This window comes from Prevotella sp. HMSC077E09 (assembly GCF_001814685.1).
Taxonomy (GTDB): domain Bacteria; phylum Bacteroidota; class Bacteroidia; order Bacteroidales; family Bacteroidaceae; genus Prevotella; species Prevotella oris.
The window spans coordinates 3592-48413 of the sequence record NZ_KV817582.1; the positions used below are offsets into that span (position 1 = coordinate 3592).

The following is a 44822-nucleotide window of genomic DNA, read 5'->3' on the forward strand; positions in this document are numbered from 1 at the left end:
ACGGGAAATGCAAAAACACCCTCAAAATGGCTTTCCCGCCCTACGGGAAAGCAGAAAAATTGATGCTTAAACAGACTTCACGTGTCTATAGTTTTCTCAATGCAGCCAGCAATGCTTGGTTTTCTGTTTTCGTACCGATAGTGATGCGGAGACAGTTTTCACAATGTTCAATGTGTGCGCAGTTATGCACTGCAATACCTTGATGAAGCAAGTAATCATATATGGCTTGTGCATCAATCATCTGTGCCAAGAAGAAGTTTGCTTCCGTAGGATAGACTTTTTTACAGCAAGGAAGAGCCTGGAAAGCTGACAGCATTCTCGCGCGTTCTTGTTGGATGAGACTTACCCGTTTGGCAGTTTCAAAAGGATCTTTCAGTGCTTCAATAGCTTGCTGTTGGGTCAATGCGTTTATGTTGTTGGGCATAGCAACTTTATTGAACAAATCTATAATGGGCTTATCGGCAAAGACCATGCCTAACCGGATAGCGGCTAATCCCCAGGCGTGGCTCATCGTGTTGAGTACTATGAGGTTTGGATATTGCGCCAGTTCCTTGACGAATGAAGGGCTGTTTGCAAAGTCAATATAGGCTTCATCGATGATGACAATGCCTTGGAAAGAATAGAGAACTTGTTTAATTACGGTATGGTCTATCGTGTTTCCCGTAGGATTATTGGGTGAACAAATGCATATTAATTTAGTGTGTTCATTGCAGGCATCGAGTAGGTTGTCGGCCGTTGTTTGATAATGCTCGTCAAGCAGGACAGAACGATAATCAATATTATTGAGTTCAGCACATCGTCTGTACATATCGTAAGTAGGAGAAATGGCAACGACATTGTCGACCCCAGGCTCGCAAAAGATGCGGAAAGTCATGTCGATAGCCTCATTGCTTCCATTGCTCAAAAAGATATTGGCAGCAGGAACGCCTTTTACGGATGAAATCAACAGTTTAAGTTCCTGTTGTTGTGGAGTGGGATAGCGGTTGAATGGCTTGTTATATGGGTTTTCATTTGCGTTCAGGAGCAGCATGTCCTGCTTTTCTGAATGCTCGCTTTCAATAGCAGTATAGGAAGGTAAATTCCATATATTCTGGCGGCAGAGTGCTTTAATTTCTTTCATGATTCGCTGTTTTTAATGTGTTGATGTCACGAAATAGAGGCCGCATCATATAGATGCTGAAAGCCTGACGTGAGTATTGATAATTCCTTTTATAACAGGAATTACCGTGCAAAAATATGCTTTTTAACGGATATTTCCAAATTATGTTGTAATTTTGTGACCACAGGCTGTCATGCCTTCTGTATTATTGAGAACGTATCAACGCTTATGCGCCATTTATATGCTTTATGCCTTAGAGGATTGCTGATGCTTGTGTTGTTGGCTTCCTGTAAAGAACGAAAAGAAAAGATAGTGACTCCTTGGGGCGAGGTTATCGGTGAGGGTGACTCTCTGCCCAAGCAGGGAAACTTTACACTTTCGGATATTCTGAGTAACGGAGAGCTTATAGTGCTCACCATGTCTGGCCCCGAAACCTACTATGATTATCATGGTAGAGGCATGGGGCTTCAATATCTTTTGGCAGAGAAGTTCGCCCAGAAAATGGGAGTCTCGCTTCGAGTAGAGGTCTGCAAGGATACCATGGAGATGGTGAGAAGATTACAGGCTGGCGATGGAGACCTCATCGCTTTCCCTTTACCGCGACGCTATAAGAATGTAGAGTATTGCGGTGTAAAGATAGATTCTTTGCATGCACAATGGGCTGTGCAATTGGATAACACGGAATTAGCAGACTCACTGAACCATTGGTTTCGTCCGCAGATGATAGCCGCACTGAAGAAAGAAGAAAATTTCTTGCTTTCTACGCGTAGCGTGACACGTCATGTTTATTCGCCGATGTTGAATAGATCGGAAGGCATCATCTCCCGTTGGGATCCTTATTTCAGGCAGTATGCACCTATGGCAGGCTGGGATTGGCGCCTAATGGCGGCTCAATGTTATCAGGAGTCAACGTTTGATCCGCAGGCACATTCATGGGCAGGAGCCTGTGGACTGATGCAGATTATGCCACGGACAGCAGACCATCTGGGGTTGTCGCGTACAGAAATATATGATCCCGAACGGAATATAGCTGCAGCTGCCAAGTATATTTATGAATTGTCTAAACACTTTTCTGATGTTTCTAATCCGATAGAACGGAGCTATTATGTATTGGCCAGTTACAATGGAGGCTACTTCCATATTCGAGATGCCATGGCTTTGGCACGTAAATATGGGCGCAATCCTTATTCTTGGAGTGATGTTCGGGAGTTTGTCTTGCGGCTGAGCACTCCGCCTTATTATAATGATCCAGTGGTGAAGTATGGTTATATGCGTGGTCATGAAACAGTAGATTATGTCAGCCGTATCGTGGACAGGTGGGCGCAATACCGTGGCTTTGCACATTCTACAGGAGGGGGATTTACGGGGGATAGTTTCAAAGGCTTCGGTGGAGGACTTGATAATATGGCACCGTCGCGCGCCAAGCATCGTAACCGTTTTAAGATTTAACTTCCAATCTTTCCCAAGTTTGGGATACTGAATAGGAACTATTATGAGCAAAGATGTATTCCCTGTTAGTGTAATCCATATCAGTTTGCCCTGTAATTTGACAGAGATTACGCTGCTTTTTGACTCAAATCACACGGTGAAATGACTTAAATTGTGAGGTGATTCAATACAAATTACAATGCCATGTCATGGAACCTTATTTTATTTTATCCTAAACAGGGGACGGTCTTAGCTGATATTTTTTGAATGAGAATTATTTATTAATTATGTGAGTCGGTATATGAAAGTAGCTGAAAAAGTTGTAGGGGTGGAATCTTTTTCATAACTTTACATATGAGTTCCCTTTCAGATAGAGGGACTTGTTTGAGTAAAAACGTATCTTTTTAATCGCAAATAGAAAGTATGAATAGTACGATTGCTTTTTTGCTTGGTGGGCTGCTGTTGCTTGTTTGGGTGGGCATATTACTGGTCTTCAAAGAGTTTTGTTTAGACAAGATAAAGAGTGGAGTTTGGAAATATTCGCTGGGAATGATGTTTGCCTATGGGATATTACTCTTGCTTTATGTGGCTTCGGAACATTATTTATCCCTAAAAACACTTTTACTCAACTGGTATATTGGACGTATTCCTGGCGGAATCATCTTGATTCTTGTCCCTGCCTGTTATTCTATCTTCCTTATAGGAAAAGGCTACTTTAAGGAAGGAGGCGAGAAAGCTTCCTTTAAGTGGAAATTAAAGATGATGGTGTCTGTTTTCTTAAATAGTTTTCTGGCATTATTCGGGCTGATGTTCTTTTCTTTCCTCCAGCGAGGCGGTAGTTTTTCGGAGTTAGTAGCACTTATTCAAGAGGCTGCACTGTCAATCAATTGGAGCTGGATGCTTGATTTCGTGGCTTGCTGTGGACTTATCGTGTTGATTGTGTGGCTCGACCATAAGAAGCACTCTTCAAAGTCTAAGCATAAAGGGTAAATAAAATATGAAACCTTTCGCGGATAGGTTCTTCGGAAAGCTTTTGCAGACAGGAGATATGCCGAACTCATGTATTAATTATTCAGCTACCTCTATAAAAATGAGATAGCTGAATAATTGTTTTGTGTATATACAAAGATTTTACTTCTTGCTTTCTTTTTCTCCGATGATACCATGGCGGTAGGCATAGAGAAGTTCTTCAAGGTCTTCAATCTGTTTCTTGAGTTCCATGCCCTTGTCGGTATCGGCAACAAGCATTCTGTGACTGCTCATCTCAACAATCTGGGTTGTAGACTTGATATCTGTTCCACGCTGAACGGCATCGGCTGCACTCGTGAAAGGTTCGTGCTGTACAAGTTGAAAACCGCGGCTGTGATAAACCAATGTGTACCCGGCGATGCCCGTTTCTTTGTGGTAGGCCTGGGAAAAACCGCCATCGATGACCATCAGTTTTCCCGAAGCTTTAATGGGGTTCTCACCATTGGCTACATGCACGGGCACATGTCCGTTGATGATATGTCGGTTGGCTCCCTTCACACCGAAAGCATCAAGGATATAGTCTACAATCTTTTCATTGTCACGCAATAGGAAATAGTTCCCTTTTTCTTCTTTGTGGGTAGATTTGTCGGCAATGAAATAGCGTTCAAAGGTAGCCATTTTATTCTTGTCGAAAAGGGGACTGTTTGGGCCACACCAAAGGTAAATGAAGTAGTCAATGGCATATTTTCTTTCTTCCAATGTACTGTCGTCTTGGAAAGCCGCGCGTATGAGCATGCCTGTCTGTTGCATGAGTTCACGCCCTTTATATTTTCTTCCAGGTTCAATTTCAACTTCTTTCAATGTTCCATCATCGTTAAGAGGAATTGAGGCGTGGAACAGTAGGTTGTCATTGCGAATGGCATACATGCATCCATGTTGTAGCATGAGACGGATATGTTTGTGGAGTTTCTCACTGACCCGGAAGGAATGATGCAGTTTTCCCATCAAGGTTTTCTCTTCGAATGTGAGTGCGCAGGGATGCTTGGGATCAATCGTCGGGAAGTTACAGCTCGTCAGAGGATACTCCTTCCCGTCAAGCAATATCGTACCTTTTTCGTAGTTTATCATCTTGAAAAGTTCACGGTCTTGCATTTTCCACTCGGGATGAGCTTCAAAGAGTTGGGCTTCTTCCTTGAATTGTATGACGGCAATAGCCTTATGCATCTGGGCTGTCAGGCGGAGTGTTTTCTCATCCACCTGCTTTGCTCCGCCACTGAGACGCGGCATGAACTCCTCACAGGGATCGTCCTTGTAGACTTCCATGGCGAATGTGGCTAATGGGACGAGATTGATGCCATATCCTTCTTCGAGGGTTGTGAGATTGGCATAGCGCAGACTCAGACGGATGACATTACAGATACAGGCATCATTTCCTGCGCAAGCCCCCATCCAGAGAATATCGTGATTACCCCATTGTATGTCCCAACTATGGTAGCCAGCCATGGTGTCCATGATGATATGTGCACCCGGGCCACGGTCATAAATATCGCCCAGAATATGCAGTTGGTCGATAGCCAATCTTTGGATAACGTTACATATGGCAATGATGAAGTCATCTGCACGCCCTGTCGAAATGATGGTATCAACGATTACGTTGACATAAGCAGTCTTGTTTGAATTGTTCTCGGTGTGTTCATGCAGCAATTCCTGTATGATATAAGAAAAGTCGGCAGGTAGAGACTTCCTTACTTTTGAGCGTGTGTATTTGCTGGAAACTGTCCGGCAGACAGCTACGAGTTGATGAAGCGTGATGTGATACCAGTCGTTGATATCCTCTTCTGTGACTTTGACTAATTCGAGTTTCTGTTCTGGATAGTAAATAAGTGAGCAGAGTTCCCGTTTTTCTTGTTCGCGAAGAGTGTTTCCGAAGAGTTCGTTCACTTTTCGTTTGATATTTCCAGATGCATTTTTCAATACATGCTGAAAAGCTTCATATTCACCATGTATGTCGGCCAGAAAATGTTCAGTGCCCTTGGGTAGGTTGAGAATGGCCTGCAGGTTGATGATTTCTGTACTTGCATTAGCTATTGTTGGAAAAGTATTGGCCAACAATTGCAGATAACGCATATCTTTTTCAATGTTGTATTTCTTCATAATGTTGCTGAGTTGATATGTTTAGTTAAACGACCATTTGTGGCGGGGATGGGCATGAAGCCCTCCGTGAGTTGTGATTTTTTTTCCATGACAGTCTCTAAACCGGAGACAAATCTATAAAGCTTAAGTTCTTTGAGAATAGTCCCTAATTTATCTTCGTCATAATCTGCAGTGAGCATCAGTTGACTTTGAGCATCCATATCTTGTTGGAGAATTTGACGGCGACCGTATTTATAATGCAGATAGAGAAAACCTTTGAGCACAGCATGCATGATTTCATCGTCGATAGGAGTTTTCAGTTTTGTGATACTGGTATCGATATCAGCTTTAACCTGTTCATCATGTTGTTTCAGGATTTGCTGGTATAACTGTTGCAATTCACTATTGAAGAGCGTCTGTGTGGTATCAACAGTAACAGCCGGATTCTTCATCAGGATGACATTGGCATCGGAATATCTTTTCTTGATATAGTCGTATTCGGCTTTGCCTGTGGTGTGTATGAACAGTTGCTTGGCAAGTGGGTGATTAATAGGTTTCTCACTCCATGGTGCAATCTCAGACAATGGAGAATATAAAATGGGAATGCGTTTCTTCTTTGCACAACGGATTTTTTCTACAACCTCATATGAAGGCCTTCCCAAAACGTGCAGAAGATCATATTTTTGGTCATCCGCCAACGTTGCTTGATTGGCTTCCCATGCCTTTTGCAATACTTCTATGAATGCAGTCTGTTGTCTATTCGCTTCAAGCGGGGGATGAAAAAATCTGATGCGCATATTGTTGTCTATAATTTATGACTTGTGAAATCACTTTTGTCAGCGTGTATATAGCAGAACTTATATCTGAGGTTTCGCCATAACAATAGCATCTCAAGGAAGAACATGCTTCCTTTCCCGAGGTTTTCGTCAAGGTGAGAAATGGCTTTGGAGGCAAGGATTGTGCGTCCGATAATAAGGAGTAATAGAGAAAAGAATGCGCATCCGAGCAATATCCAGTTCTGTATAATGCCAGCAAAAACGCCGCATGCAAGGGAAGCAAGGAAACTGAGATGTAGTGTCATATTTTCAAAGAAGGTACAAAGGCGATTTCCCATATAGCCTTTGAGTAATGGCCTGGAAGCGCGAAAATAGATTTCACGGTTGTACCATGTCTTTCTGCTTGGCTCTTCTTCATACAGCCATGAACTTCTACGAATATCAATGCGTGTGGCATTGTTTCGCCCATATTTGTTGGCAAGGAAATCGTATTCGCCGCGGATCAATTGCAGATTGCCACGGAAGCCTTCTCCTTTCATAAAGTGACTCTTTCGGAATGCGATATTCTGGCAGTTGGTTGCCCATGTTTTTCCACGCTGGCCGGCACGTAAGTATTTGTTGGCTTTAAGTGCATGTTCAAAGCGCCAGATGGCCGGAGTCTTATTGTCGAGAGCCACGTAGCCCATGACAAAGTCTGTGTCGTCTGTCATGTTTTGTCCCCATGAAGCCAACCAAGATTCATCAGCAGGCCTACAGGTTGGATCGGTAATGGATATCCAATCAGTCTTGGCGGCTTTTACACCAAGCGTAATAGCTAATTTTATACGGCTCATATAGCGTGAAGAATCGGGCAGATAGGTAGCATATAGATTATTATACTCACTCATCAGCCATTTCATGAGGTCTTCTGTCTCGTGATCACCTTTATCGGCCACAACTATCACTTGATAGCTACCTGCATATTGCTGACGTAAGAATATTGGTAGATTGCGTTGTAGTTCTGAGAAATTGTCGTGTGTGGGGATGATGATGCTGATGGGAGGAAGTTCTGTTTCTATATTTTCTCTGTTCTGTGACTTGATTTTGCACCGAAAAGGACTGGTCAGCAATGCGATGATTGCCAACAAGATAATGGAAAATCCTAAAATTAATGTAAGTTGATCTATTATCATAAATTTATTCTCGTATCACGTCAGAAGAATTATAAATCCTCTGTAGTATATCCTTTGGGAAGTTTTCGGCAATTGTATTGGCTGGCCATAATCTCACCATAAGCACCAGCACTTCGGATGGCAAGTAGATCTCCGCGGTATGTTTTGTTCAATAGAATACCCTTGGCAAAGACATCACTGGTCTCACATATGGGCCCCACAACATCATAAATCTCGGTAGGCCTATTACTACTGATATTTTCTATTTTATGAACAGCCTGATAGAGAGCTGGTCGTATAAGCTCTGTCATACCAGCATCAACGATAGCAAATTGCTTAGTATCTCCCTGTTTCACATAGAGTGTTCGGGTAATGAGACTTCCACATTGTCCAACGACTGCACGCCCCAATTCGAAATGTAGCTGTTGTCCATGCCGAAGTTTCAAGTATTTGGCATAAGTGTCGAAATAGGCTTTGAAATCGGGGATAGCTGATTTGTCTGGGTGTTCATAGTCAATGCCTAATCCACCCCCGACATTAATGTGTCTGACGGATATACCATGTTTTTCCAATTGGTTTTGTAAATCATTGATGCGTCTGCAAAGTGCAACGAAGTCGGACATGTCAAGAATTTGACTTCCGATATGGAAGTGTAGACCTATGAATTTTACATGTCTCATATGTAAAGCATGATTGATGATGCTCTCCATATCACGCATGGCAATGCCAAATTTATTTTCAGCCAAGCCTGTCGTAATGTTTGAATGGGTGTGTGCTCCTACATCTGGATTTATTCTGAAAGCTACATTGGCCACCTTTCCTTTAGTCCCAGCCAGTTCATTGATGACTTCCAATTCTGGAATACTTTCTACATTGAAGCAGAATATTTCATTATCGAGTCCAAGATTGATTTCCCAATCGCTTTTGCCCACGCCAGCATAGACAATTTCAGAGGCAGGGAAGCCTGCCTCAAGTGCAGTATTAATTTCGCCTCCGCTGACACAGTCAGCCCCGAGACCAGCCTCATGAATGATTTTGAGAAGCTTGGTGTTGGCATTTGCCTTGATAGCATAGTGTACGACGTAGTTGCTGTGTTTGTTGGCTTTGGTCTTGATCTCTGTCAAAGTTCTTCGCAGTAACTCCGTATCGTAGTAGTAGAAAGGCGTTGATAACCTCTGAAACTTCTCAATATTGAAAATTCCTTTCGTCATGAATGCTTCTATTTGTTGGCAAAGAGGATTGCACTTAAGCTTTGAAGAGCTTGCTTTTTGTCTGCTTCTCTAATCAGGAATGAGATGTTATGATTGCTTCCACCATATGAAATCATACGCACGGGGATATTCTTCATAGCATCAAGAGCTTGGCTTTCGAAGCCAAGGTTGTTCCAATCAAGATCGCCTACAACACAGATAATGCACATGTCTGTGTCGACAGTCACCGTGCCGTACTTCTTTAGTTCATTAACGATTTCGTCCAAATGCGTATTGTTGTCTATGCTCATAGATACACCAACTTCACTGGTGGTAATCATATCAATAGGGGTCTGATAGCTTTCGAAAATCTCAAATATTTTTCGAAGGAAACCTGTTGCCAATAACATTCGGCTACTCTTTATCTTCACTGCAGTAATATTATCTTTAGCAGCTACGGCCTTGAATTTTCCTTTGATAACAACGTTATTGATAAGTGTTCCTTCGGCTTTAGGATCCATGGTGTTCTTTAATCTCACGGGGATATTGGCATACTTTGCAGGCAGGACGCAAGTAGGGTGGAGGATTTTAGCACCAAAATAGGCAAGTTCTGCAGCTTCGTCAAAGTTCAATTGGTGGAGTGCTTCCGTATCTTCAACAACCCTCGGGTCGTTGTTGTGCATGCCGTCAATATCCGTCCATATCTGAATTTCCTCTGCAGGAAGCGCAGCACCAACCAAAGAGGCAGTATAGTCACTTCCTCCACGTAGTAGGTTGTCAATCTCACCATAGGCATTACGGCAGATGAAACCCTGAGTAAGATAGATTTGATATCCTTCATTGGCTTTCATGATTTCAGATAGCTTTTCCTTGATGATCTGCAGGTCAGGTTCTCCATTCTTGTCAGTTCGCATAAAGTCGAGAGCATTGAGCAATACGGCTTTGACATCATTCTCTTGCAGGTAGTTTACCACCATGTTTGTGCTCATGATTTCTCCCTGAGCGACAATGCTTTTCTCTTCAAAACTCGTAAAGAGATTTTTGGTGAACGAGCGCAGATAATCAAATTCATCATGTAGGAATTCACGTGTCTTTTGCTTGTAGACTTCAGTAGTATAAAGTTCCTCAACATGGAGCATGTATTTATTTTCAAGGCAGTTGATTATCTCGTTTGCACCGTCAGGGTTTTTCTTGTAGAGATAGTTAGATATTTCGACAAGAGAGTTTGTTGTGCCGCTCATGGCCGAGAGGACAATAAATGTGGGCTCACCAGTTTCTGTTATGAGAGAAGATACTTCCTTTATCCGTTTTGGCGAACCAACGGAAGTGCCTCCAAATTTCATTACTTTCATGATAGTAATATATTTGATTTTAGAGTTTTACGTTTGTTTTATTGGTCATTGTATGCTGCATCTTCACTGAGATCCATTTTGTTGTATTCAGTGGTCACATCATTAATTACACCATTTTTGCATCTGTAGACAATGCCAGGATACTTGTTGAGCATTGGAATATTGTGTGTGGTTATGACGACGGCCGTGCCTGTTGTCGTGATGTTTTTCAGCAGGCTAATAATCTTGCAGGCGGTCTCTGGGTCAAGATTTCCTGTAGGTTCGTCTGCGATGATGATTTTAGGCTTATTCAGAATGGCACGTGCAATGGCCACACGTTGTTGTTCCCCTCCTGAAAGTTCATGAGGCAGTTTATCTATTTTATCGAGCATGCCGACATCGGTTAACACACTTTCAATACGCTCATTGATTTCTTTGTTATCTTTCCAACCAGTAGATTTCAACACGAACTCCAGGTTTTTACGTACAGATTTTTCGTGTAGAAGCTTGAAATCTTGGAAGATAATCCCCATTTCTCGGCGCAGTGCAGGTATGTCACGGCGTTTCAAGGTGATTATATCACGGCCAAGCACTTCGGCTTTCTCTCCTTCCTTACCATCTTCATGGTAGATGTCAAGTTCACAATAGAAAGTTTTGAGTAGACTCGATTTTCCCGAGCCGACTGTACCGATGATATACATGAACTCACCTTCGTCAACGTGAAAGTCTACATTTTTGAGAATCAGACAGTCACCTTGATATATATCTATGTTTTTATAATCTATCAGACTCATTTTATTATTGTTGCTTTATTTTATCATGTAATCTTGTGTGTCTTTTAATCTTGTAACCTATGAAAAGATAATTGTCTTGTTGTGGTAAACCAGTATCTTTCGTTCAATATGCTTTGTCACAGCACGGCTTAATACAATCTTTTCTAAATCTTTTCCTTTCAGCACAAGACTTTCGGGGGTATCTTTATGGGAAATACGTGTGACATTTTGGTCAATAATTGGTCCTGCATCAAGTTCTGCCGTGACATAGTGGCTTGTGGCCCCGATAATCTTGACACCCCGTTCCCAAGCTTGATGATATGGCTTAGCGCCTACAAAAGCAGGAAGGAATGAATGGTGAATATTGATGATATGATTTGGATAGCTTTTAATCATATCATTACTGATGATTTGCATGTAGCGTGCCAAAACAATAAATGTCACCCGTTCCTTCTTCAGAAGTTCCATCTCTGCAGCTTCCACTTCGGCCTTGTTGCTGTGGTCTTTCTTGATAGACCAGACATAATAAGGAATGCCGAACTGCTTAGCAACATAACTCAAATCTTCGTGGTTGCTCACGATACATGGAATCTCTACATTCCATTCACCAGCCTTGTAGCGTGCCAAAAGATCGTATAAACAATGACTCATCTTGCTGACAAAGATAGCCATGCGTGGCTTCTCATCATTAAAATAAAGATTGAAATTCATGTTGTAGCGTACTTTGTAGAGCGTGTTTATGATATCCTCAATCTTCTCTCTTGGTATCATGAAATTCTCCAAATCCCATTCCAATCGCATAAAAAACATGCTGTCCTCACAATCAACATATTGGTCAAGATAGACAATATTGCCATGATTGTCTGTGATAAACTTGGTTATCTCACTGATGATACCTTGTTCATCGGGGCAGTGGAGTAGTAGTATCGCTGTTGGTTTCATACTTGATATTTTCAATTATGCCGGGATATCCTTTTCCCTTGTTACAATATGCAAAGATAGATATTTTAATCAAGAAAGAAGAAGATACCTATTGTTTTTATTACATGAGCAGAAAAGTATGGCCTCAATGTAGTTCTGTAGTATCGAATATGTCACGTGGCAGAATAAAGAATTTGAAAGAGATTGTTCTGGCTGACCCTATCAAGTTGGTTGGCAGTTCTCCTATAGGAGCAGCAATGAAAATGTATGATACAGTTCCTTTTTCAATCTCTTTGTCATTATAGAAATATCTGGGGCTTAATGTAATATTCTGTGAACAGTAGTGAATTGAAAATATTACATTAAGCCCGGATTTTTTGGAATAAGGAATATGGAATTGTTGATTATACGTCAAAGCAATTCCTTATCAAGAATCATTTTTTTACGTTGGCCTGCTGCAGACCGTAGTTTTTCTTCTTGTCGATGAAAAGTAAGGCTGAGGCCACGATGATGGCCGCCGTGCCGCAACCGATGAAGAAGGTTTCCATGCCCGTGAATGTGGGGTCAGCCTTGTTGATTTTGCCAATGGCCATTGGGACGAGACTCAGCCCGATGTTCTGGATGTAGAAGATGATGGCATAGGCTGAACCTAACAGTTTCATTGGAATAATCTTCGGGACACTTGGCCACATGGCCGATGGAACCAAGGAAAAAGCTATGCCCAGAACAATCATCATGATGACGGCAAACCAACCGACCGGCAGGATGTGGAGCATGAAAATGACGTGTACAAGGGTCAGCATCACACTACCGATAAGCATGAGCGTTGCTCCTTTCCCGATGCGGTCGTAGATAGTGCCGAAGAGAGGGGTAAGGATGATTGTTCCGAGAGGAATGGCACCGGGCAGAGAGCCAGCAAGACTGCTCGGTACGCCATAATTCTCGACCATCAATTTCGTAGCGAATTTAAGGAATGGAAACACACCGCTGTAGAACATCAGACAGAGTAGGGTGATGCACCAGAAGCCGGGGTTGGTGAAAATAAACTTCAAATCGGCAAAGTGGAAGCCCTCGTCCTCGGCGGGTTCACTCTGTGCTGATGCTTCGGTGGAGGCGTCGAGTTTCTTGTCCATTACGGTGTACACGATGAAGGCTAAGAAGCCTGCAATCAACAGTACGAGCCCCAAGAGAATCGGAGCACTGACATGGTTGCCGAAAGCTTTGGCGAGCGGGAGAGAACCTGCCATGGCTGCTGTTGTGCCGAGTCGTGCCAGGCCTACCTGTACGCCCATGGCAAGGGCCAGTTCATGACCGGTGAACCATTTGGTGATGACTTTCGAAATGGTGATACCGCAGATTTCGCATCCTACGCCGAAAATGGCAAAGCCCAATGAAGCCACAGCTGCTGACATCGGGAGAGAGAAGTTGACGAACTGTAAAGTAAAGGTGCTGTCGCCGAAGTCGGCTGTCACACCGATATACTTGATGACCACACCGACAACCATGAGTCCGCTGGCCATGACCCCCGTAAACCGTATGCCCATCTTGTCGAGGATAAGCCCGCCAAAGAAGAGCATGAGTAAAAATACGTTGATGAGTCCGTAGCTCCCTGCAAAGAAACCATAGTCGCTTGAAGACCAACCGAGGCCACCTTGTGCCTTGGATGTTTCGAGCAATACTTCGAGCGGAGACATTACATCGGTGATAAAATATCCCATCATCATTGTGAAGGCTACAATGAAGAGGGCAGTCCAGCGTGCTCCCGCACTGTCACTGAGTTTTTTTCTGATGAGCTCTGTCATTTTCGTTTATTTTCTGTTATTTGTTTTATATGTTTATTTCTTCAGCCATTTATCAAGCCACTCAAAGAATGTGCGTTGCCACAGTATGCCGTTCTGGGGTTTCAGCACCCAGTGGTTCTCGTCGGGAAAGAGCAGCATTTCGGCAGGAATACCACGCAGGCGTGCTGCATTGAAGGCCCCCATGCCTTGGTTGGCATTGATGCGGTAGTCTTTTTCTCCATGAATGACGAGAATTGGCGTGTCCCATTTATCAACAAATTTATGGGGACTGTTCTCATAGGTTTTCTTTGCCCGTTCGGTTAAGTCTTTGTTCCAATAGGCATCCTCGTATTCCCAGTTGCTGAACCAAACTTCTTCCGTGTCGGTGTACATGCTCTCAAGATTGAAGGCACCGTCATGGGCAATGAATGCTTTGAAGCGTTTGTTATGGTGGCCGGCAAGGTAGTATACTGAAAAGCCTCCGAAGCTGGCCCCTACACATCCTAATCGGTCTTTATCCACAAATGGGAGGTTGGCAGCGGCATCGTCTATTGCGCTTAGATAATCGTTCATACACTGTCCTGTCCAGTCGCCGCTGACTTCCTCGTTCCATTCGCTTCCAAAACCAGGAAGGCCTCGGCGGTTAGGGGCAACAACCACGTAGCCGTGAGCAGCCATGATGAAGAAATTCCAGCGATAACTCCAGAACTGGCTTACAGGACTTTGCGGGCCTCCTTCACAGAACAGTAGCGTAGGGTATTTCTTGTTGGCATCGAAGTGTGGTGGCAGAACAATCCACACTAATTCTTCTTTGCCGTCTGTTGTTTTCACCCACCGTTGTTGGAGTGTAGGCATGGCCAGTTGATTGAGGATATGTTCGTTCTCAAAAGTCAGCTGGGTAAGCTTACTTTTTTTCTCAGTCTTAGAAGGAGTAAGCAAGTATAAGTCATCGGGCTGGAGCATGGAGTGGCGCGAAACCAGCAGATTGCGCGTGTTGCCTAATGTTTTTATACTTCCAAAATCATACCAACCATCGGTCAGTTGCATGACTTTGCCCTCAAGCGTTGCCTGATAGACATTTATGCAGGCATGCCAGCAACCAAGGAAGTAAACGCTCTTGCTGTCGTTGGCCCATACGTATTCATCAACGTTGCTGTCAAAATTGTCTTTATGAATCAGATAATGCTTTTTCCCTGTACTTATTTCCATGATACAAAGACGGTTGAGATCACTTTCATATCCGTCATGTTCCATGCTCTGCCAGCTGATATACTTGCCGTCAGGAGAGAATTTCGGATTGACATCATAGCCTACCTGCATGTCGCCATTCTGATGGTTCACCTGCTGTCCTTTCATCGTTTTGGTGGCATCAATTTTCGGTTCCTGATAGCCTTCCGGCTTACAGAGATTGGTCGTTTTTCCCGTTGTCAGACTGTAGAGATAGATGTCTGTATCCGTGGAAATGGCATATTGTGTGCCTTCTTTCTTTCGGCTGGTATAGGCGATGCTCTTAGAGTCTGTGCTCCAGGCAAGCTGTCCGATACCCCCGAAAGGTGCCACGGGAGACTCATAGGGTTCACCCTCCATGATGTCTTTTCCTTCATTGATGCCATTTGTGGTTACATTGGCCACGAAAGGGTGGGCGATAGTTTCCACGTAATGATCCCAATGCCGATAGTTCATGTCTGTAATCCGCAGACCAGTAGCCTTTGGTAAATCAGAAGGATTTTGTCGGATAGTTCCATGATAGGGGATGCTTTTAATATATACCACCTTTTTCTCATCGGGCGAAAAGGCAAATCCTTCAATGCTTCCTTGGGTGTGGGAGAGTTGCTGTCGGTTCTTTCCATCAGCTGTCATTACCCAAATCTCCCCATCACGGAGAAAGGCTATACGTTGTCCTCCCCCAATCCATATAGCATCACTCTCATTCTTGTTGTCCATTGTAAGTTGGCGCTTGTTCTTTCTGTTGGCGTCCTGGACAAAGAGCATGGTATGGCTTTTATTTTCTTCTACACTATAATAAGAAACCTGATAAACTATTGATTTGCCGTCAGGAGAGGGGGACGCCCCTCCAATACGCCCCATTCCCCATAGGACTTCTGGGGTCATGAGGTCGGACTGCAGTTTCATGTTGTTGGGGCCGATCATCGTCTGAGCGTTCGTTTGGGGCGATATAGCCAATAGTTGGGCTATCATCGCAATAGCAATACATTTATTCATTCTCTGTAACTGAAAGAACCACAGACTCTGCAAAAGTAGGTCTTCACTTCTCTCTCCATAGCATTATATAAAAGATAGAAAAAGATTGTAAGACCGTAAGCTTGCATACTCTGTGGTTGTCTGTTAGTTAAAGTTCTCTTTTCTTTTTATTGAGTTCTTCTTGTTTACGGTGAAGTTCTTCCTGTTGTTTTTTCTGCATATCCTGAATGGCCTGCAGGCGAGCAGCCAAACCGCTCTGTTTTTTAGGATTGGCCTTGTTTTCCTGATAGCGTTGTTCAAGGATTGCGAGCAACTTCTCGTCGTTGGTTGTCTTGCGTAGTGCCCACATGATGGCGGCACTGAAGAAGAGACTCACGAAATAATAGAAGTTTAGGCCCGCACTGTAATCATTGAACATGAAGAAAAACATCACTGGCATGAGGAACATCATCCATTGCATCATCTTCATCTGGTCAGCCTGTTGACCAACCATCTGGTCCTTTTGCTGGCGCATGGTCATCACCGTGTAAAGCACATTGGCCACACAGAACAGAATACAAGTGAGACTCAAATGGTCACCAATAAGCCATATGTTGTGGTTCCATTCCCATATAGGGTCAAAGGTACTGAGGTCTTTTATCCATAAGAAGCTTTCACCACGTAGTTGGATAGCATTCGGTACAAAGTTGAACATGGCAATCCAGATTGGTGCCTGGATGAGCATTGGCAGACAGCCTGACAATGGGCTTACGCCATATTTGGCATATTCTGACATCATGGCCTGTTGCTTCTGCATTTGGTCTTCAGGCTTGTTGAATTGCTTGGTTGCCTCGTCTAATTTCGGTTTCAACACACGCATTTTGGCACTGCTCATATAGCTCTTCTTTACCATCGGATAGGTGAGGAGCTTCAATAAAAGAGTTATCAGAATGAGCACAATGCCCATGTTGATGTTCATGCCCGTGAGAAAATCGAACACATAAAGTGTGAACCAACGGTTTATGATACGGAAGAGCGGCCAGCCAAGATATACGAGACGTTGCATCTGAAGGTCTTTACCGAAGTGACATTCTCCTTCCATTTTCTGCAGGAGACGGAAGTCATTTGGACCATAATAGAAATCAAATTCCGACGCTTGCCTACCGGTTGGATCGAAAAATGTCTTCATCTTGGCTTCATATTGTTTCAGATATCCACTTCCTTTTTCTTGTGGAATGGAGGTCATCAGGGCATTGTTCTGAAAGTCATTCTTGGCAATCATCACCGCACTGAAGAATTGATTCTTGAATGCAATCCAATCAATCTTGTCCTCAATAGCTTCATCTGTAATTTCTTTACCCTCGTTGAGATAATCTGTTCCACCCTCTGCCTTGTGGTAGGTGAGAGTGGCATATCTGTTTTCAAAGGTAAAGCCTCTTTCCTGTTGGCGTACTTTGTCTTTCCAATTCACGTCCATCGTCTGTGTACCCGGTGAGAAAAGACCAGCCATGCCCTGTGCACTCAATTGCATGTGAAGCATATAGTCCTTGCCCAAGACATACTTTAGGGTGAGTGTCTTGCCTTCACCGGCATTGGCCGTGAATGTGACCGTGGAGTCTGTTACTTGTGAAGGAACAAAATAAAGGTCAGAGGTGTTGATATTTGTTTCTTTGGCACTAAGCATATAACTCAAGCTTTGGTCAGCGCCATTGAAAAGAATTACATCATTCTGATCGGCTGAACCATCTTTAACTTTGAGATTATGGCCTACGTAACCTTTAATAACAGCTTTCTCTACAGTTGCTCCTTTGGTATTGAGCGTCAGTTCCACTTTCTTGTTCTTCAGAACTATCTGTTCGGCATTGCCAGTAAGAGTTTTGTGGAAGAGCGACGTTGTGTCGTCCAACACCTTCTGTCTTTCAGCCTGTTGTTTCTGTCTTTCGGCCTGCTGGGTAGCCTTTAGTGATTGGCTTTTATTGACCTGTTCAATAGAGTCCTTTACAAAGGCGGCACGCTGTTCTTCTGCAGAAGGTTGGTTATACCAGCTGAAACCTATCAGAACGACCGCGATGAGCAGAAAACCGATAATGTTGTTCTTATCCATTTATTTTTTCTTATTTGCTATTGCTGTTTTCACAAAATCCACAAACAGAGGATGTGGTTTGAGGACTGTGGATTGATATTCCGGATGATATTGTGTGCCGATGTACCATTTCAAGGTCGGGATTTCTACGATCTCAACCAAATCACTCTCTGGGTTCTTACCCACACACATCATGCCGTGTTTCTCGAATTCTTTCTGATATTCGTTGTTGAATTCATAACGATGACGGTGACGTTCCTGGATATTCTCTTTCTTATAGATATTGAATACACGGCTTCCTTGTCTGAGCACACATTCGTAGGCACCTAATCGCATCGTTCCTCCCATGTTGGAAATATTCTTTTGTTCCTCCATGATATCGATGACATTATGGGGTGTTTTCTCATCCATCTCACGGCTGTTAGCATCAGAATATCCCAAAACATTACGTGCAAATTCAATGACCATCATCTGCATACCCAAGCAAATACCGAAAGTCGGTATGTCGTGGGTACGTGTGTAATGAGCTGCTATGATTTTCCCTTCGATACCACGTTGCCCAAATCCCGGACAGATCATGATGCCGTCTTGACCTGAAAGTTTGTCGGCAACATTGTCTTCGGTGATACCTTCTGAATTGATAAAGCTGATATTGACCTTATAATCATTGTAAGTTCCGGCGTGAGAGAGGCTTTCACGAATACTCTTATAGGCATCCTGTAAGTCGTATTTGCCAACAAGACCGATGTTGACAGTCTCTGTAGCATGTTCTCTCCGTTCGATAAATTCCTTCCAAGGTCCCAATACAGGTGTCTTTCCGATAGGCTCTCCAACCTTCCGCAGGATAGCTTCGTCAAGCTTTTGGTTTAGCATATTCACCGGCACTTCATAGATAGAGGGCAAATCTTCACTCTGTACGACGCAGTCAAAATCAACATTACAGAAAGCAGCTACCTTTTTCCGAATAGCATCATTGAGGTGCATTTCCGTACGGAGCACGAGGATATCGGGTTGAATGCCGATGCTTTGAAGTTCCTTTACGCTATGTTGTGTGGGTTTGGTTTTAAGTTCTCCGGCAGCCTTGAGATAGGGTACATAGGTCAAGTGGATGCTGATGGCGCGTTTTCCTAATTCCCATTTCATTTGTCGGATAGCCTCCATGAAAGGAGCACTCTCAATGTCACCAATGGTTCCTCCGATTTCGGTTATCACAAAATCGTAGTGATATTTCTGTCCGAGGTGCTTGATGTTACGTTTTATTTCATCAGTGATATGTGGTACCACTTGAATGGTTTTGCCCAGATAATCCCCACGGCGTTCCTTGTCTATAACGGCCTTATAGATGCGTCCCGTAGTCATACTGTTGGCTTTTGTGGTCTGAATACCCGTGAAACGTTCGTAGTGTCCTAAGTCTAAGTCGGTTTCCATACCGTCTGCAGTGACATAGCATTCTCCGTGTTCATAGGGATTAAGCGTGCCCGGATCAATGTTGATATACGGGTCGAACTTCTGAATAGTGATGTTGTAGCCTCTGGCTTGCAGAAGCTTTCCGATGGAAGCACTGATAATTCCCTTGCCGAGCGAGGAAACTACGCCACCGGTGACGAATATAAACTTTGTTTCAGCCACAATAATTATGTCTTTATTGGTTCAGCGTGCAAATTTAGTCTTTTTTCATGAGATAGGCAAACGTTTCTTTAGAAAGAATATGAAAATCCAAGACTTGCATATTCCTTGAGTTGCCAGTAACCATATTTACCGTCACGTGATGCACCATCATCAAAGCGAGGATAGATGAAGATATTTGTACTGATATAGCGGTTGAACTGGAAGACAATGGTGTTTTCCCATTCTATCTCCCCACGTCTGTAAGTCGTGTACCCATAGAGTCGCGTTCTCCATTTTATCATATCGCTCATTTTCCAGGACAGATCAACCGTACATTCTGAACCGATATCGTGCAGAGTATGTCTGCCTTCCTTGAGTCCATAGCGTTTACTCAGGTCGAGTCGGCTGACATATCTGAAGTTATAGGCTGCCGGAGCTAAGTGGATAGTGCCTGTGAGTCGTTTGTCAAACCATGACACCACGTAATCCATACCGACAGAAAGGTTGATGTTCAGAGGGTTGATGAAGTCACTGTAAACAAAGGTGTCGTTGTTCTTGTAGCCTCTCATGAACTGCGTATAGGCAATGAGTTGGGTGGTATAATACCATCTGTTTGTAGCTTGGAAACCTAATTTTCCCGTATAACGCAACAGGTCTTCACTGGTTTTGAGTTTATGAAGATTGTCGCTGCGTGAGGTCTGGAAGCCAAGTTTCATTTCGAGTTTGTTATCCCATTTCACCTTTTGTTTGTTGTTATAGTTGGCTTGAAGCGTTACGGCTCCAACCATACTGTAGTTACTTTCGCCTCCCTTGTACCAGTTGTTTGAAACATAATTCTGTAGAAACTGGAGGTAGTAGTCTCCATGATAAGTCCAGAAGTTGGGCTTATAGATTTCAATACTGGCATCTACGTATTCGGGTTCGGTCGTCTTCGGAGATATATGTTCACTAAGATGTTGGTTATTAGGCTTTATAGCCTTATCCACTTCAAGTGTCGGCCCAATGATATCGAGGTGACTTTCCGTAGTCTTTACGAGGTCAGGACGACGGAGGTAAATATTCAAAAGGGCATCATCAAGCAGCTTGGTTAAAGTCGCTGAATCTGTCTCTGCAAATGAAAATATTCTGTGACTGACCCCCTTATAAAAAGTGGGAGGCAGAAAGAGCCGGGCATAGTTGGCTTGAGAGAAAGGCAGTTGAGCGTCTGCAAGTTTCCTTTGCGTGGTCATAAGGCTGTCAATGTAGCGCTCTGCAATGGTGTGAGGCTTGCTTGCTGACGGCATACGAAAGGTTTGTGCCTGTGTTTGGAATGCCATTCCACAGGCGAGGATGAATATGGATATCGTTGTAAATCGTCTCATAATGCGCACAAAGGTAATGCAAAAAATGCAGAAAACCAAAGCCTTTGGAAAGGAAAAAAGCAGTATGCTTGTGGATGAAAGGGAAAAGTTGTCGTGATGATGTAAAGGTGAATAGGAGCTGTCTGTTACTGTTTTGGATAGAAATATAAATAAACATCTTTTAAGAAAAAATTCAAAATATCATACAATATTTGTCTTCCTGACTTTTCATATTTTGGCTTTTGCCTGTCTGTTTCTATCTAAGAATGGTTCAATATGTGTCATCCGGAGTTCTGATATGGTTCATTTTGTCGGATGAAATGGGTCATTTTGCCTTGTGATTTGAGTCATCTTACAAGCCTTTTTGAGGCATATTGTGCAGTTTTGTAACGGCGTTGTTTTTATTTGTGATGTGGGGAAACAAAAAAGGGAAAGTCAACATGCGACTTTCCCGAGAGCAAAGATAATGATTTTTGAATGCAAATGCAAATCTGTTGTGAATTTAATTTACAGGAAGTTGTGGCTTTATGGCTCTTCAAAAAATGTCGGATGGTCATTTTGAAAGGTTGGTCTTACTGCTCAATCTGAATTGGACTGCGTTTTTTTAACTATGTGTTTGTGTATTTCCTGCATTTTTTGTATTTTTGCATCTGTTTTGAAATATAATAAAAACTATATATGAACATTTCGTATAAATGGCTTAAGGAGTATGTTGATTTTGACCTTACGCCACAGGAAACGGCTGATGCGCTGACCTCTATTGGCTTGGAAGTCGACGCTTTAGAAGAAGTACAGACGGTCAAAGGTGGTCTGAAGGGGCTTTATGTGGGCAAGGTGTTGACCTGTGTAGAGCATCCCAACAGTGATCATCTTCATGTGACAACAGTCGATCTTGGTAAGGGTGAGCCACAGCAGATTGTGTGTGGAGCCCCGAATGTAGCTGCCGGTCAGAAAGTGATTGTAGCCGATTTAGGTTGTGTGCTTTATGATGGTGAAGAGTCGTTTACTATCAAGAAGAGCAAACTTCGTGGCGTAGAGTCATTAGGTATGATTTGTGCCGAAGACGAGATTGGCGTGGGCAACAGTCATGATGGCATCATCGTCTTACCGGAGGATGCCGTAGTTGGCATGCCGGCTGCCGAATATTATCATTTGGAGAGTGATTGGTTGATTGAGATAGACATTACAGCCAATCATGGAGATGCCCTCTCACACTATGGTGTTGCCCGTGATTTCTATGCGTGGCTCAAGCAGAATGGCTATCAGACCAGCCTGCACCGTCCTTCATGTGATGCTTTTAAGGTGGATAATGAAGACCTGCCGATAGAGGTTGAAATACAGAATACTGATGCTTGTAAGCGTTATGCCTGTGTGAGTATAACGGGGTGTGACGTCAAGGAAAGTCCTGCATGGCTTCAAGACAAACTGCGTCTGATAGGACTGCGTCCTGTTAATAATATCGTGGATATTACCAACTATGTGATGATGGCCTATGGACAACCGATGCATTGCTTTGATGCCGATATGGTGAAAGGTCACAAAATCGTTGTCCGTACACAACCGGAAGGCACAAAGTTCGTTACGCTCGACGGCGAAGAGCATACGTTGTGCGAACGTGATTTGAGCATTTGCAATGCCGAAGAGCCTATGTGTATTGCAGGAGTGTTTGGTGGAAAGGGTAGCGGAACCTATGACACGACCTGCAATGTCGTGCTTGAAAGTGCATTGTTCCACCCGACCTGGATCCGCAAGAGTGCTCGTCGTCATGGCTTGAGCACTGATGCCAGCTACCGTTTTGAGCGTGGCGTCGACCCCAATGGCGTTATCTACGCCTTGAAGCAGGCAGCCATTTTATGTAAAGAATTAGCAGGGGGTAAGGTATCGATGCAGATAAAGGATGTTTATCCTGAACCTATTGGGGATTTCAAGGTGAGCCTTTCTTATGATTATGTGCATAAACTTATTGGTAAAGAAATAGGCAAGGAGACCATTAAGAGCATTGTTACCAACTTGGAAATGAAGATTGCTGATGAGACCGAAGATAGCATTGAACTGCTCGTTCCACCTTATCGTTCAGATGTGCAACGCCCTTGTGACGTTGTCGAGGATATTCTTCGTATCTATGGATACAACAATGTTGAGATACCTACACAGCTGAACAGTTCGTTGACTATTGCCGGCGATGAGGATAAGAAACATCGACTGAGCAACCTTATTGGTGAACAATTGGTGGGTTGTGGCTTCAATGAAATCATGAATAATTCGCTCTCGAAGCTGTCTTATTACACGGATTTCGACTTGAATGCTTATGCCGAAGACACTACGGTAAAGGTGATGAACCCGCTTAGTGTTGATCTCAGTGTGATGCGCCAGACGCTTTTGTTTGGTGGTTTGGAGAGTGTTGTGCGTAATGTAAACCGCCGTAATAACAATATCCGTTTCTTCGAAATGGGTAATGTCTATACATATAATAAGGAGAAATGGCAGGCGGGAAATCCCGCTAAAGCTTATCTTGAAGACCAGCATCTGGCACTTTGGCTTACAGGTAAGCGGGTGGAAGGTTCTTGGATACATGCTGACGAGGACGCAAGTTTCTATGAACTTAAGGCCTATGTGCAGAACATTTTCACGCGCATTGGTGTTCCCACAGGGATGTTCGTCATTACGAAGAGCGAGAATAATATCTTTGCCAAGGCCCTTGCTTATAAGAATAGAGGTGGAAAACTCTTTGCGGAGGTGGGAATTCTAAGTCCGAAACTCTTGAAGAAAGTGGGCATCGAACAGTCTGTCTTCTATGCAGAAATTGATTGGGATGCACTGACAAAGGCCGTTCGCAAGAATGAACTTGAGTTTGAGGAAATCAGTAAGTTCCCTGCCGTCAGTCGTGATTTGGCACTGCTGATAGATAAAAATATAGAGTTTGAACAGATAGAACAGATTGCCGTTCAGACAGAAAAGAAGCTTCTGAAGCGCGTGGAACTCTTTGATGTCTATGAAGGAAAGAACCTTCCAGCAGGCAAAAAGAGTTATGCGGTGAATTTCATTTTGCAAGATGCCAACAAGACCCTCAATGATAAAGCCATTGATGCGATCATGCAGAAATTGATCAAGCAACTCACAACCAAGTTGGGGGCAGAGCTTAGATAAAGGCATATTATCTATTAGGAATAAACAAAAAATCATATCATTAAAATGGGAAGAGCATTTGAATATCGTAAAGCAACTAAGCTGAAGCGTTGGGGGCATATGGCCCGAGTATTCACAAAATTAGGCAAACAGATTGCAATTGCAGTAAAGGCAGGCGGGCCGGAGCCGGAAAACAACCCTACACTACGTGCTTTGATAGCCAACTGCAAGCGTGAAAACATGCCGAAGGATAACATTGAGCGTGCTATCAAGAATGCAATGGGTAAAGACCAGAGCGAATATAAGGAGGTTACTTATGAAGGATATGGCCCTCATGGGGTGGCTGTCTTTGTTGACACTTTGACTGATAATACCACACGCACGGTAGCTGATGTGCGTTCAGTTTTCAATAAGTTCAGCGGAAATATGGGAACGACCGGCAGTCTGTCTTTCCTTTTTGACCACAAAAGCGTTTTCACATTCAAAAAGAAAGACGGTCTTGATATGGATGAATTGATACTCGATTTGATAGACTATGGTGTGGAAGACGAATATGATGAGGATGAGGAAGAAAATGAAATCACCATTTACGGTGACCCGAAAAGCTTCGGCGAAATCCAGAAACATTTAGAGTCTGAAGGCTTTGAAGTTACGGGAGCAGAGTTCACTTATATTCCAAACGACCTCAAGGATGTTACTCCTGAAGAGCGGGAAACCATAGATAAAATGGTTGAAAAGCTTGAAGAGTTCGATGATGTGCAGACTGTCTACACGAACATGAAGCCTGAGGAATAGGGGCTTTGAGTTTAGTTTTTTTGTAGTCTAAATTTTTAATTTGCTTCTGTTCATTCATAGGTAAACCCTTTTCGTAATCAAAGTTCAGATTGCATAATTCGAAAATAAAAAGAAAATCCTTCCTTCTCCAGTATCTTCTGGAGAAGGAAGGATTTTCTTTTATATCTGCATTATACTTTTGTATTTGGGATTATTGATGTCCAATAAAATTCTTTCCTCTCAATCTGTATAAGCGAAATTATCTTTAATACGATTTTATCGCCATTAAATCCAAAATCAGAATCACAAAAACAAGCGTTTTTATAATATCTTATTATTTGTAACAGAAATACAAGCCCCCTATAGAGTAAAAGTGCTTGTATTTCCTATAGACAAACGGATTGCATACTTCCAGTTTGTTTTACCGGACTGCAATATTACAAATTAATATATGGTTATGAGTTATTCATCCCAAGCACTATAGCTTGGCCACTCATCAGCAGTCTCATCTTCAAATACATTATTTTTCTTGGCCTCTATCTCTTTACCGGGATCGTAGCTGCCACCCACACCGGGACTGGCAGTAATCATAATATTTTCAGTAGTCATGCCAACGACCTCTATGGCCGGTGTAATATATTTCTTCTTTTCCATAAATTCTTTATACACTATTTAATAATTACCTTGCGTCCGCGACGAATGAAGACACCATGCTGTGGATTTATCACACGCTGACCGTTGAGGTTGTAATAGCTATCATCACCGGTCTTGGTTGCATCAACCGTTGTTATTCCTGTTGTATTGTCATCGCCTGCAAAGACGAGTGTCAACTTAGCACCTGCGGGTACACCCGCAATCTTGGCATAAGCTTTATGGATAGGGAAGGGATTAATAGTACTCACAGCCTTTCTAAAGATACCGCCCTGAATCAGATAGACCGGATCAGCGGCCGATGCCAATACACTCTTTGAGTTTACTATAACACCCGTCATGATGTTATTGTTAACGCTATAGACTTGATCATCCTTTTCACCTATGGCATAGTAGAAATCATTTGATGTAGCTTCTTTGTCTAACACTTTCAATAATACGCCGGTGTTGGCCGGTACATAGTCATAGCTACTACTGTAACCACCATTTACGTCTACACTTGACATTTTCACAAAATAGTTGGAGTTCCCATAGTCACCACTACCTGGTTTTACATCACTTATCTTGGCAACGAAAGCTGCTACTTTGCTGTTCCCTTTTTCTGTGTTATAAACACCGAAGTCCACATCGAACTCACGTGCAAATGTGCTATATTTGTTTTTTATGGTTACACCGGGAATCTGATATTTAAGTTGTGAAGTGAAATCAAGAGGACTCTTCTCTTCTTTATCGGTTTCTTTCTTATAAACCGTCTTACCCCATTCTGTTTGGTAAGTAGGGAGAGCTGTTTTCTTCACGTAGATGTCTGTTGTTGTTGCAAACTCGTTGTAATTATTGCCCGTATCATCAAGATCGAAGCGAGTGGTACTCAACATTTCCTTCGTGGGATTACTCTCTATAAAGAATACGCTCTGGATAGTACTCGTTTTGTGTTCTTTATCGGTCATGAAAGCCTTCGCCCCAACATACTTAACATCTTTCGTTACTACAACTTCTTTCACCTTGTTGCTGACACCATTGAAAGCATAGTCACCAATCAGACTCACTACGTAATCCTTGCCGTTATGAGTCACTTTTTCAGGAAAAACAAAAGTCTCATCTTCACGCGTTGTCTTGAGCATATCTACAGCACCATCAGAAACAGCTATATACTCCTCTGTACCATTTACAAAAGAGGGATTGATGGACTTAAACTTTTTGTAGAAATTATCATTCTGGTAGTCCGAGATTTTCTCCTTACGCACATGGATATCAATCTTCTCCATTAAATTAGGAGCTTCTTTTCCATCGTCAAAAGATCTTTTATTTTGCAATTGGTTGATCTTGGCTGGATCAATTTTATTATCGCAGAGGAAAGTGATTGTATGGAGATTTGAACACAAACTGAAAGCCTCGGGGCTAACTTTTACTGTCTTCTCAGAGAGGTTTACAACAGTAAGAGCCGAACACTTGTTAAAAGCTTCACGCTCGATTTCTTTCACGTTATTAGGAACCTTGAAGCTCGTCAAACCGCAGTCTGCAAAAGCTCCCGGACCAATTTTCTCAATCTCGGCATCGGAAGGAAATTCCGCCGTTTTCATACCCGAACAGCCTCTGAAAGCATTGGTTTTTATCGTCTTTACCGTCTTGGGGAATGTAAAAGACTCAAGATTTTTCAAGTAGGCAAAAGCATCTGACTCAATTTCTTCAAGCTGACAAGTTCCTTTGAAGTTGAACTGCTTCAATTTTTTGTTAGAAGAAAAAGAATTAGAGTGGAGCGTTTTCAGTTGGGAACCATTCGGAACATTAATTGTTTCTAAATTGGCACAATCGGCAAAAGGCATATCAAGTGATGTGATTTTTGAGGGCAATGTTACCTCTGTCAATTTTGAACACGCTCTAAAAACAGCCTTACCAAGATGCTTAATATTTGAAGGTTCCGTAAATATCACTTTTTCAAGCTTTGGCAGCTGACGAAACGCCTCATCTTTAATGGAGTCTAATCCTGCAGGAAAGGTCATTGTCTTAAGATGCTGTACAGACCAAAAAGCCAGAGCCTCAATCACTTTTGTTTCTGGAAGAATATTATAGGTATCTCCAGATTTACCTGCTGGATAGAGATAGAGAACATCCTTTTTAAGCTTAGAATAAACTACACCATCCACAGCTTCAAAGTCTGTATTTTCAGCAGGAACTATATACTTAGCAAGTTTTGAACAAGAACCAATACAACCAGGTTCCATACCCGTCTTTGTAGTAGGATTATACTTCTTTAGATGCTTAGGAAGGGTGACTTCAGTGAGTTTATAAGCAGCAAGAAGCGAAGATTTGGCCATAGTGGTAACCTGATTCAGATCTATTTTTTCCATATCCCTAGGATAAGCAATAGAGAAGTTTGCAAGAGAGGTTATACCATCAGGCACTTTATAATCAACTACAGGCTTAGCGCGAGGATAGAATACAAGCTCGTTACCTTTGCAGAGAACACCGTCCTTAATGCTATAAGGAGTAGTAGCTCCTACTGTGGGCATTGCAAACTCCTCAAGTGATTTGATTGGAGCAATAGAAGGATAACCAACAGAAACTTCTTTCAGATTGGGTGGAAGATTTATTTTTTTTAACCCATTAATCAGAGTAAAGCATGATTTTGTAATCTTTTCCACACTGGAGTTAACAGTATAAGCCCCATTTTCAAGAGGTATAGATGATGGAACAAAACGCAACGTCTTTCCATCCTTTGAATAAAGGGCACCATTGCTATCTGATTTAAAATTAGGATTATCAGAATCCACTATGTACTTAGGTACTTTCTTCAACTGAGTATTCGCATTTTCTTCGATGTGTAGCACACTCTTTGGAATGGTGATAGACTCCAAACTAGCACCTGAAAACACACCCACATCCAAATGAGTAACAGTTTCAGGTAACTTAACCGAAGTAATATTCTCACAAGTATATCTACCAATAAAAGATACGCGAGTAACAGTAAAAATTGTGCCTTTATTATCCGAAACTTTTCCTGGAATTACCAACTGTCCAACAACAGTATTGTCGGCATTCAAAAAAGCAAGTTGGTGCAAAGCAACCGAAGTCACTTTATAGTTCATGTGATTGATATTAACAATCTGCCCATTAGTATAGGCGTAAAGTCCTTTTGGTATTGCTATAAATAGCAACGCCAATAATAAAAGTTTAATTTTTGCCATAATTTAATATTATTACGATTAATAATTCTGAATCACTTTTATGAATACTATTGTTGTGTTTATCTTTAAAACTTTTTTACAAAACATGTCTTTATTTCTCACGAGATACTCTTCTACCCATAATCTTGATAAGAGTCGGCAACTACATCCAATTCCTTCACAATGTCATTGAAACCAAAAGTTTCGGGAACGTCAATGATAAACCGGAACACTTCATGGTAGCAGATAAATAATAAAGCCCCACTCTTGTTTTCTTATAACAGGGAAATGAGTGGGACTTTAAGTCTTGTTTTATCGAATTCTGTCTGCATCCCTGACTAATTTTTCATCTGCAAGAATGGCATTACGCGCCATATGATGAAGGAAAAACGCAATAATGGGCAGACAAAAGGCAAAGCGAAGAGAGACGGATGCCGTTGATGTGAAATGGAAGAATGCAAAATAAGCATACCAAAGAACGATAAGAATCATATTAATCACACACAACTTTACCTGAAACAAACGCTGATGATACTTGAAAATAGCCCACAATGTGAGCGGACAAGTCAGCAACAACAGCACAAAAAGTGGACTTACGAAGAATGAAATCCCTGCGTTGCTGCGTATCCAAAGATTAGTGACAATGCTGTCCGGCTCCATACCGGAAGCCTTCAAAGAGGCTATCGGAAGGCATAGACAGACAATGGTCACAATCAGAGCTGCCAATAAATACAGAGTCTGCTTACGCTGTATCATCTTATTCCTCTACGTTAGTTTCTTTCGAAGGATCGCGCCAATAGACGTTCCCTTCAATGAATTCCTCTGTTGCAAGCAGTGTTGGTTTCGGCAGTTTCTCGTAATAACGCGAGATTTCTATCTGCTCGCGGTTCTCGAAAACCTCCTCAAGAGAATCATTATAAGAAGCAAATTCAGCAAGTTTCTTATTCAAATCCTGCTTGATTTCAACAGAGATTTGATTAGAACGCTTAGAAATGATTGCTACACTCTCATAGATGTTACCGGTTTCCTTGCAGAGCTCCATGATGTCACGAGTTACAGTATTAACCGGTGCTTTTGATTTCTTGTAATCCATTATTTATTTAATTGTTATTATTATTGTCTGTGGAACTCTCTCCCGTATACTTCTTACAACGGGCAATAAACTTCTCGGCAATGCTCTTATCCTTGGAATCAGGGAACTGATTGATAAAGCCATAGCATTCGTCTTCAGCATCCTGATAGCGCTCCAAGCGTTTAGTTTCCACACTTTGCTCGGCAAGTTCAAACTTACTCTTCATCAACAACAGTGAAAATTCCTCACGCAAAGCAGTATAAGGATAATCTTTCAAGGCATTCTGGCAGGTGACGATACAAGCTTCATAGTTGTTACCGCCATCTGAACAGTTACCGAAATAAGGGCCAAGATTATAATAGAGTCGAGCTGAATAAAGCTCTTTCAAAACAAGCTTATCCTGCAATTCAAACAGATATTTCTGTGCCTCGGGCTTCAGTTTTGCATCGGGATAGAGATCAAGATAGGTCTGAAAAGCATTGATAGCAGATACTGTCATTGACTGATCAAGGCGCGGTTCCGGCGTACTTTTATAAAGACTCAACCCTTCATAATAATGAGCCATCTCCGCAAGATATCCTTTCGGATAAGACTGATAATAGCGTTTGAAAGCCTGGGCTGCCCCTTCATAGTCCATACTTCCATATTCGGCCATAGCCAACATATACAGACTTTCCTGTGCATTATCAGTTCCTTTCTGGATATTGATGAGGTCGGTCAGCAATGTAATAGCCTGCGTATATCTTCCTTTAGCATAGCACTCTTTAGCGAATTCATACTTGTACTGATAGTTGTCTGTCTTGTACACTTTATTGAATTCTTGGGCACAACTCGAGAAAAGTAACACCATGCATATAGGAAGTAAACCCTTTTTCTTCATATCAAACATTTTGAATTGCAAAGTTACGGACTTTTCTATGATTTGCAAAGTAAAAGATACACTTTTTCGTAAAATATTAATCTTTATAACGTATCAAGCAATATCATAACTCATTCCGACGAGTATTTTCTGATATTATAAGCCAAATAAAACTCAATCTGACACTGCTCTTTTGAGCTTGACAAAACAATACGACACCCGAAGCATGGCATTCTATAATGCTGTTTCCCATGATAAATTTAACAATAAGCATTTTATTCGGTCGCATAATTCCAAATAATAAAGTATAATTTATTTCTTTATAAATATCTTTACAAACTCTTTCATTTGCTCTGTATATTTGAAAAGCAAGTCTCCTTCATTCCAAATACGCCCTATTTTTTAGGGTTTTATAATCCTTTGACTGTCAGAAGATTATGGATTTCATTAGAAAATAAGATGCAAAATCATGCTGAAAAGCAGTGCAATCTGCATCAAAACACACTGTAATATGCCTCAGATTGGCACGCGTTTTGGCCCAAATAACGGTGTAATTCGCATCAAATTGCAACGCTTTATGAACGAAATCACCCATCAAATGCTTTGGAGAGATAAAATAAAGCCTGTTTTTCAGCTTTTTCATTTCTATTTGCTCATCTCCCAAAGTGTTAAAACAGAGCATTATTATTTACACAAAAAATAAATATTTCTGCCTTTAACTGTTGTTCAGAATATGACTATCAAAATACGTTGTCTTATACTGTCAGTCTGCTATTTCTGTTCTTCATCATAATATTTTCATGAAACTGAAGAAAGATTTTACTTCGCATAAGATTGCATAATCATTGGGGATTTCGTAAATTTGCAGTTGAAACAAAGGATAATAAAGAATACATGGATTTCAAACTTACTTCAAAATACAGTCCTACCGGTGACCAACCCGAAGCCATTGAGCAATTGACAGAAGGCATCAAAGAAGGTATCCCTGCACAGGTTTTGTTGGGTGTTACCGGCTCAGGAAAGACATTTACTGTGGCCAATGTCATTGCAAACGCCAACAAGCCAACCTTGATTTTAAGTCATAACAAGACACTTGCAGCCCAGCTCTATGAGGAAATGAAGGGCTTTTTCCCTGATAATGCCGTGGAATATTATGTTTCATACTACGACTATTACCAACCCGAAGCCTATCTTCCGACCTCAGACACCTATATAGAGAAAGACCTTGCTATCAATGACGAGATAGATAAACTGCGATTAGGTGCCGTTTCTGCCCTGCTTTCCGGCCGCAAAGACGTGATTGTAGTATCGTCGGTTTCATGTATTTATGGTATGGGAGGGCCTGTTGCCATGCAGGAAAGTATCATCAAAATCAAGCGTGGACAGACACTCGACCGCAATGAGTTTTTGCGCAAACTCGTTGATGCGCTCTACGTAAGAAACGATATTGATTTGCAAAGGGGAACCTTTCGGGTGAAAGGCGACACGGTAGATATCTCCATGGCTTATAGCGACAATATCCTCCGTGTGACGTGGTGGGACGATGAAATTGACTGTATTGAGGAAGTGGACAGCACGACTTTTCACAGTTTGGAGCGTTTTGAGACCTATGAAATCTATCCTGCAAATCTCTTCGTTACCTCCAAAGAACAGACCGAACAGGCTATCCGCATGATACAAGACGACTTGACAGAGCGCGTGGAATACTTTAACTCAATTGGTGATAACATTAAGGCTCAGCGAGTTAAGGAACGTGTAGAATATGACATGGAGATGATAAAAGAGTTAGGACATTGCAGTGGTATTGAGAACTACTCGCGTTATTTCGATGGCCGCCAGCCAGGAGAACGCCCCTATTGCCTGCTTGATTTCTTCCCAAAAGACTATCTGATGGTGATTGACGAAAGCCATGTGAGCGTGCCACAAATCAATGCAATGTACGGCGGAGACCGTGCCCGAAAGCAGAATCTCGTGGAATATGGTTTCCGATTGCCGGCAGCTTTCGACAACCGTCCATTGAGATTTGAGGAATTCCATTCACTGATTAACCAGATTATCTACGTCAGTGCAACACCGGCCAAATATGAAATAGAAGAGGCTGAGGGTGTTATTGTGGAACAGATTATCCGTCCTACCGGGCTGTTAGATCCCGAAATCGAGGTTCGCCCATCAGAAAATCAGATAGATGATCTCATGGATGAGATTCTAAGACGCATTCACCGACAGGAAAGAGTACTTGTAACAACGCTTACAAAGCGAATGGCAGAAGAACTAACAGAATATCTTTTGAACCATGAAATAAAGGCAAACTATATTCACAGTGACGTGGCAACACTCGACCGTGTGAAGATTATGAACAACCTGCGAGCCGGTGTTTTTGATGTCCTTGTTGGCGTAAATCTACTTCGCGAGGGTCTTGATTTGCCGGAAGTGTCGTTGGTTGCCATTCTCGACGCAGACAAAGAAGGTTTCTTGCGCAGTCATCGTAGCCTGACACAGACAGCAGGTCGCGCAGCAAGAAATGTCAATGGGAAGGTGATTATGTATGCCGATACTATCACGGAAAGCATGCAGAAAACAATAGACGAAACTGCACGTCGACGCAGTATACAGCTGAAATACAATGAAGATCACCATATCACACCTAAACAAATCAAGAAACAGATAGGCTCCTCATTAGCAAGTTTGTCTGTCGAAAGCAATGACAGAAAAGATGCTGTAACACAGAATGGTAAATATCCTGGCATTTATTTGGAGCCGGAGAGTGGTGCCTTTGCTGCTGATCCAATTGTCAAACGCATGTCAAAGGCAGAATTAGAGAAGAGCATTGCCAACACAACAGCTCTTATGAAGCAAGCAGCAAAAGACCTTGACTTTATTCAAGCCGCTCAATATCGCGATGAAATCATCCGCTTGCAGGAACAGTTGAAAGACAAAGTATAAAGCCCAGATGGGAGAACAGGATAAGAAAGCGATTTTTATTAATTATCGTTAAGTTTGAAAAATCAAGCGTAACGCCATCCGTTCTCTCGTCTTTTTTTAGTAATTTTGTCATATTATATTTGATTATCTTATGAAAAATCTATTCATTGCAATATGTTGTTTGGTGCCTGCTATAGGCATAGCGCAGACTGTTACGCCTGTCCCTGCGAACAAAGTTGAAATCTTAAAGGCCGAAGCTGCAAGGAAAGCAGCAGAAGCAAAAAAGGCAGCAGAGGAAGCAAAGCGTGCTGCTGAAGAAGCCTTGAAAGCAGCAGAAGAGGCAGAACAGGCCACACAAGCAACACAACAACAGAAAGACAGTTGGACGATACCCCAACAAACCAAGCAGCAATCTCAACCTGTTGTCTCCAAGACTACTAATCCTTACGAGGGTTATTTAGCTGGTGCTGTGCCTGAGCAAGATGGGAAAGTAACTTTTGAACTCAGGCAGACTGCCACCAACATGAACGCATCTGAAATTTACAAACGCGTTTACAATGTTCTCAACAACTTAGCTCATGATGAACATCAGGCCGGGAACAGTCGCATAGCGTTGGTTAACGAAGCTGAGCATATGATTGCAGCAAAATATGAAGAATGGTTGGTTTTCTCTCAAAATCTGCTTTCTTTAGACCGTACTAAATTCAACTACACGATTGTTGCCAAGTGTCAGAATGGGCAATTGGAACTGACTTTAAGTCGCATCAACTACAATTATGAAGAGGATAGGCCTTCAGGTTTCAAGGCCACAGCAGAAAATCTGATTGCTGACAGAGTAGCTCTTACCAAGAAAGGCACAAAGCTACAGCGCATGAATGCTAAGTTCAGAATGAAGACAGTAGACCGAGTGAATGAGATTTTCAACGAGATAAAACAAGCACTCAAATAAAAATATAATTCAATAAGATATGAATCAGGAAGAAAAAACAAATATAAATGAGACGCAGTATGCCGTCAGACCGCATCACAAACAGAAGCGGTTAATAGACAACAACGATGACATGCTTAAATATCGCAACATACTTAACATCATTTTCATGGTGCTTGCTATTGTCGGTGTCATAGTATATACACAGACAGACTATAAAATTACAGCTACGATTATACTCATTGTAGCAGTAGTATTGAAGTTTATTGAGGTTGCATTACGAATGTTCCGCAAATGAAAAAAACATTCTTTTTTTTCATCTTCCTTCTTTCTACAGCACATGGTTATGCCCAGTTTGATGATGGTTTCAACCAAATAGATACTGACGGGAATACTATCCAACGTAACAACAAGAGTAAAAAAGATTCATTAGGGAGCAACAAGGAAATCCCAGAGGGTATCAAAGTATGGACTGTGGACACACGTTTCGGAGACCGAAAGGCAGCGGTTCCCGATACGATTTCACACATGTTCATGAACTCAATCTTTACAACAGGTTTACGAGGTGACTATACTACGACGGGGAATTTAGGTGCTCCACGCATAAACCGTATTGTGACTGACCGACCTTTCGGGAGCCAGTTTATCTTCACACAGCCCTATGATTTCATCATTACCGCTATTGAACAGTTCCACTTCACGAATACTCTGTCGCCCTTTACCAATATCACTTATAACAATGCAGGCAACCGAACTAACGGCGAAGATCACCTTACAACGAAGTTTGGAGTAAATGCAGGAAAAAGGTTAGGTGTCGGCTTTAAATTCGATTATCTCTATGGAAGGGGGTATTATCAAGACCAGAGTACCGCACATTTCAACTATACCATGTATGGTTCTTACTTGGGAGACCATTATCAGGCTCACTTGTTAATGTCAACCAATCACCAAAAGGTTAGTGAGAATGGTGGTATCACTGATGACAACTATATCACGCATCCGGAAAGCTATAGTGACAAGTACTCTACGAATGAAATACCGACAGCTTTGTCGCAAAACTGGAACAGGAACGACAATCAACACATATTTCTAACGCATCGTTATAACCTCGGTTTCAGCAGGAAAGTGTCTATGACAGAAGAGGAAATCAAGGCAAAGAAGTTTGCCATGGCTTCGAAAAAAGAAAACGAAGCACAGAAACGAAAAGATAAGGCAACACAAGAGGGAAGACTGGATGACGACAAAACAGTTACCCTCCAGGGCCGTCCTGATGATGCAAAAATAATGGGGGCAGAGCCAATCTCACAGAAGAAAGATAATAATCGCGTAGCCTTGGACAAACAGGCTGCAGACAGTTTGCTTGCTGCAGAAAAGAAAACGCAGGTTGACACAGCATGGATGAAGAAAGAATTTGTCCCTGTCACAAGTTTTATCCATACGCTCAAGTTCGACAACTATCGCCGTATCTATCAGGCATATAAGACTCCTACCGATTTCTATGCAAATACTTACACTGTAGATGAACTGCTAACCGGTGACTCTATCTATGACAAAACTCGCCACTATAGACTCAAAAATACATTCGCTTTATCCTTATTGGAAGGCTTTAACAAATGGGCTAAGGCGGGATTGAAAGCTTTTATTACATCGGAGTTGAGGCATTTTACGCTCCCAAGTGCTACAGGAATAGACACTTACAACGAGCACAACCTGAGTTTTGGAGCACAATTGAGTAAGAAACAAGGTAAGACTTTCCATTATGATGCCATTGCCGAGACATGGCTTACCGGTGAAGATGCCGGGCAATTGAAAATCGATGGATCAGCTGATCTCAATTTCAAACTGTTTGGAGATACTTTGACTTTAACAGCCAACGGATTCTTCTATCGCTTAAATCCTACGTTCTATTATCGTCATTATCATAGTCGACATGCATGGTGGGACAATACAAACATGAGCAAAATCCTGCATTCAAAGATACAAGGCATTCTGAATTATCAAAAAACACGCACCACTTTACGCGTAGCAGTGGATGAAATCAAGAACTATACTTACTTCGCATCATCCCATACAATAACAAGTGGAAAGCGTGTTAATCATGCTATTACAGTAAATCAGAACAGTGGAGCCATTCATCTGTTGACAGCATCTCTGTCACAGGATTTCACGTTTGGACCACTTAATTGGGAGAGTGTAATTACATATCAAAACTCAAGCAACAAGACTGTTTTGCCTGTTCCGACGCTCAATCTCTACAGTAACGTCTATCTTCGCTTTAAGATTGCTCACGTATTGCGATGTGATTTCGGGGCAGATGTGAGATATTTCACAAAGTATTATGCCTCCGATTACGTTCCAAGTTTGGGACAATATGCCGTGCAGACAAATACAAATACGACAGGAAGTGACAGCCGTGTTGAGATAGGAAACTATCCCGTAGTTAATGTTTACGCCAATTTCCACTTGAAACATACACGCTTTTTCATCATGATGAGCCATCTAAATGCAGGAACCGGCAAGAAGAATTATTTCTACACTCCACACTATCCACTCAATCAAGGCATACTTAGATTTGGATTAAGTTGGAACTTCTTCAACTGAAAATGAACGAAAACAAGATTGTCATAAATTCATTCAAAGCTTGGTTTCTTGCTTCGAGGCCAAAGACATTGACGGGTGCAGCTGTTCCTGTCATGATTGGTACCACGCTTGCCTTCAACCAAACGGGGATTGAACAGTTTGCTGTTATCCCCGCTATACTTTGCTTTCTCTTTGCTTTCATCATGCAGATAGATGCCAATTTCATTAACGATTACTTCGATTGTCAAAACGGAAACGACAAATCCGAGAATAGATTGGGACCTAAAAGAGCATGCACTGAGGGTTGGATAACCCTACCTGCCATGAAAAAGGCAATTGTCATGACCACTATTCTGGCATGTATCATTGGACTACCACTTATTATATATGGTGGATACGGAATGCTTCTGATTGGCCTACTCTGTGTCCTCTTTTGCTTCCTCTATACGACAAAACTGTCTTATTTTGGGTTAGGCGATCTGTTGGTACTTATATTTTTTGGCATTATTCCTGTCTGCCTGACCTATTATGTCATCATGCCACAAGCAGAAAGAAATATTTCTTTAGAAGTCATTCTGGCTTCATTGGCCTGTGGTTTCGTTATCGATACTTTACTTATCGTTAATAACTATCGTGACAGAGACAACGACCGACGTGACGGGAAAATCACGCTCATTGTTCGAGTTGGTGAGAAATGGGGCACACGTCTTTATTTCTTATCGGGCCTGATTGGAGAAATCCTCATGCTATTCGTCAGTATAACCAATTCGGAAAGTGCTTTTGCTCCCACCTTTTTGCTGGGATATCTGTTTCTTCACTTCTTTACTTATGAGAGAATGTTAAAGATACAACAAGGTAAGGAACTCAATAAGGTCTTGGGAATGACAGCCCGCAACATGTTTATCTTCGGTATATTATCAACTCTGGCAATCTTAATTTAACATATGCAACAGGTATCTTTGGAAATCATGGAGTTTATTGAGCACCATATACTCCCTCGTTATACAGCCTTTGGAAAGAGTCATGGACTGCAACATGTCAATCGGGTTATCAAGAATTCCATTGAACTGGCCAATTATGTTGGTGCAGATATTAACATGGCATATGTTATTGCAGCCTATCATGACCTTGGTATGTCGGGACCGCGTGCCATTCATCATCTCACGAGTGGCAAGATTTTAAGCAATGATGTACGTCTGAAGAAGTGGTTCAACAACGACCAGTTGAAAATCATGAAAGAAGCCGTTGAAGACCATCGAGCCAGTTCAAGCCACACTCCACGCACCATCTATGGCAAAATTGTAGCTGAAGCCGACCGCGATCTTGAGCCGGATGTTGTCTTCAGCCGAGCCATACAGTTTGGTCTTGAGAACTATCCTGAATTAGATAAAGAGGGACAATGGAAACGCTTTGAAAGCCACATGAATGAAAAATATTCACGAAACGGCTACATACATCTGTGGATTCCCGGAAGTCCCAATGCCAGAAAGCTCAAAGACATACAGGATACTATTGAAGATAAAAACCTGTTACGCATGAAATTTGACCTCTTATATTCAAAAGAAAATAATGAATAAATTTGGCTTTTCCAAAAAAATAATATACCTTTGCACCACGAAACACCGAAAAGCATGAGTCTCTATGCCGATATGGCTCAGTTGGTAGAGCAACGCATTCGTAATGCGTAGGTCCCGGGTTCGAGTCCCGGTATCGGCTCTCTTGCGGAATTAGCACATCGGTAGTGCGCGAGCTTCCCAAGCTTGAAAGGCGGGTTCGACTCCCGTATTCCGCTCAAATATTCCTCATAATTTAACGCTTCTCATTTGTTAAATTATTAAAAGCTATTATTTTTTTATTCTTTATTTCAAATAACATAACGCTTCTTTTCGTATATTTGCAAGCATAATATAGTATTGGATGCTTATGAGGAACGTTATCCTGCTACTTTACCTATTCATCATGTCCACGGTTGTCTATGCACGACACAATGAAGAATTGAGTATCAACGGCAATCGGGCAGACAAGAATGTCATAGAAATCAGCTTCGAAGACTCTGCGGTTATCCTCCATTGGAGCGACAACACGACAACAAGTAACAAGATAGCTGATACAATGACTAAGCTTGCTTGCGTGGAAGGAATAGACAAAGCACATATTGCTTCAATAAGCGGCATCTACGAAAAAGAAATCCTTATCAGTGGCACAAAGCCTGGAACATCCATTAATATCTATGACATTGCAGGCAATAGGCTGCAAAACATTCTTTCTGTCAGCCCAACAACACCAATTGATATCAGCCACTTTAATACCGGTATCTATCTAATTCAAGACAAAAATACAGTTATCAAATTCGTGAAGAGATAGCTCTAATAATTCAAACTATAGCTTCTGCCCTATTTTTTTGAAAAAAAACATTCTTTTATTTGGCTGTTTGATGAAAAGAATGTACCTTTGCACACGCAATTCGGAATTATATCTTCCGTGACAATATTAAATGCACCCTTAGCTCAGTTGGTAGAGCAACTGACTCTTAATCAGTGGGTCTAGGGTTCGAATCCCTAAGGGTGTACATTTGGTAGATGTTGATAAATTGCACTTGCACCCTTAGCTCAGTTGGTAGAGCAACTGACTCTTAATCAGTGGGTCTAGGGTTCGAATCCCTAAGGGTGTACAAAGAGAGTTGGTCTTCCACCTCTCTTTTTTTGTTTATAGGCAAAATATCTGTTGCGACCAACAAGTAGCTAATACCTAATTTTGTTTATTTTATTCGACATTCTTACCACTTGGCTGTTTAATAACCTCCCATAGAATACTTGGTAAAACATCCAATGCCGTTGCCATTCAAAACTTCAAGAGTTCCTCATAGATACGCTGTACCGGCAACCCCATCACATTAAAATAACTTCCTTTCAGTGAAGTAACACCTATATAGCCAATCCATTCCTGTATTCCATATGCTCCTGCCTTATCAAAAGGCTTGTATCTTTCAACATAATAGTTGATTTCTGCATCGCTCAACACCCTGAATGTAACTTCGGTTGTCACGTTGAAGCTGCGTTGTTTCTCTAAAGTTGTCAAACTTACTCCCGTGACGACATGATGTGTTCGCCCGCTCAGCAAACGCAACATGCGATAAGCTTCAGCCTCATTACTCGGTTTTCCCAAAATCATATCATCCACGACAACAACAGTATCGGCCGTCAACACCAACTCTTTTGCATTCATGGTGTCACAATAAGCAGCAGCTTTCAACCGTGAAAGATACAAGGGAACCTCGTCTGACGGTAGGTCTTCAGGATAAGTTTCATCTATCCCTTCTTTCACAACGACCTCAAAAGCTATGTCTAAACCTGCAAGCAGTTCTTTCCTGCGAGGAGAATTACTTGCCAAAATAATCTTATACTTATTATCCATACATCCCAATGTATTACCAACCGAAAGCCTTTGCCTCACTCATCCATTTACCTTGCGCCCGCAATACCTGCTCAATGATATCGCGACCACACCCATATCCGCCTGCCTTAGAACTGATATAGAGTGATATGCCTTTGATATCAGAGACCGCGTCTGCCGGACAACAAGGACAACCACAACGACACATCACCTCGTAATCTGGTATGTCATCCCCCACATATAACACCTCTTCATCACTGACGTGCATTTGTTCTAATAGACTTTCATAAGTCTTTATTTTTACAGAACACCCCATACAGACATGCTGAACACCTAAACTTTCATAGCGCAATCTTACAGCTTCGGTCTTCCCTCCGGTAAGAATAACTATTTGAAGGCCCATTTTAACGGCCAATTGGATAGCATAGCCATCTTTAATATTCACCGTACGCAATGGTTCTCCTGTATGTGAAAGCACAATTGTTTCAGCTGAAAGTACACCGTCTACATCAAAGATGATGGCTTTTATCTTTGTTAAATCATAATTGATCATATTCGTTTATTGTTGTTTATTATTGCTGTTTGATGAATGGATTTACTCATCAGCTCATAGAGGTTCTGCCACAATGGAGATGCAGCCAACAACATCTTATGTTTTTCCATCACATTCTCATCATAACGGACTGCCGGCCCAGTCTGGGCATGAACAGGCGAAAGTTCATGCACCTTATGTGCCGTCTCATCAATTAGCGGCAGGAGTACATCGAAAGGAACACTATGGGCAGCCAGCAATTCTGATGAGATTTCATAACAATGATTCACGAAATTGCAGGCAAATACTGCTGCAAGATGAAGATATTTCCTGTCAGCAGATGACAGCGTGTATACCTTAGTAGATATTGAAAGGGCAAGAGTTTTTATTTTTTCTAAAACAGAATTATCACAAGCTTCTATAAAACAGGGGAGTGACCTAAAGTCAACAACTCTTTCCTTTGAGAAGGTCTGCATTGGATAGAGTACCCCATAACGCACAGCACTACCTTCAAATAACGCCATAGGCACACTGCCTGCAGTATGCAAGAAAATCTTATCTGATTTGTTTTTACAAACAGCAGCTATCACTTCCTGTAATACACTATCCTTCAATGAAAGAATATAAACATCAGCATCATTATTTATTTCAGAAAGCAGATTGACCGCTTTTGCTTCCAGACGAGAAGCCAAACTGACAGCATTCAAAAGCCGATGACTGTACACTTGCACAATCTGATGACCTGCATTTTTTAACGCTACACCAATGTTAGTAGCCAGGTTTCCTGAACCTATAAGAGTAATTTTCATCGTAGAATCTTCAATTTTTCGTCTAAGATTGCCTGTCCTTTCTCCGTACAGATGCCTCTCATAAAAAGGAAAATGATATTATATAGGATATGTTTCATACTATAAAGCTGATAAAGTTGGTGTTCCATGACATGTCGCATGGCTACAGAACTAATCTGCTCCAAAAGGTCATAGTCGACATCTCCACGAAAGTATCCTTCCTCTACCCCACGTTGAAAGAACAATTTTCCTTTCTTATTACGCGACTCATGCACGGAGTCAAGATAGGAGATTATACGCGTGTATTTATGCAAATCAACAAAGAAAGCAGGCGAAATGTTCTGAAACCTCTCGACTTTATAACGATAAAATTCAGCAAAAACATCCATCACCGAAGTAGCATGTTTAAGCTGGAAAACTTCCATATAGTGGTCATAACAGTTTTCAGCCTCCCGTATTCCCTCCATCAGTAAATCCTCCTTATTGTCGTAGATTTCATAAAGCGTACGCTTAGATATCCCCAATTTTCTGGCAATATCATCCATCTTGACCTGTCGGATACCATTCGTCATAAATTCATGCATGGCAGTTTCAAGAATACGTCCCTTCAACTGCTCGCGATATTCTGTCGTTGCGTTTGTCTTATGCATAAGGTTTTGTAGATAAGAAGCCCGTGAGATATTCTTTTGCAAAGTTACAAAAAATAACAAAAAACGCATATTCAATCCCACGTTTTTTGCTAACTTTGCAAGTGATGGAAGGAAAAAAGAAAAAGAAAACAGAACTTTAAATAAACGAAAATGGTAAAAGTTACGAAAGAAGCAGCCTTGGCCTATCATGAAAATGGGCGTCCGGGCAAGATAGAAGTGAAGCCGACAAAGCCCTACCACACACAAACAGACTTGAGTTTGGCCTATTCACCAGGTGTTGCTTTCCCCTGTCTTGAAATCCAGGCCAACCCCGATGATGTCTACAAATATACCGACAAAGGCAATCTTGTTGCTGTTATCAGCAATGGTACCGCCGTCTTAGGTCTCGGAGATATCGGTGCTATGAGTGGCAAACCGGTAATGGAGGGGAAAGGATTACTTTTCAAAATCTATGGTGGTATTGATGTTTTCGATATTGAGGTGGCAGAGAAAGATCCGGAAAAGTTCTGTGAAGCCGTTGAGAGAATAGCCCCGTCATTCGGTGGTATCAATCTGGAAGATATCAAGGCGCCTGAATGTTTCTATATCGAAGAACGCCTGAAGAAGAGCCTTGACATTCCCGTGATGCACGATGATCAGCATGGAACGGCAATCATTTCTGCTGCCGGACTCATCAATGCGCTCGAAGTGGCTGGCAAAGACATCAGCAAAGTAAAGATAGTTGTCAATGGGGCTGGAGCTGCAGCAATCAGCTGTACAAAACTGTATGTAGCTCTTGGTGCAAGGGTTGAAAACATCATCATGCTTGACTCAAAAGGAGTCATCACGGCCGACCGCGAGAAGCTTACACCGCAGAAAGCTCTCTTTGCTACCAAACGAAAGGATATTCACACATTGGAAGAAGCGCTTCAGGGAGCAGACGTATTCCTCGGCCTGAGCAAGGGAAATGTCCTTACACAGGATATGATCCGCAGCATGGCAGACAATCCCATTGTTTTTGCATTAGCCAATCCTGTACCTGAAATCTCCTATGACGATGCCATTGCCAGCCGCCCTGACGTATTGATGAGCACCGGACGAAGCGATTATCCCAACCAAATCAATAATGTCATCGGCTTCCCCTATATCTTCCGTGGCGCACTCGATGTTCATGCAAAGGCTATCAATGAAGACATGAAGCTTGCTGCAGTAAGAGCTATTGCAGAATTGGCGAAGCAACCGGTTCCCGATGTAGTCAATGAAATCTATCATGTCACCGATTTGACATTCGGTCCTAAATACTTCATTCCAAAGCCTGTCGACCCGCGATTGATTACCGAGGTAAGTGCTGCCGTGGCCAAAGCTGCCATGGAAAGCGGAGTGGCCCGTACGCCTGTCAAGGATTGGGAAACCTATAAAAAAGGATTGCGACAGTTGCTCGGCCAGGAAACCGCACTCACCCGCAAGCTCCATGACACTGCACGTCTGCACCCACAAAAGGTCGTTTTTGCCGAAGGAGGTCACGCCACGATGATGAAAGCCGCTGTCCAGGCAAAACAGGAAGGCATCTGCGAGCCTATCCTGTTGGGCAATCCTGATCGCCTTCATCGTTTGGCCAACCGATTGAAGCTTGATCTCAACGGGGTTGAAATCATTGACATGCGTGCTGATCAAGAGCAAGGACGCCGTGCAACTTTTGCCAAACACTTGGCCGAAAAACGTGCACGACAGGGATACACGTTTGAAGAAGCCTACGACAAAATGTATGAACGCAACTATTTCGGCATGAGTCTGGTGGAGAATGGCTATGCCGACGCATTCATAACAGGCCTGTACACCAAATACAGCAATACGATCAAAGTGGCCAAAGAAGTGATTGGCGTAAGACCGGAATACAGGACGTTCGGCACGATGCACCTGCTCAACACCAAAAAGGGCATCTATTATATTGCGGATACGCTGATTAATCGCCACCCGGATGAGAATATACTCACGGATATTGCGAAGCTGAGTGCCCACACGGTGAAGTTCTTCAACGAGGAGCCGGTCATTGCCATGCTGAGCTATTCGAACTTCGGTACAGACGAGATTGGAAGTCCGCTAAAGGTACATAATGCCGTCGAACAGATGCAGAAAGAATATCCAGACTTGGCCATTGATGGTGAGATGCAAGTGAATTTCGCACTCAACAAGGAACTTCGTGACGACAAATTCCCATTCAGCCGCCTGAAAGGAAAAGATGTCAACACCCTCGTGTTTCCCAACATGAGCAGTGCAAACTGCAGCTATAAACTTCTGCAAGAGCTCAACAAAGACTGTGAAATCATTGGCCCTATCCAGATGGGACTCAACAAATCTATCCACTTTACCGACTTTGAAAGTTCTGTCAAAGATGTTGTAAACATCACGGCAGTAGCAGTTATCGATGCTTATGTTGAAAAGGTAAAGAATAACAAATAAGCATTCTGCTACGGTTATAAAAAAAGAGAGCGTAGCAAAACAAACCGGCCCCCGAAAGTTATTTCGCCTAACTTTCGGGGTCTTTTCGTCTTTCCGAGGGTTGGGAAACGCAGCCAACGGCGTTTTTTGTTCTTCCCAAGTTTGGGAAAGCTGATTTTCGCTGATTTTCAGTCTTCCCAA

36 protein-coding genes and 4 tRNA genes are annotated in these 44822 nt (G+C 42.2%); 17 read left to right on the forward strand and 23 right to left on the reverse strand.

Features of this window, described 5'->3' with window-relative positions; genetic code table 11:
* Window positions 1-85: 85 nt before the first annotated feature.
* Window positions 86-1120, reverse strand: a complete 1035-nt coding sequence (gene hisC / locus HMPREF2983_RS10130; protein ID WP_070668049.1) for a histidinol-phosphate transaminase — start codon at window positions 1118-1120, stop codon at window positions 86-88.
* Between the two features lie 246 nt (window positions 1121-1366).
* On the opposite strand from hisC, the gene HMPREF2983_RS10135 reads away from it, so the two are divergent.
* Together HMPREF2983_RS10135 and HMPREF2983_RS10140 are read left to right on the forward strand one after the other, a co-directional pair.
* Window positions 1367-2548, forward strand: coding sequence for an MltF family protein (locus HMPREF2983_RS10135; protein WP_083316802.1), 1182 nt, complete (start codon window positions 1367-1369; stop codon window positions 2546-2548).
* 402 nt (window positions 2549-2950) lie between these two features.
* Window positions 2951-3517: a hypothetical protein gene (locus tag HMPREF2983_RS10140; RefSeq protein ID WP_004376124.1), complete on the forward strand. Its 567-nt coding sequence runs from the start codon at window positions 2951-2953 to the stop codon at window positions 3515-3517.
* A 141-nt stretch (window positions 3518-3658) separates the two neighbouring features.
* On the opposite strand, the gene HMPREF2983_RS10145 is transcribed toward HMPREF2983_RS10140, so the two are convergent.
* The 7 genes from HMPREF2983_RS10145 to purU are packed head-to-tail and all read right to left on the reverse strand — an operon-like array spanning window position 3659 to window position 11792.
* Complete coding sequence (locus HMPREF2983_RS10145) at window positions 3659-5650, reverse strand: fructose-bisphosphatase class III (RefSeq protein ID WP_070668051.1); 1992 nt, start codon at window positions 5648-5650, stop codon at window positions 3659-3661.
* Window positions 5647-6426, reverse strand: coding sequence for a hypothetical protein (locus tag HMPREF2983_RS10150; RefSeq protein ID WP_070668053.1), 780 nt, complete (start codon window positions 6424-6426; stop codon window positions 5647-5649). Before HMPREF2983_RS10150 ends, HMPREF2983_RS10145 begins: the two co-directional genes overlap by 4 nt.
* 8 nt (window positions 6427-6434) lie before the next feature.
* Complete coding sequence (locus HMPREF2983_RS10155) at window positions 6435-7577, reverse strand: glycosyltransferase (protein WP_070668055.1); 1143 nt, start codon at window positions 7575-7577, stop codon at window positions 6435-6437.
* 29 nt (window positions 7578-7606) lie between these two features.
* Complete coding sequence (gene lysA / locus HMPREF2983_RS10160) at window positions 7607-8767, reverse strand: diaminopimelate decarboxylase (RefSeq protein ID WP_070668057.1); 1161 nt, start codon at window positions 8765-8767, stop codon at window positions 7607-7609.
* Between the two features lie 8 nt (window positions 8768-8775).
* Window positions 8776-10098 (reverse strand): aspartate kinase, encoded by a 1323-nt coding sequence (locus HMPREF2983_RS10165; protein ID WP_070668059.1) that lies wholly within the window; start codon window positions 10096-10098, stop codon window positions 8776-8778.
* A gap of 38 nt (window positions 10099-10136) precedes the next feature.
* A complete protein-coding gene (locus HMPREF2983_RS10170; RefSeq protein WP_070668061.1) occupies window positions 10137-10871 on the reverse strand; it encodes a cell division ATP-binding protein FtsE in 735 nt (244 codons plus the stop codon).
* Between the two features lie 57 nt (window positions 10872-10928).
* Window positions 10929-11792: a formyltetrahydrofolate deformylase gene (purU, locus tag HMPREF2983_RS10175; protein ID WP_070668269.1), complete on the reverse strand. Its 864-nt coding sequence runs from the start codon at window positions 11790-11792 to the stop codon at window positions 10929-10931.
* 17 nt (window positions 11793-11809) lie between these two features.
* On the opposite strand from purU, the gene HMPREF2983_RS14065 reads away from it, so the two are divergent.
* Window positions 11810-12076 (forward strand): hypothetical protein, encoded by a 267-nt coding sequence (locus tag HMPREF2983_RS14065; RefSeq protein WP_070668063.1) that lies wholly within the window; start codon window positions 11810-11812, stop codon window positions 12074-12076.
* 129 nt (window positions 12077-12205) lie between these two features.
* Here HMPREF2983_RS14065 and HMPREF2983_RS10185 read toward each other — a convergent pair whose 3' ends face one another.
* The 5 genes from HMPREF2983_RS10185 to HMPREF2983_RS10205 form a co-directional block, all read right to left on the reverse strand.
* On the reverse strand, window positions 12206-13573 hold the full coding sequence (locus HMPREF2983_RS10185; RefSeq protein ID WP_070668065.1) for an MFS transporter: 1368 nt from the start codon (window positions 13571-13573) through the stop codon (window positions 12206-12208).
* Between the two features lie 33 nt (window positions 13574-13606).
* Window positions 13607-15775, reverse strand: a complete 2169-nt coding sequence (locus HMPREF2983_RS10190; protein ID WP_070668067.1) for a dipeptidyl-peptidase Dpp5 — start codon at window positions 15773-15775, stop codon at window positions 13607-13609.
* 127 nt (window positions 15776-15902) lie between these two features.
* Window positions 15903-17837 (reverse strand): membrane protein insertase YidC, encoded by a 1935-nt coding sequence (gene yidC, locus HMPREF2983_RS10195; protein ID WP_070668069.1) that lies wholly within the window; start codon window positions 17835-17837, stop codon window positions 15903-15905.
* Window positions 17838-19445, reverse strand: coding sequence for a CTP synthase (locus HMPREF2983_RS10200; protein ID WP_070668070.1), 1608 nt, complete (start codon window positions 19443-19445; stop codon window positions 17838-17840). It abuts the gene before it with no gap.
* 68 nt (window positions 19446-19513) lie between these two features.
* Entirely contained in the window at window positions 19514-20785 is a 1272-nt protein-coding gene (locus tag HMPREF2983_RS10205) for a DUF3078 domain-containing protein (RefSeq protein WP_070668072.1), read from the reverse strand.
* Between the two features lie 657 nt (window positions 20786-21442).
* Here HMPREF2983_RS10205 and pheT point away from each other — a divergent pair.
* Together pheT and HMPREF2983_RS10215 are read left to right on the forward strand one after the other, a co-directional pair.
* A complete protein-coding gene (pheT, locus tag HMPREF2983_RS10210; RefSeq protein ID WP_070668074.1) occupies window positions 21443-23911 on the forward strand; it encodes a phenylalanine--tRNA ligase subunit beta in 2469 nt (822 codons plus the stop codon).
* 45 nt (window positions 23912-23956) lie between these two features.
* A complete protein-coding gene (locus tag HMPREF2983_RS10215; protein ID WP_070668075.1) occupies window positions 23957-24685 on the forward strand; it encodes a YebC/PmpR family DNA-binding transcriptional regulator in 729 nt (242 codons plus the stop codon).
* A 441-nt stretch (window positions 24686-25126) separates the two neighbouring features.
* On the opposite strand, the gene HMPREF2983_RS10220 is transcribed toward HMPREF2983_RS10215, so the two are convergent.
* The 6 genes from HMPREF2983_RS10220 to HMPREF2983_RS10245 all read right to left on the reverse strand — a co-directional run bounded on the left by HMPREF2983_RS10220 (window position 25127) and on the right by HMPREF2983_RS10245 (window position 31053).
* The gene (locus tag HMPREF2983_RS10220) at window positions 25127-25318 is read right to left on the reverse strand and encodes a hypothetical protein (RefSeq protein ID WP_070668077.1); all 192 of its coding nucleotides are present in this window, start codon (window positions 25316-25318) and stop codon (window positions 25127-25129) included.
* Between the two features lie 14 nt (window positions 25319-25332).
* Window positions 25333-28500: a leucine-rich repeat domain-containing protein gene (locus HMPREF2983_RS10225; RefSeq protein WP_070668079.1), complete on the reverse strand. Its 3168-nt coding sequence runs from the start codon at window positions 28498-28500 to the stop codon at window positions 25333-25335.
* Window positions 28501-28791: 291 nt separating this feature from the next.
* The gene (locus HMPREF2983_RS10230; RefSeq protein WP_070668081.1) at window positions 28792-29235 is read right to left on the reverse strand and encodes a DUF4293 domain-containing protein; all 444 of its coding nucleotides are present in this window, start codon (window positions 29233-29235) and stop codon (window positions 28792-28794) included.
* Between the two features lies 1 nt (window position 29236).
* Window positions 29237-29572: a DNA-directed RNA polymerase subunit omega gene (locus tag HMPREF2983_RS10235; protein ID WP_018920354.1), complete on the reverse strand. Its 336-nt coding sequence runs from the start codon at window positions 29570-29572 to the stop codon at window positions 29237-29239.
* A gap of 7 nt (window positions 29573-29579) precedes the next feature.
* Window positions 29580-30440: an outer membrane protein assembly factor BamD gene (locus tag HMPREF2983_RS10240; protein WP_018920355.1), complete on the reverse strand. Its 861-nt coding sequence runs from the start codon at window positions 30438-30440 to the stop codon at window positions 29580-29582.
* A gap of 397 nt (window positions 30441-30837) precedes the next feature.
* On the reverse strand, window positions 30838-31053 hold the full coding sequence (locus tag HMPREF2983_RS10245; protein ID WP_246829399.1) for a hypothetical protein: 216 nt from the start codon (window positions 31051-31053) through the stop codon (window positions 30838-30840).
* Between the two features lie 251 nt (window positions 31054-31304).
* Between HMPREF2983_RS10245 and uvrB the strand changes: the two genes are divergently transcribed.
* From uvrB to HMPREF2983_RS10300, 11 genes are all read left to right on the forward strand, one after another.
* Entirely contained in the window at window positions 31305-33353 is a 2049-nt protein-coding gene (gene uvrB, locus HMPREF2983_RS10250; protein WP_070668084.1) for an excinuclease ABC subunit UvrB, read from the forward strand.
* A gap of 130 nt (window positions 33354-33483) precedes the next feature.
* Window positions 33484-34281: a DUF4468 domain-containing protein gene (locus HMPREF2983_RS10255; RefSeq protein WP_004370955.1), complete on the forward strand. Its 798-nt coding sequence runs from the start codon at window positions 33484-33486 to the stop codon at window positions 34279-34281.
* Window positions 34282-34300: 19 nt separating this feature from the next.
* Window positions 34301-34558 (forward strand): hypothetical protein, encoded by a 258-nt coding sequence (locus HMPREF2983_RS10260; protein ID WP_018920359.1) that lies wholly within the window; start codon window positions 34301-34303, stop codon window positions 34556-34558.
* Window positions 34555-36861: a putative porin gene (locus HMPREF2983_RS10265; protein WP_070668086.1), complete on the forward strand. Its 2307-nt coding sequence runs from the start codon at window positions 34555-34557 to the stop codon at window positions 36859-36861. Before HMPREF2983_RS10260 ends, HMPREF2983_RS10265 begins: the two co-directional genes overlap by 4 nt.
* Before the next feature lie 2 nt (window positions 36862-36863).
* On the forward strand, window positions 36864-37781 hold the full coding sequence (menA, locus tag HMPREF2983_RS10270; RefSeq protein WP_070668088.1) for a 1,4-dihydroxy-2-naphthoate octaprenyltransferase: 918 nt from the start codon (window positions 36864-36866) through the stop codon (window positions 37779-37781).
* Between the two features lie 3 nt (window positions 37782-37784).
* The gene (locus HMPREF2983_RS10275; RefSeq protein WP_070668090.1) at window positions 37785-38417 is read left to right on the forward strand and encodes an HD domain-containing protein; all 633 of its coding nucleotides are present in this window, start codon (window positions 37785-37787) and stop codon (window positions 38415-38417) included.
* Window positions 38418-38483: 66 nt separating this feature from the next.
* A tRNA-Thr gene (locus HMPREF2983_RS10280) sits at window positions 38484-38556 on the forward strand.
* Between the two features lie 5 nt (window positions 38557-38561).
* A tRNA-Gly gene (locus HMPREF2983_RS10285) sits at window positions 38562-38632 on the forward strand.
* 131 nt (window positions 38633-38763) lie between these two features.
* Window positions 38764-39204, forward strand: coding sequence for a T9SS type A sorting domain-containing protein (locus HMPREF2983_RS10290; RefSeq protein WP_232000301.1), 441 nt, complete (start codon window positions 38764-38766; stop codon window positions 39202-39204).
* A gap of 132 nt (window positions 39205-39336) precedes the next feature.
* Window positions 39337-39409 (forward strand) — tRNA-Lys (locus HMPREF2983_RS10295).
* Between the two features lie 29 nt (window positions 39410-39438).
* Window positions 39439-39511: transfer RNA gene (locus tag HMPREF2983_RS10300), tRNA-Lys, on the forward strand.
* Window positions 39512-39681: 170 nt separating this feature from the next.
* On the opposite strand, the gene HMPREF2983_RS10305 is transcribed toward HMPREF2983_RS10300, so the two are convergent.
* Genes HMPREF2983_RS10305 through HMPREF2983_RS10320 form a run of 4 tightly spaced genes read right to left on the reverse strand, consistent with a single transcriptional unit; the run spans window position 39682 to window position 42203 of the window.
* Entirely contained in the window at window positions 39682-40254 is a 573-nt protein-coding gene (locus HMPREF2983_RS10305; protein ID WP_070668092.1) for a Maf-like protein, read from the reverse strand.
* 13 nt (window positions 40255-40267) lie between these two features.
* Window positions 40268-40786 (reverse strand): KdsC family phosphatase, encoded by a 519-nt coding sequence (locus HMPREF2983_RS10310; RefSeq protein WP_070668094.1) that lies wholly within the window; start codon window positions 40784-40786, stop codon window positions 40268-40270.
* Window positions 40783-41574, reverse strand: coding sequence for a Rossmann-like and DUF2520 domain-containing protein (locus tag HMPREF2983_RS10315; protein ID WP_070668096.1), 792 nt, complete (start codon window positions 41572-41574; stop codon window positions 40783-40785). The genes HMPREF2983_RS10310 and HMPREF2983_RS10315 overlap by 4 nt, the downstream gene beginning before the upstream one ends.
* Window positions 41571-42203: a TetR/AcrR family transcriptional regulator gene (locus HMPREF2983_RS10320; RefSeq protein ID WP_070668272.1), complete on the reverse strand. Its 633-nt coding sequence runs from the start codon at window positions 42201-42203 to the stop codon at window positions 41571-41573. Before HMPREF2983_RS10320 ends, HMPREF2983_RS10315 begins: the two co-directional genes overlap by 4 nt.
* 150 nt (window positions 42204-42353) lie before the next feature.
* On the opposite strand from HMPREF2983_RS10320, the gene HMPREF2983_RS10325 reads away from it, so the two are divergent.
* Window positions 42354-44642 (forward strand): NADP-dependent malic enzyme, encoded by a 2289-nt coding sequence (locus HMPREF2983_RS10325; protein ID WP_004370913.1) that lies wholly within the window; start codon window positions 42354-42356, stop codon window positions 44640-44642.
* Window positions 44643-44822 lie beyond the last annotated feature (180 nt).

Bases quoted from the DNA above. Each gene is read 5' to 3' on its own strand.
- hisC (WP_070668049.1), bottom strand. From the start codon at position 1,120: ATGAAAGAAATTAAAGCACTCTGCCGCCAGAATATATGGAATTTACCT.
- HMPREF2983_RS10135 (WP_083316802.1), top strand. From the start codon at position 1,367: ATGCTTGTGTTGTTGGCTTCCTGTAAAGAACGAAAAGAAAAGATAGTG.
- HMPREF2983_RS10140 (WP_004376124.1), top strand. From the start codon at position 2,951: ATGAATAGTACGATTGCTTTTTTGCTTGGTGGGCTGCTGTTGCTTGTT.
- HMPREF2983_RS10145 (WP_070668051.1), bottom strand. From the start codon at position 5,650: ATGAAGAAATACAACATTGAAAAAGATATGCGTTATCTGCAATTGTTG.
- HMPREF2983_RS10150 (WP_070668053.1), bottom strand. From the start codon at position 6,426: ATGCGCATCAGATTTTTTCATCCCCCGCTTGAAGCGAATAGACAACAG.
- HMPREF2983_RS10155 (WP_070668055.1), bottom strand. From the start codon at position 7,577: ATGATAATAGATCAACTTACATTAATTTTAGGATTTTCCATTATCTTG.
- lysA (WP_070668057.1), bottom strand. From the start codon at position 8,767: ATGACGAAAGGAATTTTCAATATTGAGAAGTTTCAGAGGTTATCAACG.
- HMPREF2983_RS10165 (WP_070668059.1), bottom strand. From the start codon at position 10,098: ATGAAAGTAATGAAATTTGGAGGCACTTCCGTTGGTTCGCCAAAACGG.
- HMPREF2983_RS10170 (WP_070668061.1), bottom strand. From the start codon at position 10,871: ATGAGTCTGATAGATTATAAAAACATAGATATATATCAAGGTGACTGT.
- purU (WP_070668269.1), bottom strand. From the start codon at position 11,792: ATGAAACCAACAGCGATACTACTACTCCACTGCCCCGATGAACAAGGT.
- HMPREF2983_RS14065 (WP_070668063.1), top strand. From the start codon at position 11,810: ATGCCGGGATATCCTTTTCCCTTGTTACAATATGCAAAGATAGATATT.
- HMPREF2983_RS10185 (WP_070668065.1), bottom strand. From the start codon at position 13,573: ATGACAGAGCTCATCAGAAAAAAACTCAGTGACAGTGCGGGAGCACGC.
- HMPREF2983_RS10190 (WP_070668067.1), bottom strand. From the start codon at position 15,775: ATGAATAAATGTATTGCTATTGCGATGATAGCCCAACTATTGGCTATA.
- yidC (WP_070668069.1), bottom strand. From the start codon at position 17,837: ATGGATAAGAACAACATTATCGGTTTTCTGCTCATCGCGGTCGTTCTG.
- HMPREF2983_RS10205 (WP_070668072.1), bottom strand. From the start codon at position 20,785: ATGAGACGATTTACAACGATATCCATATTCATCCTCGCCTGTGGAATG.
- pheT (WP_070668074.1), top strand. From the start codon at position 21,443: ATGAACATTTCGTATAAATGGCTTAAGGAGTATGTTGATTTTGACCTT.
- HMPREF2983_RS10215 (WP_070668075.1), top strand. From the start codon at position 23,957: ATGGGAAGAGCATTTGAATATCGTAAAGCAACTAAGCTGAAGCGTTGG.
- HMPREF2983_RS10220 (WP_070668077.1), bottom strand. From the start codon at position 25,318: ATGGAAAAGAAGAAATATATTACACCGGCCATAGAGGTCGTTGGCATG.
- HMPREF2983_RS10225 (WP_070668079.1), bottom strand. From the start codon at position 28,500: ATGGCAAAAATTAAACTTTTATTATTGGCGTTGCTATTTATAGCAATA.
- HMPREF2983_RS10230 (WP_070668081.1), bottom strand. From the start codon at position 29,235: ATGATACAGCGTAAGCAGACTCTGTATTTATTGGCAGCTCTGATTGTG.
- HMPREF2983_RS10235 (WP_018920354.1), bottom strand. From the start codon at position 29,572: ATGGATTACAAGAAATCAAAAGCACCGGTTAATACTGTAACTCGTGAC.
- HMPREF2983_RS10240 (WP_018920355.1), bottom strand. From the start codon at position 30,440: ATGTTTGATATGAAGAAAAAGGGTTTACTTCCTATATGCATGGTGTTA.
- HMPREF2983_RS10245 (WP_246829399.1), bottom strand. From the start codon at position 31,053: ATGAAAAAGCTGAAAAACAGGCTTTATTTTATCTCTCCAAAGCATTTG.
- uvrB (WP_070668084.1), top strand. From the start codon at position 31,305: ATGGATTTCAAACTTACTTCAAAATACAGTCCTACCGGTGACCAACCC.
- HMPREF2983_RS10255 (WP_004370955.1), top strand. From the start codon at position 33,484: ATGAAAAATCTATTCATTGCAATATGTTGTTTGGTGCCTGCTATAGGC.
- HMPREF2983_RS10260 (WP_018920359.1), top strand. From the start codon at position 34,301: ATGAATCAGGAAGAAAAAACAAATATAAATGAGACGCAGTATGCCGTC.
- HMPREF2983_RS10265 (WP_070668086.1), top strand. From the start codon at position 34,555: ATGAAAAAAACATTCTTTTTTTTCATCTTCCTTCTTTCTACAGCACAT.
- menA (WP_070668088.1), top strand. From the start codon at position 36,864: ATGAACGAAAACAAGATTGTCATAAATTCATTCAAAGCTTGGTTTCTT.
- HMPREF2983_RS10275 (WP_070668090.1), top strand. From the start codon at position 37,785: ATGCAACAGGTATCTTTGGAAATCATGGAGTTTATTGAGCACCATATA.
- HMPREF2983_RS10290 (WP_232000301.1), top strand. From the start codon at position 38,764: ATGAGGAACGTTATCCTGCTACTTTACCTATTCATCATGTCCACGGTT.
- HMPREF2983_RS10305 (WP_070668092.1), bottom strand. From the start codon at position 40,254: ATGGATAATAAGTATAAGATTATTTTGGCAAGTAATTCTCCTCGCAGG.
- HMPREF2983_RS10310 (WP_070668094.1), bottom strand. From the start codon at position 40,786: ATGATCAATTATGATTTAACAAAGATAAAAGCCATCATCTTTGATGTA.
- HMPREF2983_RS10315 (WP_070668096.1), bottom strand. From the start codon at position 41,574: ATGAAAATTACTCTTATAGGTTCAGGAAACCTGGCTACTAACATTGGT.
- HMPREF2983_RS10320 (WP_070668272.1), bottom strand. From the start codon at position 42,203: ATGCATAAGACAAACGCAACGACAGAATATCGCGAGCAGTTGAAGGGA.
- HMPREF2983_RS10325 (WP_004370913.1), top strand. From the start codon at position 42,354: ATGGTAAAAGTTACGAAAGAAGCAGCCTTGGCCTATCATGAAAATGGG.